Annotated in this window: 46 protein-coding genes (1 of these 46 cut by a window edge); 16 read left to right on the top strand and 30 right to left on the bottom strand. The window is 70.8% G+C overall.

All coding sequences use genetic code 11. The features are described 5' to 3' along the window. The first annotated feature begins 351 nt into the window (after positions 1 to 351). Both ACMCNK_RS33885 and ACMCNK_RS33880 read left to right on the top strand, forming a co-directional pair. A complete protein-coding gene (locus ACMCNK_RS33885) occupies positions 352 to 1,110 on the top strand; it encodes a hypothetical protein (protein WP_412740400.1) in 759 nt (252 codons plus the stop codon). Positions 1,111 to 1,416: 306 nt separating this feature from the next. Then, complete coding sequence (locus ACMCNK_RS33880) at positions 1,417 to 2,022, top strand: GNAT family N-acetyltransferase (protein ID WP_412740399.1); 606 nt, start codon at positions 1,417 to 1,419, stop codon at positions 2,020 to 2,022. A 261-nt stretch (positions 2,023 to 2,283) separates the two neighbouring features. On the opposite strand, the gene ACMCNK_RS33875 is transcribed toward ACMCNK_RS33880, so the two are convergent. Together ACMCNK_RS33875 and ACMCNK_RS33870 are read right to left on the bottom strand one after the other, a co-directional pair. Then, positions 2,284 to 4,314 carry a DHA2 family efflux MFS transporter permease subunit gene (locus ACMCNK_RS33875; protein WP_412740398.1) on the bottom strand — a complete coding sequence of 677 codons (2,031 nt, stop codon included), beginning with the start codon at positions 4,312 to 4,314 and terminating at the stop codon, positions 2,284 to 2,286. A gap of 165 nt (positions 4,315 to 4,479) precedes the next feature. Then, entirely contained in the window at positions 4,480 to 4,974 is a 495-nt protein-coding gene (locus ACMCNK_RS33870; protein ID WP_412740397.1) for a MarR family winged helix-turn-helix transcriptional regulator, read from the bottom strand. 117 nt (positions 4,975 to 5,091) lie between these two features. Here ACMCNK_RS33870 and ACMCNK_RS33865 point away from each other — a divergent pair, with 117 nt between their 5' ends. Both ACMCNK_RS33865 and ACMCNK_RS33860 read left to right on the top strand, forming a co-directional pair. Further along, a complete protein-coding gene (locus ACMCNK_RS33865) occupies positions 5,092 to 5,466 on the top strand; it encodes a DoxX family protein (RefSeq protein ID WP_412740396.1) in 375 nt (124 codons plus the stop codon). A 143-nt stretch (positions 5,467 to 5,609) separates the two neighbouring features. Continuing rightward, positions 5,610 to 6,242, top strand: a complete 633-nt coding sequence (locus ACMCNK_RS33860) for an FMN-dependent NADH-azoreductase (protein ID WP_412740395.1) — start codon at positions 5,610 to 5,612, stop codon at positions 6,240 to 6,242. A gap of 233 nt (positions 6,243 to 6,475) precedes the next feature. Here the strand turns inward: ACMCNK_RS33860 and ACMCNK_RS33855 are convergent, their stop codons facing one another. Beyond that, the gene (locus ACMCNK_RS33855) at positions 6,476 to 7,066 is read right to left on the bottom strand and encodes a hypothetical protein (protein ID WP_412740394.1); all 591 of its coding nucleotides are present in this window, start codon (positions 7,064 to 7,066) and stop codon (positions 6,476 to 6,478) included. A gap of 630 nt (positions 7,067 to 7,696) precedes the next feature. Between ACMCNK_RS33855 and ACMCNK_RS33850 the strand changes: the two genes are divergently transcribed. Together ACMCNK_RS33850 and ACMCNK_RS33845 are read left to right on the top strand one after the other, a co-directional pair. Continuing rightward, positions 7,697 to 9,085, top strand: a complete 1,389-nt coding sequence (locus ACMCNK_RS33850) for a serine hydrolase domain-containing protein (protein ID WP_412740393.1) — start codon at positions 7,697 to 7,699, stop codon at positions 9,083 to 9,085. Between the two features lie 294 nt (positions 9,086 to 9,379). Continuing rightward, positions 9,380 to 9,700 (top strand): GNAT family N-acetyltransferase, encoded by a 321-nt coding sequence (locus tag ACMCNK_RS33845; protein WP_412740392.1) that lies wholly within the window; start codon positions 9,380 to 9,382, stop codon positions 9,698 to 9,700. A gap of 173 nt (positions 9,701 to 9,873) precedes the next feature. On the opposite strand, the gene ACMCNK_RS33840 is transcribed toward ACMCNK_RS33845, so the two are convergent. Continuing rightward, the gene (locus tag ACMCNK_RS33840; protein ID WP_412740391.1) at positions 9,874 to 10,275 is read right to left on the bottom strand and encodes a hypothetical protein; all 402 of its coding nucleotides are present in this window, start codon (positions 10,273 to 10,275) and stop codon (positions 9,874 to 9,876) included. 695 nt (positions 10,276 to 10,970) lie between these two features. Between ACMCNK_RS33840 and ACMCNK_RS33835 the strand changes: the two genes are divergently transcribed. From ACMCNK_RS33835 to ACMCNK_RS33825, 3 genes are all read left to right on the top strand, one after another. Next, on the top strand, positions 10,971 to 12,899 hold the full coding sequence (locus ACMCNK_RS33835; protein ID WP_412740390.1) for a hypothetical protein: 1,929 nt from the start codon (positions 10,971 to 10,973) through the stop codon (positions 12,897 to 12,899). A 239-nt stretch (positions 12,900 to 13,138) separates the two neighbouring features. Beyond that, positions 13,139 to 17,380 carry a fibronectin type III domain-containing protein gene (locus tag ACMCNK_RS33830; protein ID WP_412740389.1) on the top strand — a complete coding sequence of 1,414 codons (4,242 nt, stop codon included), beginning with the start codon at positions 13,139 to 13,141 and terminating at the stop codon, positions 17,378 to 17,380. A 189-nt stretch (positions 17,381 to 17,569) separates the two neighbouring features. Next, a complete protein-coding gene (locus ACMCNK_RS33825) occupies positions 17,570 to 18,769 on the top strand; it encodes an MFS transporter (protein ID WP_412740388.1) in 1,200 nt (399 codons plus the stop codon). Positions 18,770 to 18,813: 44 nt separating this feature from the next. Here ACMCNK_RS33825 and ACMCNK_RS33820 read toward each other — a convergent pair whose 3' ends face one another. Then, positions 18,814 to 19,686 carry a DNA-3-methyladenine glycosylase family protein gene (locus ACMCNK_RS33820; protein ID WP_412740387.1) on the bottom strand — a complete coding sequence of 291 codons (873 nt, stop codon included), beginning with the start codon at positions 19,684 to 19,686 and terminating at the stop codon, positions 18,814 to 18,816. A 127-nt stretch (positions 19,687 to 19,813) separates the two neighbouring features. Between ACMCNK_RS33820 and ACMCNK_RS33815 the strand changes: the two genes are divergently transcribed. Further along, entirely contained in the window at positions 19,814 to 20,803 is a 990-nt protein-coding gene (locus ACMCNK_RS33815) for a helix-turn-helix transcriptional regulator (protein ID WP_412740386.1), read from the top strand. A 37-nt stretch (positions 20,804 to 20,840) separates the two neighbouring features. Here ACMCNK_RS33815 and ACMCNK_RS33810 read toward each other — a convergent pair whose 3' ends face one another. The 8 genes from ACMCNK_RS33810 to ACMCNK_RS33775 form a co-directional block, all read right to left on the bottom strand. Continuing rightward, a complete protein-coding gene (locus tag ACMCNK_RS33810; protein WP_412740385.1) occupies positions 20,841 to 22,367 on the bottom strand; it encodes a glycoside hydrolase family 3 protein in 1,527 nt (508 codons plus the stop codon). Continuing rightward, positions 22,364 to 24,394, bottom strand: coding sequence for an N-acetylmuramoyl-L-alanine amidase (locus ACMCNK_RS33805; RefSeq protein ID WP_412740384.1), 2,031 nt, complete (start codon positions 24,392 to 24,394; stop codon positions 22,364 to 22,366). The genes ACMCNK_RS33810 and ACMCNK_RS33805 overlap by 4 nt, the downstream gene beginning before the upstream one ends. A gap of 95 nt (positions 24,395 to 24,489) precedes the next feature. Further along, positions 24,490 to 25,704: a M20/M25/M40 family metallo-hydrolase gene (locus ACMCNK_RS33800; RefSeq protein ID WP_412740383.1), complete on the bottom strand. Its 1,215-nt coding sequence runs from the start codon at positions 25,702 to 25,704 to the stop codon at positions 24,490 to 24,492. Next, entirely contained in the window at positions 25,697 to 26,527 is an 831-nt protein-coding gene (locus ACMCNK_RS33795; RefSeq protein WP_412740382.1) for a M55 family metallopeptidase, read from the bottom strand. The genes ACMCNK_RS33800 and ACMCNK_RS33795 overlap by 8 nt, the downstream gene beginning before the upstream one ends. Further along, positions 26,524 to 27,696, bottom strand: coding sequence for an o-succinylbenzoate synthase (gene menC / locus ACMCNK_RS33790; protein WP_412740381.1), 1,173 nt, complete (start codon positions 27,694 to 27,696; stop codon positions 26,524 to 26,526). Before menC ends, ACMCNK_RS33795 begins: the two co-directional genes overlap by 4 nt. A gap of 3 nt (positions 27,697 to 27,699) precedes the next feature. Next, positions 27,700 to 28,521, bottom strand: a complete 822-nt coding sequence (locus tag ACMCNK_RS33785; protein ID WP_412740380.1) for a GNAT family N-acetyltransferase — start codon at positions 28,519 to 28,521, stop codon at positions 27,700 to 27,702. Beyond that, complete coding sequence (locus ACMCNK_RS33780) at positions 28,518 to 29,849, bottom strand: M20/M25/M40 family metallo-hydrolase (RefSeq protein ID WP_412740379.1); 1,332 nt, start codon at positions 29,847 to 29,849, stop codon at positions 28,518 to 28,520. The genes ACMCNK_RS33785 and ACMCNK_RS33780 overlap by 4 nt, the downstream gene beginning before the upstream one ends. Beyond that, positions 29,846 to 30,760, bottom strand: coding sequence for a MurR/RpiR family transcriptional regulator (locus tag ACMCNK_RS33775; protein WP_412740378.1), 915 nt, complete (start codon positions 30,758 to 30,760; stop codon positions 29,846 to 29,848). The genes ACMCNK_RS33780 and ACMCNK_RS33775 overlap by 4 nt, the downstream gene beginning before the upstream one ends. Positions 30,761 to 30,851: 91 nt before the next feature. Here ACMCNK_RS33775 and ACMCNK_RS33770 point away from each other — a divergent pair, with 91 nt between their 5' ends. Continuing rightward, positions 30,852 to 31,517, top strand: a complete 666-nt coding sequence (locus ACMCNK_RS33770) for a helix-turn-helix domain-containing protein (RefSeq protein ID WP_412740377.1) — start codon at positions 30,852 to 30,854, stop codon at positions 31,515 to 31,517. A 36-nt stretch (positions 31,518 to 31,553) separates the two neighbouring features. Beyond that, on the top strand, positions 31,554 to 33,608 hold the full coding sequence (locus ACMCNK_RS33765) for a prolyl oligopeptidase family serine peptidase (RefSeq protein ID WP_412740376.1): 2,055 nt from the start codon (positions 31,554 to 31,556) through the stop codon (positions 33,606 to 33,608). A 14-nt stretch (positions 33,609 to 33,622) separates the two neighbouring features. Here the strand turns inward: ACMCNK_RS33765 and ACMCNK_RS33760 are convergent, their stop codons facing one another. From ACMCNK_RS33760 to ACMCNK_RS33750, 3 genes are all read right to left on the bottom strand, one after another. Further along, the gene (locus ACMCNK_RS33760) at positions 33,623 to 34,903 is read right to left on the bottom strand and encodes a C39 family peptidase (protein ID WP_412740375.1); all 1,281 of its coding nucleotides are present in this window, start codon (positions 34,901 to 34,903) and stop codon (positions 33,623 to 33,625) included. Between the two features lie 275 nt (positions 34,904 to 35,178). After that, positions 35,179 to 36,099 carry an N-acetylmuramic acid 6-phosphate etherase gene (gene murQ, locus ACMCNK_RS33755; RefSeq protein WP_412740374.1) on the bottom strand — a complete coding sequence of 307 codons (921 nt, stop codon included), beginning with the start codon at positions 36,097 to 36,099 and terminating at the stop codon, positions 35,179 to 35,181. A gap of 2 nt (positions 36,100 to 36,101) precedes the next feature. Further along, entirely contained in the window at positions 36,102 to 36,908 is an 807-nt protein-coding gene (locus ACMCNK_RS33750; protein WP_412740373.1) for a DeoR/GlpR family DNA-binding transcription regulator, read from the bottom strand. Between the two features lie 262 nt (positions 36,909 to 37,170). Between ACMCNK_RS33750 and ACMCNK_RS33745 the strand changes: the two genes are divergently transcribed. Then, positions 37,171 to 38,166, top strand: a complete 996-nt coding sequence (locus ACMCNK_RS33745) for an N-acetylglucosamine kinase (RefSeq protein ID WP_412740372.1) — start codon at positions 37,171 to 37,173, stop codon at positions 38,164 to 38,166. A gap of 18 nt (positions 38,167 to 38,184) precedes the next feature. Here ACMCNK_RS33745 and ACMCNK_RS33740 read toward each other — a convergent pair whose 3' ends face one another. Genes ACMCNK_RS33740 through ACMCNK_RS33730 form a run of 3 tightly spaced genes read right to left on the bottom strand, consistent with a single transcriptional unit; the run spans position 38,185 to position 41,275 of the window. Then, positions 38,185 to 39,009 carry a carbohydrate ABC transporter permease gene (locus ACMCNK_RS33740; RefSeq protein WP_412740371.1) on the bottom strand — a complete coding sequence of 275 codons (825 nt, stop codon included), beginning with the start codon at positions 39,007 to 39,009 and terminating at the stop codon, positions 38,185 to 38,187. After that, positions 39,006 to 39,998 carry a carbohydrate ABC transporter permease gene (locus ACMCNK_RS33735; protein WP_412740370.1) on the bottom strand — a complete coding sequence of 331 codons (993 nt, stop codon included), beginning with the start codon at positions 39,996 to 39,998 and terminating at the stop codon, positions 39,006 to 39,008. The genes ACMCNK_RS33740 and ACMCNK_RS33735 overlap by 4 nt, the downstream gene beginning before the upstream one ends. Beyond that, positions 39,995 to 41,275 carry an extracellular solute-binding protein gene (locus ACMCNK_RS33730; RefSeq protein WP_412740369.1) on the bottom strand — a complete coding sequence of 427 codons (1,281 nt, stop codon included), beginning with the start codon at positions 41,273 to 41,275 and terminating at the stop codon, positions 39,995 to 39,997. The genes ACMCNK_RS33735 and ACMCNK_RS33730 overlap by 4 nt, the downstream gene beginning before the upstream one ends. A gap of 222 nt (positions 41,276 to 41,497) precedes the next feature. On the opposite strand from ACMCNK_RS33730, the gene ACMCNK_RS33725 reads away from it, so the two are divergent. Next, positions 41,498 to 42,607, top strand: coding sequence for an N-acetylglucosamine kinase (locus ACMCNK_RS33725; RefSeq protein WP_412740368.1), 1,110 nt, complete (start codon positions 41,498 to 41,500; stop codon positions 42,605 to 42,607). A 96-nt stretch (positions 42,608 to 42,703) separates the two neighbouring features. Here ACMCNK_RS33725 and ACMCNK_RS33720 read toward each other — a convergent pair whose 3' ends face one another. From ACMCNK_RS33720 to ACMCNK_RS33695, 6 genes are all read right to left on the bottom strand, one after another. Further along, complete coding sequence (locus ACMCNK_RS33720) at positions 42,704 to 43,987, bottom strand: GH25 family lysozyme (RefSeq protein WP_412740367.1); 1,284 nt, start codon at positions 43,985 to 43,987, stop codon at positions 42,704 to 42,706. Between the two features lie 207 nt (positions 43,988 to 44,194). Then, positions 44,195 to 45,304, bottom strand: coding sequence for a P1 family peptidase (locus tag ACMCNK_RS33715; RefSeq protein ID WP_412740366.1), 1,110 nt, complete (start codon positions 45,302 to 45,304; stop codon positions 44,195 to 44,197). A gap of 233 nt (positions 45,305 to 45,537) precedes the next feature. After that, positions 45,538 to 45,972: a DUF1003 domain-containing protein gene (locus ACMCNK_RS33710; RefSeq protein WP_412740365.1), complete on the bottom strand. Its 435-nt coding sequence runs from the start codon at positions 45,970 to 45,972 to the stop codon at positions 45,538 to 45,540. A 182-nt stretch (positions 45,973 to 46,154) separates the two neighbouring features. Then, the gene (locus ACMCNK_RS33705) at positions 46,155 to 46,373 is read right to left on the bottom strand and encodes a hypothetical protein (RefSeq protein ID WP_412740364.1); all 219 of its coding nucleotides are present in this window, start codon (positions 46,371 to 46,373) and stop codon (positions 46,155 to 46,157) included. Between the two features lie 165 nt (positions 46,374 to 46,538). Continuing rightward, positions 46,539 to 47,186, bottom strand: coding sequence for a TMEM175 family protein (locus ACMCNK_RS33700; RefSeq protein ID WP_412740363.1), 648 nt, complete (start codon positions 47,184 to 47,186; stop codon positions 46,539 to 46,541). Positions 47,187 to 47,269: 83 nt separating this feature from the next. Then, the gene (locus ACMCNK_RS33695; protein ID WP_412740362.1) at positions 47,270 to 47,821 is read right to left on the bottom strand and encodes a hypothetical protein; all 552 of its coding nucleotides are present in this window, start codon (positions 47,819 to 47,821) and stop codon (positions 47,270 to 47,272) included. Between the two features lie 105 nt (positions 47,822 to 47,926). On the opposite strand from ACMCNK_RS33695, the gene ACMCNK_RS33690 reads away from it, so the two are divergent. Beyond that, complete coding sequence (locus tag ACMCNK_RS33690; RefSeq protein WP_412740361.1) at positions 47,927 to 48,451, top strand: PadR family transcriptional regulator; 525 nt, start codon at positions 47,927 to 47,929, stop codon at positions 48,449 to 48,451. A 92-nt stretch (positions 48,452 to 48,543) separates the two neighbouring features. Here ACMCNK_RS33690 and ACMCNK_RS33685 read toward each other — a convergent pair whose 3' ends face one another. Further along, positions 48,544 to 50,871, bottom strand: coding sequence for a hypothetical protein (locus ACMCNK_RS33685; protein ID WP_412740360.1), 2,328 nt, complete (start codon positions 50,869 to 50,871; stop codon positions 48,544 to 48,546). Between the two features lie 5 nt (positions 50,872 to 50,876). Continuing rightward, on the bottom strand, positions 50,877 to 53,810 hold the full coding sequence (locus ACMCNK_RS33680) for an MMPL family transporter (protein ID WP_412740359.1): 2,934 nt from the start codon (positions 53,808 to 53,810) through the stop codon (positions 50,877 to 50,879). Between the two features lie 242 nt (positions 53,811 to 54,052). On the opposite strand from ACMCNK_RS33680, the gene ACMCNK_RS33675 reads away from it, so the two are divergent. Next, entirely contained in the window at positions 54,053 to 54,799 is a 747-nt protein-coding gene (locus tag ACMCNK_RS33675) for a response regulator transcription factor (RefSeq protein ID WP_412740358.1), read from the top strand. Here the strand turns inward: ACMCNK_RS33675 and ACMCNK_RS33670 are convergent. The 3 genes from ACMCNK_RS33670 to ACMCNK_RS33660 all read right to left on the bottom strand — a co-directional run. After that, positions 54,772 to 56,238 (bottom strand): sensor histidine kinase, encoded by a 1,467-nt coding sequence (locus ACMCNK_RS33670; protein WP_412740357.1) that lies wholly within the window; start codon positions 56,236 to 56,238, stop codon positions 54,772 to 54,774. The two genes, ACMCNK_RS33675 and ACMCNK_RS33670, sit on opposite strands and share 28 nt — an antisense overlap. Next, positions 56,235 to 56,993 carry a response regulator transcription factor gene (locus ACMCNK_RS33665; RefSeq protein WP_412740356.1) on the bottom strand — a complete coding sequence of 253 codons (759 nt, stop codon included), beginning with the start codon at positions 56,991 to 56,993 and terminating at the stop codon, positions 56,235 to 56,237. The genes ACMCNK_RS33670 and ACMCNK_RS33665 overlap by 4 nt, the downstream gene beginning before the upstream one ends. Positions 56,994 to 57,244: 251 nt before the next feature. Continuing rightward, a protein-coding gene (locus tag ACMCNK_RS33660; RefSeq protein ID WP_412740355.1) for a hypothetical protein crosses the window boundary here: on the bottom strand, positions 57,245 to 57,671 show its 3' end. 731 nt of this gene lie beyond the right edge of the window; the window shows 427 of its 1,158 coding nt (coding positions 732-1,158); the start codon falls outside the window, past its right edge — the gene reads right to left on this strand; the stop codon is at positions 57,245 to 57,247.

Here is a 57,671-nt window from a genome sequence, read left to right as displayed (position 1 = left end):
TCCACCTGCGCCCCGAGAACGGATACGTCTCGAGGCTGCCCCGAACAGGCCGCCGCCGTGGCGTCGCACGTTCGGTGCCGCCGGCCACAGGTTCCCAGCTCTGTCTATCAGGTAGTGGCGCATGCTGATATCCTGCCGACCTCTTATTGATCATGGGGGTCAGGAATGTCAATGCGCCATGCCGTCCGGGCGGCTGCCCGGGCGTCGGTGGTCGTCGCCGCTGTCGTCGGTCTGTCCGCACCCGCGTACGCGGCCGAGACCACGCCCTCCGCGCCCGTCGTGGAGGACGTCGACCTCGTCTCCGGCCCGGTCGACGCGAAGACCGAAGCTCGCCCCGGTACGAACCCGGCGGTGCCGATCGAGATCCGCAACGCCGGCACGAAGGCGGTGCCCGGCGTGGCGATGCGCCTGACGACCTTCGACCGGTGGGTGATGCCCAACCAGTACAGCAACTGTTGGTACCTCACGCCCGGCCGAGGCAATTTCGACGTCCACTACGCGATCTGCAAGTTCGATGTGGAGCTGGCTCCCGGCACCACGTACAAACTTGCCGAATCGCCGATGGTCCTGCTGGCCCGCGAGCCGGGAACGAAGGCTACTTACGACTACGAGCACCACTGGTACACCGCCGACCAGATGGACAAGCTCGGCTTGCTGAAGCCGCAGCCGCCCGGCTACTCCTACCAGCCGGGTAGCGGTGGCGTGCTCACTCTTGAGCCGGCAGCGCCTGCCGTCTCCGGGCAGCACGCTGAGGTGATCGACTCCAACGACGCGAACAACAAGTCGCACGGAACCATCGTGATCGGCGCGAGCGCGGTTTCGCCGTCACCGTCAACCTCTGGGTCCCCGTCACCTTCGACTTCGACCTCGACCTCGACCTCGACCTCGACCTCGGCCTCGGTCTCGGCGGCACCGGTCCGCACGGTCTCGGCGGCACCCTCCGGCGGCGCCGTCGCGGGTAGCGCCGGTTCCGGCGCCGGCACCGGTGGTGCTCTCGCGATCACCGGTGCGAACGCGGCTGTCGCCGCGGTGGCCGGTGGCGTGCTGATCGCGGGCGGTCTCGCGGCGTTCTTCGTGGGGCGCCGCCGCAAGGCCTCCTTCACGGCCTGACGTTCAAGGTGGGTGGGATCACCCGGGCGTCCTGCCCGGGTGATTCGATACTCGTGCGACCGCACTCATCCGGTGCGACTTCTCTTCCGCGGCGCTCGCGCTCCCAACCGGCTCGCAGCGACCGGCTCACGAGCAGCCCAGAACACCATGGACGCCCGCGCCTCACCCAGCAGCCGCCCACCACAGACCAGACAACTCCGCAGCGCCGGCCTGGCCGGTGCCCGCCCGGCCACGACCGGCTGGCGTACGGCCTACTGGGTCATCGCGTGGCCGCCGCACCCGCGTCCTCCACTTAAGATCCGCTGTATGCCGACCACCACCACCCGGTTCATCTGGCCGATCGGAGACGGCGTCGTCCTGATACCTCGCACGCCGGCGATCGCTACGGCGTACCACACCCTGGTTGCCGCTAACCATGCCCGCTTGGCTGTCTGGTCACCCGGCGGCGAGGAGCCCACGCCGGAAACCACCCGCACCGCACTGGAACGCTCCGGACATGCCTGGCTGGACGGCAGCCGCCTTCCGCTGGCAATCGGCGTGCAGAGCGACGAGGGCCACCGCCTCGTCGGCGCGATGAATCTGACGATCGACAGGTCCGCGGGAAATGCCGACGTGGGTTTCTGGATCGACGCCGCCGCCGAGGGCCGAGGCCTGATCACCTGCGCGCTGGACGCCGTACTCGGTCATGCCTTCGGTGATCTCGGCCTGCACCGCGTCGAGATGCGGACCTTGACCACCAACGACCGCAGCCGCCGCTTGGCGGAACGCTTGGGCTTCACCCTCGAGGGCGTCCTGCGCGGTGCGGTCAAGTTTCCCGACGGCCACCGAGATGTAGCGGTGTACGCGATGCTGGCTGGGGAATATTCCGAGCCGTCACCCACAGCCGCGAGAACCGGCGCGACAACTGATTGAGCTGACCGCCGACAACGCGCGGGCAGTACCCCGCTCCAGACATGCCCCGATCACCGTTCTCTCGCCCGACAGCCGCAGGGTGGTCCAGCCGGCTGGCAGCTTGCCGCCGGTACGCAGCGCCGACACCGCGTCCTTCGCGTTGCGCCGCGTCCCGAACGCCTTGTTCATTTCGTAGTGGTCCTGCGGATCCTCCAGCCAGCCGCCAGAATGACGCCGTTGCCGGCATGGACACCCTCGATCGGGTTCCGCCCGGGGATCTGTTCACCTGTCGGCTGGTTCGTGGGCGGGGGTTTCGTTGAGGAGTCTGCCGGCGATGTTGGTCAGGGCCTGGTCGAGCTGGGCTCGGTCGTCGGGATCGGTCATCGTGATGTCGTCGAGGTGTGTGTCGAGCCATTGCCGCCAGGCGTCCTGGATAGTGCCGAGCTGTTCACGGCCGACGGGAGTCAGGGCGATGACGCCGTCGGTCTGCTCGGCGTAGCCGGCCTGGCACAGGTCGGTGAAGACGGGTTGCAGCACCTCGTGCGGTAACCGGTACACCCGGGCGATCGCGGTCAGCTCGGCCCGGCCCCGGGTGCTGGTGTGCAGGTGGGTCTGGCCGATCGCCCAGGCCTGAGCGGGGCTGAGGACGCCGCCAGTGCCGGCCAGGACCTGTTCGAGGACGACCCGTGCGCCGGCCTGGCGCATGATGTCGCTGACCTCCCGTTCGAGCTGAGCGACGCGGTCGGCGGAGGTGGTGGGGGCGGAGAAGCCGTCGCCGACGTCGGTGGCGGCCGCGCGGGCGCTGCCGCGCAGCGGCACCTCCTTGAGGAAGCACGCGACGATGAAACCGAGCAACGCGACGGGCACGACCCAGCGGAAGACGTACTGGATGCCGCTGGCGTACGCGTCGATGATCGGGGCGGCCTGCGCCGGCGGCAGCTGGTGCAGCAGGTGCGGGTCCCTGGCGGCCGCGACGGTGCCGGCGGGTGCGCCCGCGAGCGCGGCGGCCAGTTCGGACGCCAGGTGGTTGCCGTACAGGGTGCCGAACGCGGCGGTGCCGAACGCGCTGCCCAGGGTGCGGAAGAACGTGACTCCGGAGGTGGCGGTGCCCAGGTCGGCGTACGGGACGGTGTTCTGCACGGCGATCGTGAGCACCTGCATGGACAGGCCGATGCCCAGGCCCAGCACGAGCATGTACAGCGACTCCAGCCATGTGCTGGTGGTGCGGCCCATGGTCGACATCAGGAACAGGCCGACGGCCATGACCGCGGTCCCGGCGATCGGGAAGACCCGGTACCGCCCGGTCCGCCCGATCACCGAGCCCGACAGGATCGAGGTGATGAACAACCCGACGACCATCGGCAGCGTGCGGATCCCGGAGGCGGTGGCCGAGACACCCTTGACGTACTGCAGGTAGATGGGCAGGAACGTCATGGCGCCGAGCATGGCGAAGCCGACGATGAAGCTCAGCACGGAGCAGACCGTGAAGACGGAGTTGCCGAACAGGCGCATCGGCAGCATCGGCTCGGAGACACGCCGTTCGACGGCGACGAAGGCGGCGAGCAGCACCACCGAGGCCGCGATCAGGCCGATGATGACCGGGGAGCCCCACGCGTACTCGTTGCCGCCCCAGGACAGCGCGAGGATCATGCTGGAGGAGCCGAGCGCGACCAGCGCGATGCCGAAGTAGTCGACGATCGGGCGGCCGGGGGCGCGCAGCGACGGCAGCGTGCGGGCCGACACGGCGAGCACGACCACGGCGACCGGTACATTGATGTAGAACGCCCACCGCCAGCTCAGATGGTCGGTGAACAGCCCGCCCAGGGTCGGCCCGACCACGGTGGTCACGCCGAAGACCGCGCCCAGCGCGCCCTGATAGCGGCCCCGGTCGCGCAGCGGGATCACGTCGGCGATCAATGCCATCGAGGTGACCACCAACCCGCCCGCGCCGATGCCCTGCACGGCCCGGGCGGTGATGAGGAACAGCATGTCGTGCGCGACGCCGCACAACGCCGACCCGGCGATGAACACCACGGTGCTGACCTGGAAGACCAGCTTGCGGCCGAACAGATCACCGAACTTGCCGGCCAGCACAGTGGCGACCGTCTCGGCCAGCAGGTACGCGGTCACCACCCAGGACAGGTGCGCCGCGCCGCCAAGGTCGGCCACGATCGTCGGCAGCGCCGTCGCCACGATCGTCTGATCCAGTGCCGCGAGCAGCACGCCCAGCATGATGGCGACGAAGATGGTGTTGATCTGCCGCCGGCTCAGCACGGGCGGGGCGGGGCCGTCGGCCACTGCGGAGGTCGCCATGCCGGAAGTCTCACTCGGCACACGGCGCGGTGTCACCGGTACCGCAAAACCCGGGGCATGGCTTCGAACGTACGACCGCCCGCGGCGAGGGAGGTCCGAGCTGGCCACGCTCCCGGGGGAGAATTGTTGATCGAAGTTTGCCCGCTGGGTGATGTCATCGCGGGGTCAGGGTAGGCGGCCGGTGATGCAGGGGTCGCCCGGGTCGATCTTCGCGACGATGCGGCGCCCGATCTCGCCGAGCTGGCGCTGCTGGGCCTTGGTGAGCGCGTCGAAGATCAGCCGTTGCACCTCGGCGACATGTCCGGGGGCGGTGGCCACGACCTTGTCCCAGCCTGCGTCGGTGAGGATGGCGAGGGTGTAGCGGCCGTCGGCCGGGTCGGGGGTGCGCCGAACCCAGCCGCGTTTCTCCAGCCGGGCCACGACCTGCGAGAGCCGCGACAGTGATCCTTCGGCGAAGCCGGCCAGCACGCTCATTCGCAGAGTGCGCTCCGGCGACATCGACAGTCCGGCCAGCACCTGGTACTCGAAGTGGCTGAGCCCGGCGTCGCGCTGCAACTGAGCGCCCAGGGCCGTGGGTAGCCGCATCATCATCCCGGTCAGCGCCAGCCAGGTCTGTGTTTGGTCGTCGTCCAGCCATCGCGGCTCCTGAGCAGCTTCCATGCATCGAGCATAACTTCACATCTGAAGTGATCCAACCTCGATTTGACTTGTATGTTGAAGTCATCCGGAGTTACGGTTTGCTCAACGCTTGAAGTCATCTGACGCCTGGAGAACCTCGTGAACATCGCCCTGTGGATCATCGCCGGAGTGCTGGCCGCCGCCTTCGCCGCTGCCGGCGTGATGAAGCTTTCCCAGCCGAAGGAGAAACTCGCCGCGTCCGGCCTGGCCTGGACCGAGGATTTCAGCGCCGGCATGGTCAAGCTGATCGGGGCGCTGGAACTGCTCGCCGTGATCGGGCTGATCCTGCCTGGGCTGTTGGGAATCGCGCCGATCTTCGTCCCGCTCGCCGCGACCGGCCTTGTCCTGACGATGATCGGCGCGATCGTGGTGCACGCCCGCCGCAAGGAGTACTCCGGCATCGGCGTCAACGTGGTCCTGCTGCTGCTCGCAACCGTCGTGGCGTGGGGCCGGTTCGGCCCGTACTCGTTCTGATCACAGGCCCTGTCGTCGGGCCGTGCCAGGTCCCCCTCTCAGTTTCCAGCGGCGTTGTACAGCCGTGGGCCAGCCCCGCACGCGGAGTTGGCCGATATGACGCGCCCGATCCACCAGTTCACACAAGGAAAGAGCAACCAACCATGACCCTGCTCCGCGTTGACGCCAGCATCCAGGGGCCCCGGTCCGCCAGTAGCGAGCTGGCTGACCTCGTCCTCGCCGAGTGGACCGCCGTCCACCCCGAGCGGCCCGTGGTACGCCGCCACCTCGCGACCGACCCGCTACCCGCCGACGCCTGGGCCGCCGCCATCGGCGGCGCGTACACCCCCGCCGAGCAGCGCACCGACGCCCAACGCGCGGCGCTCGCCGTGGCCGGGGAACTGGCCGCCGAACTGCGGGCCGCCGACGCCGCGGTGCTTGCCATGCCCCTGTACAACTACGGTGTCTCCCAGCACACCAAGACATGGATCGATCTGGCTCTCGCCGGTGGCACGCTCGGCGAGAAGCTGCTCGACGGCAAGCCCGTTGTCCTGCTGACCACCCGCGGCGGCGCCTACGGCCCGGGCACCCCGCGCGAGGGCTGGGACCACAACACCGACTACCTGCGGCGCATCCTGGTCGACATCTGGGGTGCCGACCTCACCGTCGTGGAACGCGAGTTCACCCTGGTCGGCATCAACCCAGCGCTCGACGAGTTCACCGACCTTGCCGCCGAAATGAAAGCCACGGCCCACGACGCCGCCACCGCGGCGGGCAAGGCCCTCGCCACCCACTGACCCCGCTACGGCGCCGCGCGGGACGAACCTTGCTGGCGGTCAGACGAACAGGCCTTGTGGATCATCGCTAGCCTGCTGGCCGCCGCCTTCGCCGATGCCGGCGTTATGAGCGGTCCCATCTGAACTCACACCCGCTCCTCGCGTCCGCCACCGGCAACGCCGACTCCCGGTACGGCGGAAACGCCACAGCGGCGCGAAGACAGGCCAGGAACACCTCCGTGGACGACACGTCGTCAGCCAGGCCAGCCGGCTAGGTACTCCTCGAAGTCGACGTCTCGTCCGATCTCGCGCCACCCAGCCACCTCGACCGCAAACGGTGGGCCGACCAGGACGGGAAGTCGGTGCGCCAGATGCCGGGCAAGGAAACGCCACACCGCACGGTTCAGCTGAGACTGCCGCGAATTGGCCGGCGCCTCGGACCCACCCCGGTGGAAGAACACCACCGCGCCAGCGGCGTCTCGCACCGCAACCCCCAGCCCGATCCGCTCCCTGCACTGCGGGCATGCGAGATAACCCTCGCCGGAAACGTCGAACCCCCGGTCGCGATGCTCAGCGAACGCACCCTCCGGCCACCCGGCCAGGTACTGCGCGAACGGCCGGTCCCCGAACGCGTCACCACCGATCGTCGGCGTGGCCGGATCGGCGGCGTGATCCTCCGGAGACTCTTCCAGGACCGGTTCGAGCACATGCCCCGCATGATCAGCGAAGATCTTCCACAAGGATCCGGACATCTCCCGATCGTCGCTGTGCTTGGGATACGACTCGTGGAACGCGTAATAGAGGATGTCGTCCCACGAGTTGCGCAGCGGCTTACCGAGTGCCATGCGAGCATCGCGGCACCAGCAGTACAGATAGGCATCTCTACTCAACGCAGACCCCGATCACCCGAACGCGCCCATGCCACGACCGCCCGGCATCCAGACGCCGCGCGGCTTCCCCTTCGGGTCATGGAACGCCACCCACATGTCCTCGTACCTGGCCAGCTGTTCATCTGACCGCTGCCGCCAAATCCGTCCATCATCGTCTTGACCGCCTCGGGCGGGCCGCGCCCGGTAGACGCCGTTGCCCGACCCGGTGACGAGCCCGAGGGCGACGAGCCGGGCGCAGACGCCCCCCGCATTCGACAATGGCAGAGCGTACGAAGACGGCGCACCGCAACGCATCGGATATCCACGCCGAAGCGGCCGCTCAAGCCTCGACGACGGCGCCGTACTCATCGATCATGCTGGAATCTCAAACCCGCAGGAAATCACCATCGAACAGTAGCCGGAGGTGGTTGTCGCCCAAGGCGGACCGAGGGGTGTCGGCGACCAGCGTGGCGATCTCATGGGCGGCGAGCGTGGGTGCGATGCGCTCGTTGCCTGCCGGCTGCCGGGTGCGGACGGTATGCCGGCCGCATAGGCATGGCGTTCGCGGGCTCCCGTCGGCCCGAGCTAGGCAGTTAGGATAGCCGCATGCCCAGCCCCAGTCGCCCTCGGTCCACATTTGACACCGCATATTGGCAGCAACGTCTACACATTCTCGCTGAGAAGCATCGCGTGGCTGGTGCAGCCCTCGGCATCCTGTCAGGCGACAAGGTCCTGTGCGCTGCGTATGGGATGGCGAATGCCAGAGCCGGGCTTCCGGTTCAGCCTGACACCGTGTTCCAAATTGGTTCAATCACCAAGGTCTACACGGCAACGGCCGTCCAATGTCTTGTCGCCCAAGGGCTGCTGGATTTGGACCGGCCCGTATCGACCTGGCTGCCGGAACTCCGGCTGGCGGACGGCCTGGAGAATCGGATAACGCTGCGCCACCTTGTCACACACACCAGCGGTATCGCTGGTGACATCTTCACGGACACGGGACGAGGCGATGATTGCCTCGAACGATATGTTGATGCACTGGCCCCCGTGCCGCCGAACCTTCCACCGGGCGAGACCTTTTCCTACTGCAACTCAGGTTTCAGCCTGGCGGGCCGGGTCATTTCGGCGGTCACCGGCAGGGTGTGGGACGCGGCGATGCATGACCTCGTCTTCAAACCGCTCGGCCTCAACAATACAATGACGTTGCCGGAGGAGGCGATACTCCACAGTGCTGCTGTGGGACATGAACGTCAGCCCGATGGCACCTTTACTCCGGTAGCGCGCTGGGTTCTGCCTCGGTCCGGCGGCCCGGCTGGCGGAATCGTCTCATCGGTAGGTGACGTGCTCGCCTTCGCACGCTTCCATCTCCACGATGGATGCGTCCCGAATAACGAAGCAGTGCTTCCGTCGGACCTCATACGCGACATGCGGTCCCCGCAGGTTGGATTGCCGTTCGATAATGGTGAGACAAAGTCAGTAGGTTTGGGCTGGTTCCTCCAGAACTGGGGCGGACACTCACTTTTCGGGCACGACGGCGATACCATTGCCCAGAGCGCGTGCCTCCGCATCATGCCATCGAAAGGCCTCGCGGTCGCACTACTGACAAACGGAGGACCTGCCCGCGACCTCTACCGGTCCTTGTGCAACGAAATCTTCGCCGAACTCGCCGGAGTTTCTCTGCCGCCACTCCTACAGCCAGAGCCTGACCCTGAACCGTTTGATCTCGAGCGGCATGCCGGCGTTTATCAGGGCTTCGAGGACAACATTGAGGTCGTACGACACGAAGGAGTACCGCTTCTGCGGTGGACCTTCTCGGGCTCGCTCGCAGATGTCATGCCGACCACGGAAGGCGAATACGAAACCGTGGTGGCCGGTCCTGACCTGCTGCTCCATCGAGATCCAGGCCAAAGCCGATGGTGGCCCGCCGCGTTCATGCAGCTACCTGATGGCAGAGCGTGCCTCTACGCTGGGAACCGCGCATATCCACGAGAGCGTTAGCTCCCAGATTTCCGACAAGCGAAGGAACTGCCGCCGTGACAGCAATGGCTTTCCGCGCTGCAAGTCTCCCGGTCCGCCCGCTACCAGCACACCCATGGCCGGTTCGCCAACGGCCCATATCATCGGCCGATGATCAACGTCCGGAGAGCCACCGCCGCCGACGCCGCAGAACTGGTCCGGCTTCGCGGCGTACTGATCGCTGCGATGCAGGGCCACGAGCCCGCGCACGGTCGATGGCGCGAGTAAGCACAGCAAACACTCGAGAGGCGACTGGACGATGCCGAGCCCACCCTCGTGTCCTTCGTCGTTGCACAGCCGGACGCCCCGAACCGGCTCGCCGCCTGCGCCGTCGGCACCGTGGAAACGCGCCTCGGCGGACCGGGCAACCCCAGCGGCATGACCGGCTACATCTTCAACGTCGCCACCGATCCCGCCCACCGACGCCGTGGCTACTCCCGGAGCTGCACCACGGCCCTGCTGGACTGGTACCGCGCCCGGGGCATCGTCACTGTCGATCTGCGCGCCACACCAGAGGCTGAATGGCTTTACCGATCGCTCGGCTTCGTCCGCACGCCAGACCCGGCCATGCGACTCCAGTTGCCTGGAACCGCCTGAGCACGACGTTCACGGAAAGCCCGCCAGAGCCCCGTTCTCACGAACGAAATCAAGCCTCGTACGGCCGCCAGGCCGCCCCGGGGGCGTGGCAGCCGGGCGCCCGGACCACCCGCGAACACCGCGGCGTCGGCACCCGTACCACCGCTCCGGAAAGAGCGGTGAAGTGCTGACGATCAGGGCAGCGGTGGCTCGGGCGGGGTGCCCTGCGGATACGGTGGCGCCGACTGGGGCGGGACCGGCGGCGGGTTCTCACCGGGCGGAGGATACGGGCCCTGCTGCGGCTGGTGGCCGGGCGGCGGGTAGCCGGGCGGTAGGTAGGAGCCCTGCTGTGGCTGGTAGCTGGGCGGCGGGTAGAAGCCCTGCTGCGGCTGGTGGTAACCGGGAGGTGGGTACGGCCCCTGCCCGAAGTTCTGCGACGCGGAACGACTGCGCGACGACCGCACCGACACCACGATCGCTGCCACAATGCCGCCGACGACGACGAGACAGCAGCAGATCCTGCTTCCCGCGAAGCCGATGTTGTACGCCAGGCTGTCGCTGGACTGCGCCGCCACCATGGCGGTCTCCCACTTCACTCCTACGCCTCCCCGTCGTCGCGCGCAGGGTGCGGGACCCCACCGAGCTTGATCAGATTACCTACATGCGTGGGCAGGACGTTCCCGGCTCCAGACAGACTCCGCCGGTCGCCGACACGCCCCCAACGCCACCGCCACCAGCCCTATGCAGCTCGATCGCGGAGCCTGGCTCGGCGAGCAACCGTACGATGGCGGCCCGCTGACCGCGCAAGGATTGGCAGTGTGTGTGGAGCTTGGGCTACCGAAGTAGCCTTCAGTAGTTATGGGCTCGCTTCTGCATTGCTATTTGTCGTGGTGCCTGAGTTGGAGCCGGTACCGCGTGATTCGGCCCGTGAAGTAGCTGGTCGTCGCGCGTCGGGCGTACTCGACTGATCTCACTGCGCCCGCTGGGCGTTGGTCGGCCGTTCCTGAAGGCTGCGCTTGTCCCCGGTCGTGCATCCGCGCGTGCCTGGTCCAGCACTGGCCGGACTCTGAACTCATCGCGCCCGCGATGTGGGGGCAAACAATGCCTTGAGGTCCTGGCGGGATCCGGCTGGATTCTGGTGTGACCGAAATTCTTCAGTAAGCGCGCAGACTGCCGATGGTCCGGGTCGCGCTTACATAGCGTTTCACCTTCGTCACTCGCTGACGTCAGCACTCACATCCGAGTGCTCGATGGCCTTCGCTGTGGCTAAACCCGTACCCGAAGGGCTCCCGTGAAGATTCGCACCGGCCTCAGTGCCGGCCTCGCTGCCGCCACCATCACCACCGCGGTGGCGGTCAGCTCCCCCGCGCTGGCCGTTTCCCCGGGCGGACCTTGGCACGTTCAGGTCGGTGCTTCCGGCTCCTCGCCCAACGGGATGGCGGTCTCCGGCGACGGCACGACCGCGTACGTCCTGAGCAGCACCGACGGTGACGGGGCCACGGTACGCGTCACTCCGGTCGATCTGGGGTCCGGCACGGGCGCCACTCCCCTCACGCTCACCGCTTCGTTCGCCGTCGGGATCGCGACCAGCGGCGACGCTGTTGCGGTCGCCGGCCAGGACGCCCAGGGCAACTCGGTGCTATGGCCCATCACCGGGGGCGAGTTCCAGCCGGCGATCCCCCTCACCAGTCCCGATGGCCCCGGGATTGTCAGCGACGTGACGTCGACCGGCACCGGGTTCACGGCGGTCGGACAGGTCAACAACTGCCTCGAAACGTGGCAGTGGGCGCCGGGCGACGGCACAGCGACTCCCAGCACACCAGTGTGCTCCGAGGACTACATGTACTACCCGTTGCATGTGGCCGCGCAGCCGGGCACCGGCACGGCGTACGCCGTCCTCGCGGGCTACCCCCAGGACGGCTCGCCGACGCACTACGAGCTGCGGAACATTTCTGCTCCCGCCGCCGCACCGATCACCCTCCCCGCAGACCTCGGCTACGTGTCCGCGATGACGGTGGGTGCCGACGGCGCCGTTTACCTCGCCGGCAACGGGGACGGCGGCCGGATCGTCCGGATCGACCCGAGTGACCCGAGCGCGACCACCGACCGCGACACCGGCCTGTCCGGGGGAGCAACTCAGCTCAGCCTCGTGGGCAGCGACCTCTGGGCCGCCACCTGGGCCGGGGTCAGCGTCCTCGACCCGGCCGGCACGACCTCCTACACGGCGGAATCGCCGGCGCCGGTGATCGCCGTCGACCAGGGGGGGCCGCAGTACTTCGCCGCCACGCCGAACGCGGTCTACCTCGTCGAGGCATCCGACTCGACGTTCCGCAACTCCGACGGCGTCGTCGCGCCGGGTCTGCTCAAGGTCGTCGCCCCGTCCGCACCCACCGCCCCGACGGTCGAGTTCAACGGGACGACGGCGACCTTGACCTGGGACGACACTGCGAACGGTGGCACCGCGGTCACGTCCGCGACCGTCATCGCGAACGACCACACGACGGACGTGACGCCGCCCCGCGCGACTGCGGCCGTGAACGTCAGCGACAACCAGGCCGAGGTCACCGTCACGGGCCTCGTCCCGGCTCACTTCTACGTGTTCGCCGTGAACCAGTCCAACGGCTTCTTCACTAGCGACTTCGGCACCGCGACCGGCACCGCCCCGCTCCCGTTCACCGCCACGCCGTCGAGGATCGCCGTGGCCGGCACGCCGGTGGTCGGCAAGACCCTCACGATCACGAACACCGGTTCGTGGACGGCGGGCGCCCAGCTGACTTACGTCTGGTACGCCGGAGCGAAGAAGGTCGGCGCGGCCGCGTCGTACACCCCGACGGTCGCCGACGCCGGCACCAAGATCAAGGTCGATGTCACCGGCGTCGCTGCCGGTCATCAGGCATCAGTGGTCCACTCCGCGGCCGTCGGGCCGGTCACCAAGCCGGTGTACAAGGTTGCCCACAAGCCCACCATCACCGGTAAGGCGAAGGTCGGTGCGACCCTGACCGCACACATCACCGGCCTCCCGAAGGGCGCGAAGGTCACGTACCAGTGGGGCGAGGGCTTCGGGCAGTACGGCGACGCGATCGGCGGCCCCACCACCAAGAACACGCTCAAGGTCACCAAGAAGATGCGCGGTGGGCGGATCTCGGTCATCGTGACCGTGACCGTGCCCGGGTACTCGAACGGCACCGCGTCCAGCGCTCCGACCGCGAAGGTCAAGTAACCTCGCCGGCGCCGCGTCCTCCGGGCCCCGCGGAGCCGCACGAAACACGCCAGGCCCGTCCTCCCCAACTGGGAGGACGGGCCTGGTCAATGTCGGCACGGTCCACTCTGACCGGACGGCGCGGGAAGATGCCGGACCCGTGACAGCGGAACCGCTCAAGGCAACACGCATGTCGCCGATGGGGCAACGGTGACATGGGAACCGATGCCTCCACATGCGTTGACAGGACGGTCACGGGCATGAAGCGCGCTCTTCGCCGGGTAGTTCCGGCGGCCCTCGTACTGACCCTTGCCAGCGGTGCCGCCGCGACTGCATTCACCCGCGCCGGCGACCTGTCCGGCAGCGACGTGAACGGCGTCGACGTTCCCGTGGGTGCTGCGTCGACCCATGATGCCGTGTTCACTGCTGCCCATGACGGTGACGCAGGGGCGACGCAGTCGGATGCGACGCAGACGACCCGGGTGCTGCCCCAGGCGATGCACGGTCAGGCTGCGGTGCGCACGCTCGGTGACCGGCTCCCGATGGTCGCGGCCGTCAACGGCCGTAGCGTCACGGCGCTGAAGAAGCTGCTGACGGAGGACCCGACAATGTGGGTCTCCCAGTCCGGCCGCATCTTCGTCAAGGACACCCTGCCCGCCGACGACACTGCCGCGATGTCCACACCCGGGCACCTCACGGCGTCCGCCTCCCAGCCGCTGGCGCAGACGTTCACCCTGCACTCGCTGCCGGGCAGTCGCCGGACCATCTACCTCGACTTCGACGGTGCGGACGCCACCAGCCTTGCCTGGAACTCCCAGGCTGGTCTCGCAGCGGGCACACAGCCCGGCTGGGACCCGGCGCAGGACGGCCCCGGGTTCAGCGACGCCGAGAAGGCCTCCATCCAAGAGATCTGGGCCAGCGTCGCGGAGGACTACGCCCCCTTCGACGTCGATGTCACCACCCAGGACCCAGGCGACGCCGCCCTGATCAAATCCAGCTCTGGTGACCTCGACTACGGCACCCGCCTGGTCGTCACCGACAGCGACTCGGCCTGGGCCAGCCTGTGCCACCGCAGCTGCGGTGGCATCGCCTGGCTGGGGACGTTCGGCGCGCAGGAGACCGGTCAGTACCAGGTTGCGTGGGTGTTCTCCCGCGGCGCCAGCAACCTGGCCCACCCCCTGTCCGAGGCAGCCGCCCACGAGATCGGCCACACCTTCAACCTGACCCACGACGGCACCGCCACCCAGGGTGACGGCAGCTACTACGGGGGCCACACCGGCTGGGCCCCGATCATGGGCGTCAGCTACTACCACGCCGTCACCCAGTGGTCCAAGGGAGAGTACGCCGACGCGAACAACCAGCAAGACGACGTCGCCGCCATCGCCTCACGTGCCCCGTTCCGTCCCGACGAGGCCGGAGACACCCGGGCCACCGCTGCTCACGTCCCGGCCGGCACCGCCTACATCACCAACCGCGACGACGTCGACTACTACGCGCTCGGACAGTGCACCGGGCCGGTCACGGTCACCGCAAACCCGGCCGCCGTCGGCGCCGACCTCGACATCAACCTGAAGATCGTCGACGCCACCGGCTCCCCCGTCGCCACCGCGGACCCCGCATCGGCCGAGTCGAACGCCATCGAGCCGTACCCGTTCGACACCAACCAGGGCGTGACCCTCCCGCACGCCGCGGGCATGGACGCCGCCGTCTCCGTCACGCTGCCCAACGGTCGCTACTACGCGATCGTCGACGGCGGTGGAGCCCAGGAAGGCGGCAGCGGTAACCCCGTCACCGACTACGACGACTACGGCAGCATCGGCGCGTACACATTGACCGCCACCGGCTGCACCGCCGATGCCACCATCCCCGGTGCCCCGACGAATCTCACCGCCACGATCTCCGGCACCGACGGTCTGGCCGTGACGTGGGCCGCCCCGATCAACAACGGCGGCGACGCCCTGATCGGCTACGACGTCACCCTCGACGGCGCCGCACCGACCCGCGCCGGCGCCGACGTGACCACCAAGGCGTGGCCGAACCTGACCACCGGCGTTCACACCGTGACCGTGGCTGCGGTCAACACGCACGGCGCCGGCCTCCCCGCCTCGATATCGGCGCGTCGCACAGTCCCGGCCGCACCCACGTTCTTCGGCACCCACATCGCTTCGGACCAGCAGAGCCAGAACCCCAACCTTCTCTACTTCTACATCGACTTCCTCCCGCCGACCGACGACGGGGGCAGCACGATCACCGCGTACAGGGTCGAGGTCGAGATCCGGCCGGGCGTGTGGGAGACCATCACCGTCCACCAGGTTGATGCGTACGCCCCGAACATCATCGCGTTCGGCCACGGCGTGTCGTTCATGCCCGGCCATCCGCCGCAGGGCATGCGCATCTCGTGGATCAACGAGGTCGGCGAGAGCGCCCCGCTGACCCGGCAGGCCCAGATCCCAGGCCCGCCGATGCTGCTCGGCATGGACGACATGACGATCACCCCGGACAGGCTGGCCAACACGCTTCGCGTTCAGTGGCACGACCCCTACCACGGCGGCCACCCCATCGAAGGCACCCGCCTCGGGTTCGCGCACATGCCCGACCCGGACAACGTGGACACCGACCACTGGCCCGTCACCGACGTCCAGGACGTCGGACCTAACGTCCACGACGTCACCTTCATCAACGTCGCCGCGGGCGAGCACCTGCTTGCCGTAGAGGCGTACAACGACCTCGGCCCGCGCCGGCAGATCTTCTCCGTCACCATGCCCGCCCTGCTGCCTCCGGACCCGGTCGCGGAGTTCGACCCGGTCGCACTCGACGCACGCGCCGGGACCGCGACCGTCCAGTGGAAGGCTCCCGCCACCGACCCGCTGCTCCCGATCCTGGGCTACGACGTCAGCATCGACGGCGCCCCGGCGGTTCGGATCACCACGACCAGCTACAAGCTGACCGGCCTGGCGCTGGGGTCCACCCACACGTTCACGGTGTCCGCGGTCAACCGGGCCGGCGTGTCCCACCCGTACGGGCCCCCCGACATCCGCGTCGTCACCACTCCGGCGCCGGTCACGAACCTGGCCGCCACCGTGGACCGGACCTCGTCGAACAACCTGACGGTCAACGCGACGTTCACCAGCGCCGCCGACAACGGTGGCGAGTCCGGCGACCCCCAGTACTGGTTCCGGATGCAGCCTGTTGACGGGCCTGATGGGTACTGGCAGCCCACCGGGTCGACATCCCTGACGGCGCAGTGGCTCGAGCCCGGCCGGTACACGCTTCAGGTTCGCACCCACAACGCCAACGGAGACTCGTCGATCACCAGCCTTCCGGTCACGGTCAGGCCCACCGAGGTGCCCGGCTTGGTCACCGACCTGCGGGTCAAGCACCTCAACCTCGGCGCCGGTACTGCCACCGTCACCTGGGGCGCCCCGGAGGACGACGGCGGATCCCCGCTGTGGAACTACTGGGTCAAGGTCACCGACCAGACTGCGCCGTCCGGGACGACAGCACCGGTCGACGGCCTGAGCTACGCGCTCACCGGCCTGGTCACCGGCCACACGTACCAGGTCGAGGTGCACTCGTGGAACACCATCGGGGACTCCCCGGTCGCGTACGCCACGTTCGTCGCGGCTTCCGCACCCAGCGCCGCGACCTCCCCGCAGGCGACAACCGACCGCCTGGCACGTACGGTGACCGCCACCTGGGGCGCACCGCAGAACGCCGGCGGCGCCGACGTCAGGCACTACTACGTGCGCCTCGATGCAGGTGACTGGCTGCAGCTCAGTGGCGACGCGGCGTCGTACACGTTCTCCCACGTGACCACGGGCGAGCACACCGTGCAGGTGCGGGCCGAGAACGGCGCGCTGGACGACGACGGGAACCCGGCGACAAGCATCGCGATCAGCACCGCCACGATGCCGGCCGCGCCCGTGGCTCCGGGAGCGGTGGTCGGCCTCAAGTCGACCCCCGACGCCGCACACGAACGCGCCGTCCTGTCGTGGTCCACGCCGGCCAGCGACGGCGGCACCCCGGTGACCGGCTACGACATCGTCGTCGGCGACAAGGCGTTCACCACCGCCGGGACCACGTTCACCGCCACCGGCCTCAAAGTCGGCACGGTCTACCGGATCACGGTGAGCGCCCGCAACGCCGTCGGGTCGGGTGCCTCGAGCGCTCAGACGGTGACGCTGACGACCACGCCGGGCGCACCGAAGATCGGCGCAGTCAAGGCGGGGAAGGCCGGCGGCTCCACAACAGTCGTGTTCACCTGGGCTCCTCCGACCGTCACCGGCGGCACCCCGCTGCAGGGGTACGAGGTCGTCGTGTACACGCTGAAGAAGGGTCGCATCATCGGCAGCAAGGCCTATCCGGTCGCTGCCGGCAGGCTGTCTCTGGAGGTCAAGCTGCCAGCCAAGGCAGGTGTCACGTACGCCGCCGCCGTTCGCGTCAAGAACGTGGTCGGCTGGAGCCCGCTCAGCGCCCGGTCCAAGGCTGCCGCCCCTCGCTGACCATCGAAGTCGGTGGTGGTGCATGTGCAGCAGCGCGGAGAGCACCTGGTCGGCGTTCGCGTCGTCGGGCACCGCGCCGCGGTATCGGACGAAGGCGGCGTTCCGGCGACACCACCAGCGGGCTGCCAGCCACTCGCATGGGCCATATTTGATCGTTCGCGCCATCGGAGAACCCTACGATCGACCATTGTGCTGATTGAAGCGAAGGCGAATCAGAGCGGTGTGCACCGCGGGCTCTATCCCCTTGCCGTCGTCTTTGCCTGCACCGGCCTGGTCGGTGCACTGTGGATGCCACTCCTGCCGCTGTTTCTCACCAGCGCGGTCCACGCCGGTCCGGTCGAGGTGTCGTTGTTTCTGGCCGTCAGCCCGGTGATGGCGGTGACGGTGAGCACGGTCGTGGCCCGGCTGTCCGACCGGTCGATGCGGCGGCGGGTGGTCATGGTGGCGGCGGCCGGCGCGGGTGCGGTCGCGATGGTGTTCTTCTCGGTGCTGCGCAGCTATTGGCCGCTGTTGTTGCTGGCGCTGACTCTGCTGCCGCTCGCCGGCACGCTCTACCCGCAGTCGTTCGCCTACGCGAGGCAGTGGCTGGACCGCTGGGGCAGCCGGCAGTCCGCGTTCGTCATCACCGCGCTGCGGACGCTCACCTCGATGGCCTGGGTGGCGGGTCCGCCGGCCGCGGGCCTGCTCTTCAGCCTCGGTGGCTTCACCGCCATTTTCCTGTCCACCGCGGCATTGTCCGCGGCCGCGGGGATGGTCGTCCTGCTGCGGATAAAGGAGATTCCACGGGTTGCGCCGGCGGACGCCGGCGCCGCGGCGGAGCCCGGCCCGGAGGAAACGTCCGGGGCGGCTGGGCGCGGTGAATTCCGGCTCACCGTGGCCGGCTTCGTGCTGTTGCAATGCGTCTCGGTCCTGGGCGTGAGCGCCATGTCCTTGCACGTGACCCACGACCTGCACCACTCCGTCCAGGACTCGGGCCTGGTGCTCGGTCTGTGCGCGGCCCTGGAGATCCCGCTGATGCTGGGCGCCGGCGCATTGTCCCGGCGGATGCCGTTGCGCCGGCTGGTGATCAGTGGCGCGGGCTGCGGCGTGCTGTATTTCGCGGTGGCCTCCTGGACCTCTCAGTTGTGGGTGCTGGGTCTAGCCCAGCTGGGGAACGCGGCGTTCATCGCCGCGATGTTGGGCCTGGGCATTTCGTACGTGCAGGACATGCGCCCGGGACAGCCGGGCCGGGCCACCACCGCGTTCACGAACGCGTATCCGATCGGTTCACTGCTGGCGAGCCCCGTGTTGGGCGCGGCAGCCCAGTTCGGATATCGCAGCCCGTACCTGGTGGCCACCGCCTGCTGCGGGCTCGGGACCGCCCTGTTGTGGCTGGCGCGACGAGGATAGATGCACTGGCGCAGCCTCGCTGACGCCGCACCGGGCCGCCGCAGTCACCGTCGGAGCGCTGTTGCTGACCGGCGGCGTTCGGCGACGTGCACGAGGACCGAACACCACATCCGGTACGGCCGCCACGCGCTCGTGAGCGCGTCGAGCTGGGCCGGTGTCGCTGCCGCGGGGAGACCGTAGAAGTGCTGAAGTGCCGCCTGGGTGATGACGTCGCCGGGGACCGCGTCCACTACACCGGCGCCGCGCAGCACGATGCCCGCGGCGAAGAAGTCACCGATGCCGCGCAGCATCCGGGTCTGTGCCATGGCCTGGTCGAGCGGTTGGCGGCGCAGGCGCTCGCGATCGAGCACACCATCGAGGGCTGCGCGGGCGACGCCGTGCAGCCGCCGCATCTTCTCGTCGGACAGGCCCGGCAGGGCCTCGATGTGGAGTAGGCGCTGCGGGGTGGGGAACGCGAACGCCCGCGTGCCGGCGACGGTGATGGCCGCACCGTTCCGCTGGGCGATCCGTTCGCGGATGGCGCGGCCCTGGACGATGCCCAGCCGGTGCGCGATGACCAACGCGCATGCCGCCTCGTAGGGAGAGTGGAACAGCACCGGGCGCAGGAATCCGTGCTCGCGCTGCAGGGCACCGACGACCGGGTCGAGCTGCCCGATGCGCGGGTATCCGCTTCCGTCCACGTCCAGGGAGAGCGCACAAAGGGCCTGCTGCCAGGCGCGGCCGGGGTCAGGCGTGCCGGCGACCGTACCCGTGACGCTGCCGTCCGGATGCTGACGTACCTCCACGGCGGCGCTGTGTTGCCATCCCTCGACCGGGAAGGCCATCACGATGCCGCCGCCGTCGGCCGTGGCTCTCCAGCCGCCGAAGTACCGGTTCTGGTTGCTCAGGTCGTACGGCCCCTGAGGGGTCATGGTCAAGGTTCGCGCCGCGGTCGCGAGCAAGGGTGCCTCCCGTGTCCAGGTGATCTCGTCGGGTTTCCGTTCCGGAGAGTCTGCCGATCTATACAAGACATCGTGTGTCATGTTTTCTGGATAGGATCCCGGCGTGCGCGCCGACCGACTGCTGTCCCTGATCCTGCTGCTGCAGGCGCACGGCCGACTTGCCGCGCCCGACCTCGCTCGCCGCTTGGAGGTGTCGGTTCGCACGGTCCTGCGCGACGTCGAAGCCTTGAGCGCCGCGGGCGTACCCGTGTACACCGAGCGCGGCCGCGGCGGCGGCATCCGCCTGCTTGACGGCTATCGTGCGGGGCTGGCCGACCTCAGCCGCGCCGAAGCTGCCAGCCTGGTCGTCGGCCAGCACCGGTTGGCAGCCGACCTCGGTCTGGCCGACGCCCTGGACAACGCGATCGAAAAGATCATGGGCGCCGGCGGGCAGGCCCTGCGCGGCGGCATCGAGCACGGGAAGGCCAGCATCCTCGTCGATGTCGACCCGTGGATGCGCTCCGGCGAACCGGTGCCGTTGCTGCCCGCCGTGCACGACGCGGTCATCCGCCGACGCCGCGCCGATCTCGAGTACGCCGACAGCCGGGCACGGGCGCGTACGGTCAGCGTCGACCCGCTCGGGCTGGTCGCCAAGGCCGGTGTGTGGTACCTCGTGGCCCTCGGGGCGCCCAGGTCAGCCGAACCCGCACTGTTCCGGGTGTCCCGGGTGCGCTCCTGCCGGATACGCGACGAGCCCGCCGCCCGGCCCACCGGATTCGACCTCGGCGCGGCATGGCACACACTGCGTGACAGGGTGGAGCACCGGCAGCGACACCTGATCGTCCACGTCGCGGTCGCTGCCGCGGAGCTCGCCATGGTCCGCCGCCTGCTCGCCGACAGGATCACCAGTGGCGGCCAGCCGCAGGCCACGGTGCCGGCGGCAGCCGCCCAACCGCGACTGCGGCTGCGCTTCGCCGGCACCGGCGAGGCGGTCGGGGCGCTGATGGGCCTGGGCACCCGAATCGAAGTACTCGACCCGCCGGAACTACGCGCCGCCCTGTACCAGGCCGCCCGGGAACTGGCCGACCTCTACACCCCGGGGTCGGCTCGGTGAGCAACGGCGGTGTGCATCCCCGCGACGGACGCTTCGGTCACTCGGCCACGGCGCGCGGTCCGGCCAGCATCTCCACGGCGGTCTGCCGGCTGGCCAGGCTGCTGCCGTACGTGCACAGGTACACCGCGCCGCGCGGGTCAGCGCCAAGGCCGGTGTCCACCACGACGCAGTCCGCGCGCGCCGTGGCGAGCACGGCGAGCGCGCCGGAGATCCAGGTGTGCCGGTGGGCATCGCAGACCACCACGACCAAGGGTCGATTCGCGGCCGCGGCCAGCACCTCCCGCTCCCAGCAGCGGGCCGCAACGTCCGCCCGGGTCAACTGGACCGCCGTGGTGCCGGGCAACGCCGGCGCCAGCAACGATCCGAGCCCGGGCGGCGGCTCGGACCCCACGACGGGGCTCGCGTCGGCGCAGAACCCCACCACGTGCGGCCCGGTGCGCAGCGGCAGGGTCGGGGCGGACCCCGACGTGGCCACCCGCACGGCCCGCCGGGCGGCGGACATGCCGATCGCCGCATCCCGGTACGTCCGCCGCCGAGCCGCGTGCGCCCGACTCCATCGGGTCAGTGCGGCGACCCGCCCGGCCGCTTCAGCGAGCCGCTGTTCGGACAGGTGGCCGGCGGCCACAGCATCGACGATGGCGTCGCGCAGCATCGTGGCCGTGCCCTCATCGGCGTGTTCACCGCCCACGCAGATGGTGTCCGCGCCGGCGGCGAGCGCCCGCACGGCGGCGCCCGGCAGGCCGTAGCGGCTCGCCACCGCGCGCATCTCGATGGCGTCGGTGATCGCCGGACCGGTGAAGCCCATCTCCTCACGGAGCAGACCGGTGACGACGGCTCTGCTGACGGTCGACGGCTGCCTCGGGTCGACGGCCGGCACCATCAGATGCCCGATCATCACGGCGCGCACTCCGGCGGCGATCGCGGCCCGGAAGGGGTGGAGTTCCCGGGCCGCCAGCTCGTCGCGGGACACCGCGACGACGGCATCCTCCAGGTGCGAGTCGGTGCGGGTGTCGCCGTGGCCCGGGAAATGCTTGGCGCAGGCCGCAACACCGGCCCGTTGCTGCCCGCGAATCCACGCCGCGGTGTGGCGGGCGACCAGATGCGGATCGGAGCCGAACGACCGTACCCCGATCACCGGGTTACGGGGATCGGAGTTCACGTCCGCGACGGGCGCGTAGTTGAGCGTGATGCCGGCGTCGCGCAGCGCCCCGCCGAGATCCTCCGCGACCGCGGCGGTGAGGTCCACATCGTCCACGACGCCGAGGGCACACGCGCCGGGCCGGGTGCTGCCGGTACGGGCCTGCAGGCGGGTCACGACACCGGTTTCCTCGTCGACGGCGACCGTCAGGTCCAGATTGGCCCGCCGCAGCATCCCGGTCAGCGCGGCGACCTGCTCCCAGCTCTCGACGTTACGGCTGAACAACGCGACTCCGCCGAGCCCCGCCTCCACCCGCCGCAGCAGCCACGCGGGTGGGACGGTGCCCGCGAACCCTGGGTGCAGCACCGCGTCGGCCAGCCGGCTCACGCGCGGGCTGCGCCGGGACGCACCGGTCGACGACGTCACCGCCGGCGCCATGCGGGCAGCACGTCGACGTCGGCGAGGTTGACGAACATGACCCGATGCCCGAACTGGATCTGGACATACCTCAAGGCGCCGCGGATGACCGTCCAGTCGCCCGGGCTGGAGCCGTCGAACGTCGTGGACCGGTAGTACTCGCCGGTGACGATGCCGCCGACGGCGTAGCGCTGCCCCGCCGGGAACGTGTACGGCAATGCGACAATCGGCTGCACCGGCACACCGGCCGGATAGGCCGCCGGCTCGGGGTAGGCCCGGCCGTACACCGGGATGGTGGCCCTGCCTGTCTTGGGCGTCGCGACCAGACCGGTCGACCACCGGGCGGTGGGCGCGGCGGCGGGGTTGGGGAACCACGCCTTCTGACCGAGGTACCAGATCGCGCTCCAGTCGCCCCGGACGTCGGCCAGCGCGTACGTCTGGCCCGCGGAGGCCCGGGCGGCGTGGTCGGAGATGAGCATGGTGGAGGGCTCCCCGTTCGGGTGCAGACCCGGGTCGAGGACCAGCGGGGCGGTCTCGGACGGCGCGGTGTGCAGGATCACGGCCGAGGAGCCGTGCGGCGGGCAGGGGTTGGTCGCGGGGCCGCTGCATCCGGTGAATGCCGGGGTGTTGCCCGCGAAGTACGGGTCGATGGTGACCAGTCCGCCGCGCCCGGTGCCGACGCCCCGCAGCGGGGCGCCGAGCAGGTCGAAGTAGTGTGCCCAGTCCCAGTACGGGCCCGGATCCCAGTGCATGCCGGCCACGGTGGCCGGCAGCGGCCCGGGCACGTTGTCGTGGCCGATGATGTGCTGGCGGTCCAGCGGGATGTCCCACCGGGTCGCCAGGTAGCGCACCAGCTTCGCGGAGGCCCGGTACATCGCCTCGGTGTACCAGGCGCCCTGCGCCGCGTAGCCTTCGTGCTCGACGCCGATCGACGTGGCGTTGACGTACCAGTTGCCCGCGTGCCAGCCGACGTCCTTGATCTGCAGGTGCTGGGCGATGTGCCCGTCGGCGGAGCGGATGGTGTAGTGCCAGGCCACGTACGTGGGGTCCTGCGCCAGCCGGACCGAACCGGCCCAGCTTTCCTCCGTGTCGTGGATGACGATGTAGTGGATCGTCTGGTTGCGGGGCCGGTGGGACAGGTCGTGGTTGCCGTAGTCGCCCGGGTCGGCCGACAGTTGCTGGTACGGCGCGGGCAGCCACTCGCACGACACGTCGCGGGGGCACTGCAGCACGCGGGGGTGCGCCGGGCGACGCAGACCCAGCCGGTCCAGCCACGACCGGTCCGGGGTGACCGGGTCCGCGGTCAGGCGCACGGGGTGCCCGTCGTCGGTCACCCGCTCCGCGCCGGACCGGATGGTGGCGTACACCTCGTCGGCGAAGCCCGCCGCGCCGTCCCGGTCGGCGGCGCCGGCGTACCTGGCCACCGCGCCGTACCATCGCCGCACGTCGCCGGTCAGCGGTGCCCCGAGGGCCCGCTGGTACGTGGCGAGCAGCGCCGCCCCGCCCCGGATGTTCGCCGCCGGATCGGATCGCAGCGTGGTCTTGTCCAGGCCGGTCAATGCGGCGGCCGTATCCAGGGTCTGCGCGGCGTCGGCCGGTGGATCGGCGGGGGCCGGCCGTGCGGCGCAGCCGCCGCCGGTCCCGCACGGCCGGGTGTCCGGGCGCGCCGGCGGCGCAAGCCTGTCGGCGCTGCGGGGATCCGGGGCGTCGCCGCGGCGCCCGTCGGTCCCCCGGGCTGCCGCGGGCGTGGGCAGCGGCGCCACGAAGGCGGCATCGGTGAGGTGCATCGGGCCGAATCCCGCGCTCGTGCTCGGCAGGCCGCCGTTGACGTCCCAGCGGGACTCCAGATACGACACGGCGAGCAGCACCGCCTCCGGCACACCGGAGGATGCCGCGGCGTCCGCGTACGCACGCTGCCGGCTGTCCGCCGGCCCGCCGGGCAGGGCGAGCGCCGGGGCCGTCGAGCCGAGCACCACCAGCGCGACCAGCGCCGCGGCGGCCGTCAAAGGAAAGCTGTGCGTCCTCGTGGGTGGCATCGGACCTCCGATCATCGGCAGAGGCGGCATCCATAGACTCTCGTCAAACCAACCGCGAAGTCAACAACAATCCACATGATTTCCCGGACGGGTGCTCAGCTCAGGCAGGCAGCCAGCAGAGCCGCCCGGTCGAGCATGGACCGGATCGACATGTGCTCCCGCGCCGCATGCGCGCCGCCACCGTCCGGACCCAGCCCGTCCACGGTCGGGATGCCCTGCGCGCCGGTCAGGTTCGTGTCAGCAGCCCCGAGCGCGGGGCCGGTGGCGATGCGCAGTCCCATGCCGGCGGCCAGGTCGACCAGCATGACCGCGAGCGGGTTCGCCGGATCAGCCGTCCACACCGGCCGATGCGACAGCGTGCGCGTCCGCACCACGGCCCCGGCGCGGACCGCGGTCAACGACTCCACCGCCGCCCAGGCGGACCGCTCGGCCTCCGCGGTCGCAAACCGTAAGCCGATCTCCGCGCGGGCGTGGCCCGCGACCACGTTGGCGCGGGTGCCCCCGGCCACGGTGCCGACGTTCACGGCGATGGCCGGCCCCAGCAGCCGCAGCGTGATGAGGTGATCGATCAGCTCGTCAATGGCCGACACCCCCTGCTCCGCGTCCACGCCGGCGTGCGCCTCCCTGCCCGCGACGCGGACCTCGACGCGGGCCACGCCACGGCGCCCGACCTTCAGTCCGCCGCCGGGCAACGACGGCTCCAGGCCGAGCGCGGCCACGGCACCGTCGGCATGTGTCGCGACGACCCGCTGACCGTCCGGACTGCCGATCTCCTCGTCGTTGACGATGACCAGGCGCACGGCGCGGCGCAGCGGAACTCCCGCCTCGGCCAGCAGGAGCATGGCTACCTCCACCGCGACGAGCGCGCCTTTCATGTCGTACACGCCTGGCCCGGTGGCGGTGTCGCCGTCCGCGGCGATCCGGAACGGACGCCTTCCAGCGGTCCCGCGCGGGAACACGGTGTCGCAGTGCCCGATGAGGAGCACATGGCCGTCGGCGTCCGGCGACCGCCCCGGCCAGTGGCAGACGAGATGGTCCGCGTCTGGGCCCTGATCTCGTTCGACGCGGGCGCCGGACGTCGCGTAGGCGTCGGCCAGTTCCCGGACGACGACGCCGAGCAGCGCCGGATCGTCCGACGGGCTCTCGGCCATCACCAGCGTCTCCAGCCGGCTCAGCGCGTGCGCGCGCAGCCGCTGCACCCGGTCGCGCAAGCTCCGCACGGCCACCCGGCGGCCGGCTTCGGGTGGCGACATCCGGGCCACGGCGGGCACCCGCGCACCCGGCGTCGCGATGGGGTCCCCCTCACCCATAGTCCGGCTCGATCCCGGAGGTCACGAGGCGGGTGAGCGCGCGGAAGCAACGGATCGCCGTGTGCATCGTGGGCAGCGTGAACTCCACGGACAGGTCGTCGGTGCGTTCGACGCCGGGAATGCAGGTCGCCAACGGTGCCAGGTGGGCCGCGTCGAAGGACACCTCGTACCGGTAGGTGCCGGGCCGGTCCGGGCTCGGCCGGGGTGGCGAGCGCAGCGCCCGGCGGGCGCCCTCGCTGATGCGGGCCGTGCTCACCGCCGGGGGCAGGCAGATCGCGGAGTACCGGTCGACGCATGTCTTGACCGGGACCGCGACGGCGTGCGGCGCGTATCCCGCCGCGTCGGCGCAGGTGAGATCGTCGCCGGTGACCAGCACCACCGGCACCCCGTACTCGGCGGCCAGCAGCGCGTTCATCCGGCCCTCGGACGCCGGAACGCCGTTGACCCGCACCGAGGTGATGGAGTTCGGCAGGTAGGTGTGCGCCAGCACACCCAGCTCCCCGGCACCGGTGTGGTAGCCGACGAACGCCACCGCATCGGGCGAGCGGTCGATGCCCTCCATCATCCCCAGCGGCTTGTGCGCGCCGATCAGCAGCGAGGCCCGAGTGTCGAGCCGGTCGAGCAGCAGGTTGCGCTGGTCGGCGTGAGCCTCGTTGACGAGGATCTCATCCGCGCCCGCGGCGGCGAAGCCGGACACGGCCGCGTTGACGTCGCTGGTGAGCAGCCGGCGGCAGTACTCCCACCGGGGGTGGCCGGGCGCGCAGTCGTCGGGAGTGGTGACGCCCGTCGCGCCCTCCATGTCGGCCGAGATGAGCACTTTCATCGGGGTACGCCCTCCGGTGCTTCGGTGCGGTAGGCGGCGGCCCGCAAGGTACGGCTTCGCCGGGTGTGCTCGTGCACGACGGCCTCGTCGACCGTCACCCCGATGCCGGGCAGCGCGAGCGGGACGGCGACCATCCCCGCCTGCGCGCGGATCGGCGGGGTCACCACGTCGGCCCGGTAGTACTTGTCCGACCCGGACAGGTCGGACGGCCACGTGAAGCCGGGCAGGCTGGCCACCGCGAGATTGGCGGCCCGGCCGACCCCGAACTCGTGCATTCCGCCGCACCACACGGAGATCCCGGCGGCGCGGCAGGCATCGTGGACGGCCTTCGCCGGTCCGATCCCGCCCAGCCTGGACACCTTCACGTTCACGATGGCGCATGCGCGCAGCGCCAGCGCGCAGCGCAGTACGGCGACCGACGTGATCGCCTCGTCCAGGCAGACCGGGGTGGCGATGCGCCGGGCCAGTTCGGCGTGCGCGACCAGATCGTCCGCGGCGAAGGGTTGCTCCAGCATCAGCAGATCGTGATCGTCCACCCATTCGGCGAGCCGCAGGCGGTCGGACGGCGGGTAGCTGCCGTTCGCGTCGACCTGCAGCGCCACCGATGGGAAGGCGTGGCGCACCGCACGGACCGGTTCGACGTCCCAGCCCGGCCGGATCTTCAGTTTCACCCGCCGGTAGCCGTCGCGGACATGCCGGTCCACCTGCGCGAGCAGAGCGTCCACCCCGGCCTCGATCCCGAGGCTGACCCCGGCTTCGACCCGCTCCGCCGGGTGCGGGCCGAGCAGCCGTGCGAGCGGCATCCCCCGCGACTGGGCGAAGAGATCCCAGCACGCCATGTCCAGGCCGGCGCGGGCGAAGTTGTTGCCCGCGACCTTCGCGGTCATCCCGGCGGCCTCCGCCGTGCTCTGCCAGGGCCGGCCGAGGATCATCGGCGCCAGGTGGCCCGTCAGGACCTGCCAGCAGGTGCCGGTGGTCTCGCCGCAGTAGAACGGATCGGCGGGCGAGGCGCACTCCCCCCACCCGACGTACCGCCGGGCGCCGTCGGTCGCCGTGGCCCGTACGAGGATGTGATCCAGGTGGTTCTTCCGGTGGGAGCTGGTCTCGAACGCGTGCACCAAGGGCAGGCGCACCACCGCGAGCCGCAGTTCGGTGATCGTAATCGGCATGGGTCAGTCCTGGCGCGGGCACGGGTCGCCGGGGGCGAACCGGTAGACCGCGATGTCGGGGCCGACCCGGCCGCACGACACGCCCGTTCGTCCTGACTCCAACGCCGCGGTGAACGCGTCGCGCAGCTTGCGACGCAGCCCGTCGGCAGCCTGCGCGCCGATCTCGCGGCGGCGCCTCGGCCACTCGGCCGGCACGCCGATCAGCACGTCGTCGCCGTCGGCGAGGCACCGGCCCGGCCACCATTGCCGCGCCGGGGGTGGCGGGCGGCGTGGCGGCGGCCGCTGCAGCGTCCACTCGACGATGAACCGGTCACTCGTGTCGTCGCGGTCGGCACCGAACCCGTGCGCGCCGTACATCGCGGGCACGAACGCGATGACCTCGGCACCGAGGACGTCCAGGTTGACGTGGGCGTTGCGGGTCTTGAACGGGTCGAACGCCCACCGCATCCGGTCCACGCCGCCGGCGAGGCAGCGGTCGCGTTGGGCGTACTTGAGCCGCCGCCCGATGCCGCGGCCCTGCACCCGCTCGGCCACCACGGTGAGCGCCGAGTAGTGGTACACCGCTGCGCCGTCGTCGCGGCCGCGGCCCAGGAAGCCGTAGGCGAAACCGACCAGTTCCGTGCCGACGAACGCACCCACGACATGGCCGCCGTTGTGCTGCATCGCGGTCAACAGCCGGGGGTTGATGCTGCCTTCGGCCGGGTCGAGCGCCATCACCGCGCCGTACAGCAGGCAGCAGGCCGTCATCTCGGCGTGCCCGAGCACGTCGCGGACGGTCAAGGCGCCCCGCCACGGCGCGTCGGGCCGGGGCGGTGCCGCGGTCATGCGAGCCTGCCCGGTTCGGCGGTGAGGTACCGCTTCAGCACGCCGGCGCCGAACGCCAGGCTGTCGACGAGCACCCGCTCATCGACTCCGTGCACGTACTCGGTGCGCGCGAAGCCGGGCGGGGTCGTGCCGGGCGAGAAGCCGTAGCACTCGATGCCGAGCCTGCTGAACGCCTTGGCGTCGGTGCCGCCCGCCATGCAGTACGGCAGGATCAACGCCTGCGGGTCGTACGCGCGCAGCGCGGCCGCCATCGCCGCGAACTCCGGCGAGTCGTGCCGGGCCGAGACGGGGGCGTCGTAGTTCACGAAGGCGCGGCTCACCTGGTCGCCGAGCAGCCTGTCGACGGTGGCGAGGAACGCGTCCTCCGCACCGGGCAGGACGCGGCCGTCCACCCCCGCGGTGGCCGTACTCGGAATGACGTTGTGTTTGTATCCGGCGGACAACATCGTGGGGTTGAGCGAGTTGGACATCGTCGAGGCGACCAGCACGGCGGCCTCTCCGAGCCGGTCAAGACCCGCCGGGTCGGTGAGGTCGACATCGACGCCCAGATGCGTGCTCAGCCCGTCCAGTAGCGCCGCGACGGGCGGGGTCAGATGCACCGGCCACTCGTACCGGGCCAGCCGGGTGACCGCGGCGGCCAAGGCCGTGACCGCGTTACCGGGGTTGGGGCGGGAGCCGTGCCCGGCGGGCCCGCGCGCCTCGAGGTTCATCCAGGCGCTGCCGCGCTCGCCGGTGGCGATCGGGTAGAGGCGGCTGCCGTCGGGCAGGTGTACCGCGTGCCCGCCGGACTCACCGATCGCGACACGCACCCCGGAGAACAGCTCGGCGTGCTCACGGACGAGGAATCCCGAGCCGTACTCGCCGGTGTCCTCCTCGTCGGCGACGAAGGCGAGCACGATGTCGCGCGGTGGCACGATCCCGTCGCGGGCGAGGCAACGGACGACCGCGAGCGTCATGGCGGCCATGTCCTTCATGTCCAGGGCGCCCCGGCCCCAGACGGCGCCGTCGCGGACCTCGCCGCCGAACGGGTCGAAGCTCCAGTCCTCGGCGGCCACCGGCACGACGTCGAGGTGCGCGTGCACGAGCAGGCCCGGGGCCGCGCGGTCGGCCCCGGGGATCCGGACGACCGTGCTGGCCCGGCCGGGCGCGGACTCGAGTACGCGCGGGCAGTAGCCGGCGTCGGCCAACTGCTGCGCGATCCACCGTGCGCATTCGCGTTCGCCGCGCGCGCGGCCGCCGCCGTAGTTGGAGGTGTCGAATTGGATGAGCCGGGAACAGAACTCGACCGCCTCCGCAGCCAGCTCCGGGCCGCCGCTGACCGCGCTCATGCCCCGGCCCCGGGCTGGTCCACGGCTTCGGCCTGGTCCACGGCTTCGAGGTAGCACTGCAGCCGGCGCTCCGCCTCCCCTCGGCGCTGGGCACGGCGCGTGGCGCCCTTCGCCCCGGCCGCCGCCAGGGAGGCGAGAATGTGGCCCACGGCGACCACCGCGGTCGGCGAATGCGTCGCCGACTCGCTGCCGGTGTTGATCGGGAGTACGTGGTCGGCGACCTCGCCGATCGGACTGGAATAGTCGTCGGTCAAGGCGACCACCACGCAACCGAGTGCGTGGAACTCCCGCGCCAACGCCAGAGTGAGCCGGCTGTAACTGCGGAAGCTGAACGCGATCAGGACGTCGTCGGGGTGGGCGTCGGTCAACGCCGCGACGGCCGAGGACGACGTCGGCTGGATCTGGTGGACGTCGCGCAGGGCGCGGCTCAGATCGGTGGCGAGCAGGGCGGCGTACCCGGTGGACTTCAGATCGCCGAGCACCCACCGGCGGCGCCCTCCGATGATCGCCTGGGCGGCCAGCTCGAGCGCCCCGTTGGCCTGCAGAGCGTGCAAGGTCTCGGCGAGGTTCGCCTGTTCGTGGCGCAGCACCCGGCGCAGCGCCAGCCGGCCTCCGGTCTCGCCCGCGCGGTCGGTGAAGCTCAGGTCCGGCTCGGCGAGCCGCCGCCCGGTCTCCCGGCCGGCGCGGTGGCGCAGCTCATGGGTGCCGGTGAATCCGGCGTCGGTCAGCAGCCGGTCGAGGTCCTCAGCGGTGGCCCGCGCCGAAGCCACGAGCAGCGCAGGACGGCGCAGCAGGGACTCGGGAAAGTCGGCCGCGATGGCCTGATACAGCCGCTCGCCGACATCACCGTGGTAGCTCGAGGCAAGCTTTAGTGCCGCGAGCACGGGGGTCGGCGCGAGCGTGGTCGTCATCGGGACCCTCCTCAATGCGTTTCACAACTGGGAGTTAACACCGCCGGACGCATTCATTGTTTTATCTGCATCGAAGTCTTAACCTCGGGGAATGGTTGCGTCAAGGCCCGGCATCGAGGTCGCATCGGCGGCTGCGCATCCCCCGGCCGGCCCCGGGGAGATCCGCACCGTCGGCCCGGAGCCCGATCCACCCGCCGGGCCGGACGACGAAGCGGTCCGCACGCTGGCGGCACGGGTCGCGCGGGCCCGCCGGGCCGCCGGCCTCACCCTCGCCGCGGTGGCCGACCGGGCGGGGGTGTCGGCCGCGTACGTCTCCCAGATCGAGTCCGCGGCGGCCAACCCGACCGTACGGTCGCTGGCCCGGGTGGCCGAGGCGCTGGGAACGACGCCGGGCGAGCTGCTCGGCCCACCCAGCGGTGAGCCGCCACGGGGCCGGCGGTTCGAGCCCCGCTTCGCCCCCACTCCCCGCGCCGCCACGACCGCGGGTGTCCAGGCGATCTGGGACCTCACCGCGATGGACTCGACCAGGATCGGCGTCCGCCTGGTGCGGGGCGACGCGGGTGACCACGCGAGCTCCGTCGGCCATCCCGGCGAGGAGTTCCTGATGGTGCTCGCGGGGCGCTGCCACCTGCACGTGGGCGGCCGCACACGCGAACTGGGACCTTTCGACGCGTGTCACTACGCGGCGTGCGACCCGCACCACATCGACGGCGCCAGCGAGGACCTGCTGCTGCTGGTCGTCCTCACCGACGACTGACCGACCGCCACACCGTCAGCACCGGGAGGTTTGCCCGTGTCCGTCCCACGGGACCGCGTCGTCGCGCCGTACGGCGAATGGCGCTCCCCCATCGACGTCGAGCACGTCGCCGCCGCGCCCGGCCCGCTGGGCTGGCCGTCCATCGTGGCGTGCGAAACCTGGTGGTGTGCGTCGGACCCACACACCGCGACCGTGCGCCTGATGCGATGCCGACCCGGCCGGACGCCCTGCGACGTGCTCGGACCGGACTGGTCGGTGCGTACCGGCGCGCTCGGGTACGGCGGCCGGCCCTACCTTGCCGTCGCCGGCCCGGAGCAGCATCTTCTGGTGTTCGTCAACCAGCGCGACCAGCGCTTGTACCGCGCGCAGGTGGCCGCGGCGGACACGCCCACCAGGCCCGACCCGCAGCCGTTGACCCCGCCGGACCCCGATGGCGTCACGACCTGCTACGCCGACCCGGTACTCGCGCCCGGCGCGGACGAGATCTGGTGCGTCCGCGAGGTGACCGTCACAATGCCCGGCAGCGGGCGCCGGGTGTCGCGTCAGATCGTCGCGGTTCCCCTCGCCGGTGCCGACGACGCGGCCCCGATCAGGGTCGTGGCCGCCTCCCACGACTTCCTGTCCGGCGTACGCGTCAGCCCGGACGGCCGGCGTCTGGCCTGGATCGGGTGGAACCACCCGCTGATGCCCTGGGACGGCAGCGAGCTGATGGTGGCCGACCTGGCGGGCGGCGTCGCGAGCGGCCCGCGCCGGGTGCTGGGCGGCCCTCAGGTGTCGGTGCCGCAGGTCGAGTGGGCCGGGCCGTCCTCGCTGTACGCGATGGCCGACCCGGACGGGTGGTGGAACCTGCATCGCATCGACCTGCACGGCGACGGCGACCGGGTGCGGTGTGTGCTGCCGATGCCGCGCGACTGCGCCGGCCCGCTGTGGTCGGTCGGACCCACCTGGTTCGCGGTCACCGGCGTCGGTGTCGTCCTGCGTCACGGCGTCGGCCGGCAGCGGCTGGCGCTGTGGGATCCCGCATCCGGCGCGCTGCGTGACCTCGCCCCGGCCTGGACCCAGTTCGGCTCGGCCATCGCCGGAACCGGCATCGGCGACGGCGCGCAGGTCGACGGCGACGCCGCCGTGGTGGTGGTCGCCGCCGCCGAGGGGCGCGAGAGCACTGTGCTGCACGTGCCCCTGCCTCGCGCGGTCGAGCGGCCCGCCGCCGAACCGATCGCCTGCACCATCGCCCCGCACGAGGACCTGCGGCCGTGGAACCCCGTCGCCGAGCGGCGGATCGCCCGCGGCGTAGACGGCCGCCAGGTGCACTACGTCTACTACCCGCCCACCAACCCGCGCTTCGCCGGCCCGCCCGGTGCCGTGCCGCCGTTGCTGGTGCACGCGCACGGCGGCCCGACGTCCCGCGCGGACGCCAGCCCGGACCTCGAATTCGGGCTCTTCTGCAGCCGCGGATTCGCGGTCGCGAGCGTCGACTACGGCGGTTCGACCGGCTACGGGCGCGCGTACCGTGACCGGCTGCGCGGCGCCTGGGGCATCGTCGACGTCGAGGACTGCGTGGCGGTGGCCGCGGATCTGGCCGCCCGGGGCCTCGCCGACCCCGCACGCACCGCGATCCGCGGTGGATCGGCCGGCGGCTGGACCACGCTGGCATGCCTCGCCGCCACCGACGTCTTCTGCGCCGGCGCGGCCTACTACCCCATCAGCGACCCGCTGACCTGGCACGGCGACGCCACCCACGACTTCGAGTCACAGTACGTGCACAGCCTCGTCGGTGAGCTGCCCGGCGCCGTCGAGCGCTACCTGCGGGTCTCACCGCTGGCCAACGCGAGCAGCATCCGCGTTCCACTCGTAGTCCTGCAGGGAGCCGATGACCTCATCTGCCCACCGCATCAGGCACAGCAGATCGTCGACGCGGTGGCCGCGCGCGGGCTGGGGCACCGGTATCTGCTGTTCCCCGGCGAGGGGCACGGCTTCCGCAAGGCGTCCAGCGTCGCCGCGTCGCTGCGCGCCGAGGCGGAGCTGTACAGCGCGGCCATGGGCATCGTCGTCGATCTCCGCGGGTACGAGCCCGGCCTTCGGACGGGGTGATCCGCCGGCGACCGTCACCAGTTCGCCTGGCCCGGTGGGGTCGGCAGGGCCACCGTCGGCGGGTGGATGACGTAGACGATCCCGCCGCTGCTGTTGCGCCATGCCGTCTCGAACTGTGCCCGGCCGAACACCTTGCGTACGCCCGCGTTGTCCGCGGCGCACGGATCGTTCAGGACCGGGTCGCCGTCGCCGGTGAACCCGACGATGACCATGAGGTGGCCGTTGGTGGCGTAGTCGGCGCCGGGGACCTCGTCCTTCGTGAACGAGGCGGACACGATCACCGGAACGCCCGCGGCGATGAACCGCTCCGCCTCCTGGAACGAGCGCATCCGGGTGACGAACGCGTTCAACCCGAACCGGGCGGCGTACGCGGTGTTGAACGGCCAGTTGCCACAGCCGGTGTAAGTGTTGTCGTAGGTGTGGCGGGCGGCGTGATCGATCCACGGGTCGGCGTAGGACGGATCGACCCATGCATAGTCGGCGGGCGTGGGGCCGGCACCCCAGTACGCGACGACCATCGACGTCGAGGTGGGGCTGCACCACGCCTCGCCCCCGTTGTCCCACTGCGGATACTGACCGGCGTGGGTCTCCTGTGAGTAGGCCGGCACGGGCAGCGCGGTGTGCAGCGCGGTCATCGGCGTGCTGGTCGGGTATGCGGCGGGGGCGGGCAGCCGGGACACCATCACCCCGGCCGAGCGTACGGTCGGGCTCTGCGCGGTTCCGCTCCGCCGGTGCAGGATGATCCGCAGCTGCCAGGCGACCAGTCCGGTCCCCTCGTTCGCCACGAACGTGTCGACGTCCACGCTCCCGTGGTCGTCGCGTTGGCCGGGCACCGACGTACGCAGAAACGTCAGGTCGTCGGCGGCCCACCGGCCCAGCACGTACCAGGTCGTGCACGCGCCTGCGGCGGTGACGCCGCGCAGCTCGGCCTCGATCCAGGTGCCGTCGGGTGTCACGGCGTTCCAGGATGCGACCGCCTGACTGGCGACGAACCCCGGGTACGCCCACGGTGAGGTCCAGACGGCGTAGTCGTAGACCGTCGTGCCACCGCGGAACGGGTCGGTGTAGTCGGCGCAGCCGGCGGGGGCGGCCAGGACCAGCCCGTCGGGACCGGCTCCGGTGCCCGCGTGGTCGCCTGGGGCGAAGCCGGCGGTGCCACTCCACGCGTGGAATCTGATGTCGCGGCACACCTCCGCGGTCGCCGCGTCGGCGGCCCCGGCCAGGATCGGCGCGGCCAGTGCGCCCGCAGCGCCGGCGGCAAGGCCACGCAGCACGGTACGTCGATGGACATTCATGTGGCCTCCTCCGTGGTTTGTTGTTGATTGTGGCAGACATCGAGCATGGTGGAAACCTCCGGCCGGATCGCCCGGCCCGCGAGCCCGGCCCGCGAGCCCGGCACGGCGTGCCCGGCACGGCGTGCACACAGCACGTAGTTGCCCTGGACCACGGATGTGCACTCGGCCGAGGCTCCGGCGCCCTGCTGCGTGCCCCGGTATGCCCAGCCTGCTGGTCCACGACAGCGAGCCGGCGCAGTACCTGCCCGTGTTCCCCGGGCGCCGCGGCAGACCCGCTAGGCGCGGAGGACGGCGCGCAGGCGCCCGTCGTGTGCGGCGAGCAGCTCCCGCGCCGCGGCGACGTCTACGCCGCGGACAAGGTGGACGATCGCGGGCTTGACCTCACCCGCGGCGGCGTCGAGCGCCGCTGCGGCGACCTGCGCCGGGACGTCGGCCGCCTGCGCCACGATCCGCGCCGCCCGCACCCGCAGCTTGTCGTTGGTGGCATGCAGATCCACCATGAGGTCGCCGTAGGTGCGGCCCAGGCGGACCATCACCACGGTGGAGATCATGTTGAGCACGAGCTTCTGGGCCGTGCCCGCCTTGAGCCGGGTGGACCCGCTGATCAGCTCGGGTCCGACCACGACCTCGATCATGTGGTGAGCCACCGTGGCGAGGGGCGGATCCGGGGTGCAGGCGAGACCGACGACGAGCGCGCCGCGCTCTCGGGCGTGGGTGGCCGCGCCCACCGCGTACGGCGTGCGACCGGAGGCTGTGACCGCGACCACGCTGTCGCATTCCGCCACCCGTGACCGGTCGAGATCGGCCGCGGCCGCGCCGGCGTCGTCCTCTGCGCCCTCGACGGCCGCCTGCATCGCGCCGGCACCACCGGCGATCAGAGCGACGACCGTGCCCGACGCAACGCCGAACGTGGGTGGGCATTCGCTCGCGTCCAGGACGCCGAGACGGCCCGCGGTTCCGGCGCCGGCGTAGATGAGGCGGCCGCCGCGTGCCATCCGGGCGGTGATCGCGTCAATCGCGGCGGCGACGCGGGGCAGAGCACGCTCGACGGCCGAGGTCACCGACGCCCCGTCCGCATGCATCAGCGCCACCAGCTCGCCGGTCGGGCGCAGGTCCAGGTCGGCCAGGTCAGGCCGGCGGCTTTCGGTGACCAGCGCGGACAACGTCGGGTCCGGGCTCCCGTCGGCGCGCGGCACGGTCACTCCGGGCCGGTGAGCGCTGGGGCCACGAGCACGCGGGCACCGGCCTGCTCCAGCATGCGCACGGCCGCCGGATCGGCGGCGGAGTCGGTGATGATGGCGGTGACCGTGGACAGTACGCAGACCCGGCCCACCGCGATGTGGCCCAGCTTGGCGGAATCGGCCAGCACGTACGTCTCCGCGGCCTGGCGCAGGATCGCTTGCCGCAACGGGATCTCGTCGAGGCGGTCGCTGGTGATGCCTGCTTTCGGGTGGATGCCGGTGGCGGCGATGAAGGCGCAGTCGGCGAAGAAGTGCTCGAGGAAGCGTTCGGCGCTGGCGCCGGTGCATGCCAGATCGGCCCGGCGCAGCTGCCCGCCGGCGAGGTGCACCTCAACCCCTTCGCGGCCGGTGAGCTCTGCGGCGACGGGCACGGAGCAGCACAGCGCCCGGCCGGCGAACGTGGCCGGCAGCGCCCGCGCGGTCTCCGCGACGGTGGTGCCCAGGTCCAGGATGACCGTGTCGGCGGGTTCGACCAGGGCCGCCGCGGTCGCGGCGATCGCACGCTTGGGGTCCAGGCGGAGGACGGCGCGCTCCGCGATCGCGCTCTCCCAGGCGCGGTCCTCCTGAGCGACGGCGCCCCCGTAGACGCGGCGCAGCAGCCCCCGTTCCTCCAGCACCTGCAGGTCGCGACGGATCGTCTCCCCCGACACCGAGAACCGTTGCGCAAGATCCTCGACGCGGACCCGGGCGTCTCGGCGCAGCTGTGCAGCGATCTGCAGGCGACGCTCCTCGGGCAGCGCGGCTGCGAGCAGTTCTTCCTTCATGTGCTGCGACTCCGCTTGGTCAACCGGGTGTTTCGGATCGGCAGCGCGATGACGCACCTGCGTCGCAATGGCCGGCGAACATGTGGCGCACCGCGATGACGGCACACCGGAAAACTATCGATGTCTGGGGGTTCTAGTCAAGAGTGGTCATGGATTAGTGTGGAGTGCACCGCTCCGCGTTTCCGCCCGGGCCCCGGCGCCGACGACTGCGACCCACCGCCCGACGACCCTCCCGAACGCCGCCACCTCTCAGGAGTACGCGATGCCAAACGCCACCGCGGCGAGCAGCCTGGTTCTGGGGATCGACGCCGGCACCGGCCTGGTCGAGGCCGTGTGCGCGACCACCGACGGTCACGTGGTCGGCCGGGGCCGATCCGGTTCGGCGAACGCGATGGCGCTGCCGGTCGCCGAGGTCGTCGAGCACCTGAGCGCAGCCGGTCGGCAGGCGCTGTCCACTGTCGATCCCGCACAGGTCCGGGTCGTCGTCGTCGGCGCCGCCGGTGTGCTCCGCTTCACCCGGGGCGCCGCCGTCGAACCGCTCGCCGGTGTGTGGCGGCTGGCGGGCCTGACTTGCCCGGTCCAGGTGGTCGCCGACGCGGTGACCGCGTTCGCGGCCGGAACGCAACGACGGCACGGTTCAGTGCTCATCGCGGACATCGGCGCGATCGCCGCCCGGATCGGCGACGGGAAGGTGCTGGAGCGGGTCGACGGCAACGGCTGGCTGGTGGGCGACGACGGATCCGGCTTCTGGCTCGGCCGCCAGGCGGTCCGCGCGGTCTTCGCCGAGCTGGACCACCGCGGCGAGCCGACTCTGCTGACTCAGGCCGTGCTGGCGACGCTGGTCGGCGAGGAGTCGGTGCCGGCCGATCCGGCCGAGCAGATCCTCGTGCTGCGCGACAGCGTCTACGACGGACCGCCGATCGCCCTCGCCGGGCTGGCTCGGCTGGTGCCGGCCGCCGCCGAGGCCGGTGACCGGGTCGCGCAACGGATCGTGGACCGCGCGGTCACCCTCCTCGTGGACTCGGCGAACTCTCTGAACGCCGACGACCCGGACGAGCCACTGGTGCTCGCCGGATCACTGCTGTCCGGACACGGCCCGATCGGCCGGGAGGTGCAGCGGCGGCTGGCCTCGTACCACCAGGCTGATCCGGTCCTGGCCGGCAGCTGCGCCGGCGCCGCCGCCTGGCTGGCCGCCCGCAGCGTCACAGCCGACATGGATCCGTACGCGCACCGCCGGCTGACCGCGCCGGCGAACTGACCGGCGCGGTCAGCCGGCTCAGCCCTTGACCGCGCCGGCGGTCAGACCGCCGGCAACCTTGCGCTGCACGAGCATGAAGAAGACCACGACCGGCAACGCGATGAGTGTGGAGCCGGCCATCAGCGGCCCGTACTCGGTCCCCTCGCCGAGGGTGAAGTGGGTCAGCCACAGCGGCAGCGTGTAGTGGTTCGGGCTGGAAATGAGGAAGTAGGTGAGCAGGAACTCGTTCCAGGCCAGGATCATCGTGTAGATCGAGGTGGCGACGAGGCCGGGCAGTACCAGTGGCAGCACGACCCGGATGAACGCGCCGAACCTGCCGCACCCGTCCACCATCGCGGCCTCCTCCAGCTCGGCCGGAATGTTGGTGAGAAAACCCCGCAGCGTCCACACCGCGAACGGCATCGCGAAGGCCAGGTAGGCCAGGACCAGCCCCGGCAGTGTGTCGGTGAGGCGGGCGGCGCTGAACATCAGGAACAGCGGGATGACGACCGCGTTGAGCGGGACCATCTGCACGATCATCACCGTGAGCAGCAGCGCCTTGCGGCCACGGAACCGGAAGCGGGAGATCGCCAGCGCCGCCAGGAAGGCCACCGCCATCGCCGCGACCACGGCGAGACCCGTGACGATGACGCTGTTGCGCAGCGCGCGCCAGAACAGGGCGTCCGTCACGACCGTACGGAAGTTGGCCAGCGTGGGATGGTGCGGCCAGAACTGTGGGGTGATGGTCTGCATGTCCCGGCCGGGCTTGAAGGCGGTGTTCGCCATCCAGTACACCGGGAAGGCCCAGAATCCGGCGACGGCGAGCCCGCACCCGGTCCAGATAAGCCTGCGCGGCCGCGTCATGCCGAGTCCCCCATCCGCAGGATCTGGCGCAGGTACGCGACCATGACGCCGAGCAGGAGCGCGACCGTGACGACCGCCAGCGCGGCGGCGTAACCGTAGTCGTGGCTGTAGTAGGCCTTCGCGTACGCGTAGATGCCCAGGGTGAAGTAGTCCCGGGTGGGATTGGACTGGCGCAGCACCCAGATCTGGGTGAACACCTGGAAGTCCCAGATCAGCGACAGTGCCGCCAGCATGAGCAGGATCGGCCGCAGCAGGGGCAGGGTCACCCAGCGCAGCACCTGGACCGGGGACGCGCCGTCGACGCGGGCGGCGTCGACCAGCTCACGCGGGATCTGGCTGTGTGCGGCATGCACCGTGATCGCGATGAGTGGCACGGCGCCCCAGACGACCACCGCCGTCGCGACGGCCAAACCCTGCGTGTTTTCGAGGTACCAGTTGTGCTGCGGAATGCCGAGCAGATCGTTGAGGACGCCGTAGTTGTAGTCGGTCATCCACGCGAACATCTCGGTGGCGACCGGGTGCGGCACCGCCCATGCGAGCACCAGCGAGAAGGTCATGATCCATCGGCACCAGGCCGGAACCACCTGCATCAGCAGGGCCACCGCCACGCCCACGAGCATGGACAGGACGACCATCGCGGCCGCGACCAGCACGGTGCGCTCCAGGACCGTCCAGAAGAAGCGGTCGCTGAAGATCCGACGGTAGTTGTCCAAGCCGGCGAACGACGGCTCCGCGTCCGGGTTGAAGATCTGCGCCAGCCCCCATCGCTGGAAGGACAGAACGACCAGCTTGACCAGCGGATACCCGAGCACGCCGGCCAGCACGAGCAGCGCCGGAGCGGACAATGCGTACGGGGTGAGCCCGGTGCGCCGGCGCCGGCGTCGCGCGGGCGGCGTTCCTGACCCGGTCGCCGCCGTCCCGGGCGGCGTCCGGCGGACCGGCGTGCCCTCCGATCGATCCGCCCTCGGGGTGGTGCCGGTCGACGTCACGGCTGGTTGAGATTCTTCTCGATGGCCAGGTCGGCGGCTTTGGTGGCATCGGCGATGGGCCGTCCGGTGGCCACGTCCACGAGCATCTGGTTGATGACCTTGTCCTTTTCCACCTGCGCCCAGTTCGGCGCCGGCGGCACGGACCAGGTGTGTGCGAGTGCCGCGGAGAACGCGGCGCGCAACGGATCCGCCGAGGTGATGGTCTTCGTGTTCGCCAGGAAGCCGCTGGCGACGAACTGCGTCTGCCGTTCCGACGACGTGTACGCCTTGATCCATTCCTTTGCCCAGGCGGGGTGCCTCGCGGCCTTGGCCACCGCCAGATCGGAGCCGCCCAGGTACGGAGGCACCAACTGGCCGGGTCGGGTCGGGCTCGGCAGCGGGAACGTGCCGATCTTGTCTCTCAGCGCGGGATCGCCCTTGGGCCCGAAGACTGCGCTCATCTGGCCGGACGTGTCGTAGAACATCGCCGCCTCGCCGGAGACGAGCTGGACGTACGAGTTCACGTTCGTCTTTGTCCGGTCGCCGCGATATCCGGCGTCGATGAGCGACTTCCAGTGCGCCAGCCCGGTCTGCGCCGGTGCGGACTCGAGTGTGGCGTGCCAGTGCCCGTCCGCGGACCGGGTCGCGATCTGGCCTCCCGCGTCGAACACGAACGGCAGCCCGCCGTACGGGTAGGAACCGGGCAGGTAGAAGGCGGAGAAGTTCGGGTCGGCCGTGTGCCTGGCCGCAATCGTCCGTACGTCGGCGAGCAGCTCGGGCCAGCTCGCGGGCGGAAGGGAGATCCCGGCGTCCGCGAGGATGTCCTTGCGGTAGATCACGGCGCGGCTCCCCCCGTAGTACGGGACACAGAACAGCTTGCCGTCCGTCGTGCACGAGGCGGTGAGCCCGTCGAGCCAGGTCGACGAGTTGTCGAAGCTTGCCCGGTCCGCGGTCAGGTCGGCGAGCGCTCCGGCCGCGATGTACTGGGCGGTCTCGCTGTTGCCGAACTCCAGGACGTCCGGCACCGCGCCCGCCTGTGCGGCCGCGTCGAATTTGGTCAGATGGTCGGTCCACGACTGGTAGGCCACGTCGACCCTGACGTTCGGATACGTCTGGTGGAAAGCGGTTGTCGCGTCCGCGACGGCGCGCGGCCAGAGTGTCTGCGCGTCCGTCTGCAGCCATACGGTGATGGCACCGTTCGGGTCCTGAGCCGTCGAGTCGGCACTGCCGGACGAACAGGCGGCCGCCGCGAGCAGCGCGCCGCAGAGCACCGGCGTGACAACGATCCTTCCGTTCATCACACACCCCCAGATTCCACATAAATCCAAGGTGTTTCGTCGGCGACCTCGCGACCTGATGTAGGCCACGCATGTCGCACGATCCGCTTGTGGCACACCCAAGCAGGTGGCGGGATTCCACGTCAAGGGTCATGGCGTCCTGTTGAGACGGCGCGATGATTTTGCCATCATTCCACAGGAGACCACAGCATCGGCTGGTGCGGCGCAAAGGAGTACAACGGCATGCCCGGCTCGGCATCCCGCCAGGAGCGACTGGTCCTGGGCCTCGACGTCGGCGGCACATGGACGCGGGCTCTGCTCGCCACCACCGCCGGACGGCGGATCGGCGTGGGGCGCGCGGCTGGCGCCAACCCTTCCGCGTACGGCGTCACCGTTGCGGCACAACGGATCGCGTCGGCCGTGGGCGCCGCCCTGCGTACGAGTGACCCGAGTGCGGTCGAGGCGTGCGTGGTCGGATTGGCCGGTGCGAGCCAGTACGCGTCCGACCCGGACACCGTCCGGGGCTTCGAGCGGATCTGGACCGCCGCCGGGCTCACCTGCCCGGTACGGGTGACCAGCGATGTGACCGTCGCGTTCGCCGCCGGTTCCCCTGAGCCCGAGGGATCGGTCCTGATCGCCGGCACGGGCGCGGTCGCCGCCCGGATCCGGGACCGGGAGCCGGTTGCCGTCCACGGCGGCCACGGATGGCTGCTCGGCGACGACGGCTCGGGCTACTGGATCGGCCGCCAGGCCGTACGGTCCGCGCTGTCCGCCCTGGACGGACGCGCACCCATGTCTGCGCTGCCCGAGCTCATCGTCGGGTGGTATCTCGCCGGGAGTGCTGCCGGACTGTCCCCCGCCACCCGTCGCTCCGCGGGGCACCCGGGCCCGGCACCGGTCGCCGGGCACGGCATGCCGTCCGGCGACCCGCACGCAGCGGACGCCGCCGCCCACAGCTCGGCACGGGAATCGCTGGCGACGCTGATCCGTGAGGTCAACCGACGGCCCCCGACAACACTGGCCGAGCTCGCCCCGCTCGTGATGCAGGCCCACGGCACGGGTGACACCGCCGCCGAATCGATCGTGCGCGAGGCCGCCGACCTGCTCATGGCCGATCTCGAACAGGTCGCGACGAGCGGCACTCCCGTCGTGCTCGCCGGCGGGTTGCTCGCCTCGGCGGGACCGGTGCGCGATCTTGTCGTGTCGGCGATCCTCGCCCGATGGCCCGACGTCGATGTCTGCACCGCCCGGGACGGGCCCGCGGCGGCGGCGTGGCTCGCCGCGCTGCCCCTGTTGGCCGGGGACGCGAAGGCGCGCGCGCTCCACGCCCGGATGGTGTCACGCGCGCGATGAGGGCGACGCCGCCACGGTCCGGTCCCGGCAGCCGCCCCGTGGACGCCGCCGCTCGACGACGTCCACGGGGCTGACCTGTGCGCACGGAGAACGCATTCACTGTCCGGCGAGGAAATTCTGGTCGCCGAGGTGGATGAAGTGGTCGGGCCAGGACACGTGGAACGCCGGGTGACCGTTGGACGTGTCGTCAGCTCCTGCGGTGGTCATGCGCAGCGTGGAGAACGCACTGTCCTCCCGCAGGTTGTACTGCGCCAGCTCGATCGATCCGTCCGCGTCGACGGCGGTCACGTAGGCGACGTGTCCGACCGTGAACGTGCCCCGATTGCTGCCGTTGTCCCACTGCGCGACGGCTCCCACGTGCGGCTTGCCATCCACCACGTAGCCGGCCGCCTTGGCGTTGACGCTCCAGTCTCCGGCGTTTCCCCAGGCTTCGCGGACCGGGCCGAGGTCAAGACCGTTCGACGGGAACCATCCCCGCGCGGGGATGGACGCCGGATGCTGGTCGCCGCCGTTGTTCTTGTACGCCATCCACGCGGCGAAGGACACACACTGGCCGTAGCCCATGCCCCACTGGTCGCCGCCCTGGCCGATGGTCAGCCCCGCCCACGGGTAGTCCAGGACGTCGGGTGGGCCGCCGGTCGACGTGCTCGGCGCGAACTTCTTCAGCTGGCTGTAGGAACCGTTGAACACGTCGAGGTCCACGGAGCCGCTGATGCCCGGGACCGTGCCGGTGCTGGTGTACTGCCAGAAGGTCTGCCACGGCCAGCCGCCGGGAATCGAGGGGGCGCTGACTCCGTAGTGGGCGATCCACAGGGGATTGGTCTCGGAGAAGCGGGTGGTGTCGGCGACGCAATCCCGCCAGAAGTTCGGCGAGGCGTAGATGACCACGTCCTGGCCGGTGCGGGACTTGACCGTCGAGCCGAAGCCGGCGATGTAGTTGATCCACGCGGTCGAGGACAGGCCGTCGCACGCGCCCTGGTAGGGGTTCTGCTCGACGTCGAGCACGGGCGGCAACGACCAGCCGTCAGCGCGGTAGCCGACCTGGTCGAGGAACATGCCGGCGTGCGTGGCACCGGCCTCGAAGACCGGCTCGGCGAAGAAGTACGCGCCGCGCAACAGCCCGGCGTTCTTCGCGCCGGTCATCTGCTGGGCGAAGTAGGGGTTCTGGACGGTTCCGTCGGCGGCGGCGATGTACGCGAACCGGTAGCCGGCCGACGCGACCCGGCTCCAGTCGATCGATGGCTGGTATCGCGACACGTCGATGCCCGCGACAGTCGCGGCGGCGGCGGCCGGTGCCGTGAGTGGCGGCAGCACCGGTGCGGCCACCGCGGTCAGCACGAGGAGGGCCAGTCTGGCAAGCAAAGAGCTGCGTTGACGCATGGGGATGCTCCGGCTCCGAGGCGAGGGGATGGGGTGGAGTGATCGGGGCCCCTGTTAACGCTGATCAGCAATCCACATTATTCGATGGAATTTCACATCAGTAAAGTGGCATCGCAAGATCTCTTACTCAGCTGTGATCCTTTTAGGACCGATATCGCCCATTTTCTGCAGCAGGTATTGCCACAACAATCCACGAGCTGGGCCGGATTACCGGCAACGAAGTCGCGCCAGCACTTCGGTCAACAACTCCCCTGGCAGTGCGTACGCGGTGGCGCCGGCGCGGCCGGTCATCGTGCGGGCGGCGAGCATCGCGTTGAGAACGGCCTCCTCGGTCGCGTCGACGGCGGCGGCGAACAGACCGGTGATGCGGGAGTCGGCGAGCATGCGGATCCGGTGCTCGGGCGGGGCCGTGTCGTGGTCGCCGGTCAGCCCGGTGTTGCCGACAGCGAAGGCGAGAAACAACTCTCCGCTGTGGTGATCGCCAACCGCGCCCAGCCGGGCGAGACCCAACGGGGCCCGACGCGCGAGCCGGGCGCACTGATGGGGCAGCAGCGGGGCGTCGGTGGCGATGACGCCGATGATCGAGCCGGCCCCTTCGGGATGGCTGCCCGGCCCCGGCAGCGGCACGATGCCGGGCCCCACCAGGCCGCCGACCGCGACGCCGTCGACCGTGAACCGGGCGCGGCAACCGTGGTTGGCCTGGACGAGCACGCCGACGGTGAAACTGCCGTGCTCGTCGGTGACGACGCGGGACGCGGTCCCGATGCCGCCCTTGAAGCCGTGACAGATCGTCCCGGTGCCGGCGCCGACGTTACCCTCGGCGACCGGGCCGGGACGCGCCCCGGCGAGTGCCGCGAGCACGTGCTCGGGCCGTACATGTTGGCCGTTGATGTCATTGAGGCGTCCGTCCCACGTCTCGCCGACGACCGGCAGCGCCCAGAACTCGTCATCGGGTCCGCGTTGCGCGGCCTCCCAGGCCACCAAGGCGTCGCGCACGACACCCACGCTGTGCGTGTTCGTCAGGGCAACCGGCGTGCAGAGCAGTCCGGCCTCGCGGATCCACTCCAGCCCGGTCAGCTCGCCGTTGCCGTTGAGCCGGTGGCAGCCGGCGAAGACCGGCTGGTGGAAGATCGTCGCGGGGCGAGGCAGCACCACGGTGACCCCGGTCCGTACACCGGGGTCGGCGACGAGCGTCGTGTGGCCGACGAGCACGCCGGGCACGTCCGTGATCGCGTTGTCCCGGCCGGTCGGCCCCCAGGCCGGGCCGAGGCCCAGGTCACGCGCGCGCACGGGTGACGGGCCGGACGCAGACGACACCACCGGGCACGGCAGGGCCCCGGCGGCAGGCGGTGGCCCCGGCGCCACCCGCGTTCGCCCTGGTCCGGCGCCCGACAGCGAGCAATACGCCGGTGACGGCAAGAACATCGCGGCCCATGGCCATCGCACTCTCCTGGATGGAGGCCAGGGTGACGGTCTCCTGGCTGGTTCGGATTGCCCGCCGCTTCAGCATGAGCCCGGTCGCCGCCTTCGACAAGCAGCCGTGGAGAGGATCAAGGCAGGTCGCGGTCCTTGCCGTCGCCCTGGTCGACCAGGCGCCGGTGCAGTTCGGTGGTCAGCCGGTGGATCTCCCGGGTCAGCTCCGTGTTCGTCTTGAGCTCCAGTTCCTGCTCCTGGAAGTCGTGGTCGGCCTTGGCCTGCTGGAATGTGGCCTGACGGTTCTGCCCGATCATGACGAAGGTGGACAGGAAGATCGCTTCGAGGGAGACGATGAGCGTGAGGGTCGGCCACGGGTTCAATTCGACAAACAGCATCCACAACGTGAATCCCACCGCGTGCAGGTAGACGAAGTTCATCGACCCGGCGAACTGGGTGATCTTGTCGGCGAGCCGGAGCTGGAAGTCCGCGGCTCGCCGGGCAAGTTCCTGCTCCACTATCGGGTGGCGACGATCCGTCACGGTCTTGCCGGGGTGCATGCGACCTCCCATGCCGTCAGGTTGCCCAGCGGGCGCGTCCGCACCCTGGCGCCTGTCTACACGGTGTCCTGGTTGTCGCGTCGGACGGAGTCCTCGGCCAGCTTCTCCGCGTCATGCGGCTTGTCGGCACGCAGGATCCTGACCTGCCGCTGTTCGTCTGCGAGCCACGCCCCGCAGATCGGCCCGGGCCGGGCCTATCGGATGCGGCCGACGATGAAGTAGGCGGCGGGCACGATCCCCGCGGAGTTCACCAGCACACTGGAGGCCCACAACCATTTCGGTCCCCGTACCTGATCCGGGCGGCGCCGCTTGAGGTCGATCAGCATCGCCGCCTTCAGCGCGGACTCAAAGGCCGCCGCCACGATGATGTACCGGCGTTGCCGCTGGCTGAGCTCATTCCATCGCCTGCCCACGAGACCTCCCTCCCTCTCGAACAGGTCGACGCTACGCCCGGGAGTACACCCCCATGGCCTCCACCCCCCATCCGGTTCGCGGGGTCTGCGCCGCGAACCGCGCCCGGGCAGCCGCGATTCGATGGCCGACGTCGGCGCATCCGCACACGGACGACCTGCCTTGGTTCACGCCGTGGAGGCTGCTCGCCGAGCGAAGCGGATGGCGGATCTCACCACGGGCAGGAAGATCCACGACAACGACGCCCAGTGGGTCATGAACGCGATCGGGATCGAGATGGTGAAGACCACGATGACCGTGGTCATCCAATCCAGCGTCTCGGTGATCGCCCCGGGTGGGGTGTTTGCTCGCAGCAGGCCGCGCCGGCGTAGAGCGGTGAACGCCAGGACGAGGCACAGGGCGGCCAGGGCCTGGTCCGCCGCGTACATGCTGAATTGGACCTGAAACCCGTCGGCCTCGCTGGTCAGCATCTTGGTCGTGAACGGCATGACGACGATCATGAGCAGCCACACCAGGTTCGCCTGGATGACGCCGCCCACCAGGCCGGTCGCGTACCTGAACAGCCGGTGATGGGCCATCCATTGCATGGCGACCGCCGTGAAACTGATCAGGAACGCGAGGTACTCCGCTGAGTGCTCGCGCAGGAACTCGAGTACGCCGTGGTTGCCGTGGACGCTTCCGGTCGGCACCGGCAACTCCAGCGCCAGGAGCGTGATGGCGATGGCGATCACCGCATCCGAGAAGTAGATCAAACGTTCCGGGCTGACCGGCACGGCACTGTCGGACTGGGCACGTTCGGCCACGGTCTCGGTCATCGACGTTTCCCCTTCCTCCGCGGCGCGCGGCCGCACGGTTGACGCTTGGTGTTCCGCCGGCGCATCAGGGCCCGCGGCGCGGGTCATGCCCGGGCCTGTCGGGCGGCGGCCTGGGCTCGGCTGGCGTATCGGCCGGAGATGGCGAACGGGATCACGAACCCCAGGAGCTGCGCGAGGACGAGCGGCACGGTGGCGGCGTGGTCGTACCGGATGATGAGGGCGCAGACGATCGCGGCAGTGGTGAAGCCGGCGGCCCAGATGGCGGTCAGCACCATGTTGACCTGGATGAACCGGGGAGCGTGCCAGAACTCGCGGGGGACCTGGGTGCGGGCGATCGCCAGGGTGAACGGGCGGCGCACGGCGAGCGAGGCCGCGGCCACGCCCGCCAGGGTGCCGTTGGCCAGGGCACAGGTCCAGCGGTGCAGCTCCGACGCCGGGTCCGCCAGCACGATGCCGGCCATCACCACGAAGAACGCGCACGTCGCGGCGCCGAGCAGGTCGATGCGACGGGCGCGTGCCTGTCCGGCGAGCAGCAGCAGGGCGGCCAGGGCCGCGGCGCACATGCCGAGCCGCCAGTCGACGGAGCTCAGGGCGGCGTAGCACAGCCAGGGCGCGAAACCGCGTACGTAGTTCACCGGTGGTTCTCCTTCACGAGGCTTGAGGAGTACCCTCCAAGACTGACATGTCATCCTTGAAACGTCCAGGTGTGACGGGTGAATCGGGGAATGTAGGGTGGCCCCATGAGCCTGCGTCACGCCGTCCTCGGGCTGCTCGCCGAGAAGCCAGCCAGTGGATACGACCTGCTCAGGCAGTTCGAGACCTCCTTGGCCATGGTCTGGCCCGCCCAGCAGAGCCAGGTCTACGGCGAACTGGGCAAGCTCAGCGAGGCCGGCCTGATCGAGGTCACCGGGACCGGCGCCCGCAACCGCCGCGAGTACGGCATCACCGACGCCGGGCGCGCAGAGCTTCGTGACTGGCTCACCGACGCCGACCTCGATCAGCCCTTCCGCAGCGCCGCCCTGCTGCGCGTCTTCTTCCTGTGGACCCTCAGCCGGCAGGAGGGCACCGCGTACCTGGAACGGTTCGCGCGGCTGAACCACGAGCGTCTCACCGCGCTGGAGGCGATCCGAGACAACGTCGAATGGGCCGGCGACCCTGCTCAGGTCGCCGCCTGGCTCATTCTCGAGTACGGCATCCGAGGCTCGCGGACCGCCGAGGAGTGGTCACGCTGGGCCGTCGAGCAACTCACCGAACACCTCCCTTAGCCCGCGCCGCCCGACCATCACCCGGCGAGCCGGGGTCGGGGGCAGGGGCCGAGACGATGGGCCCGGCCCCTGCGACGGCGCTGAGCCCGGTGTCAGGCCGCAGACGCGTCGTCCGCCGGGTGATTGACGCCGCGCGGCCAGCGCCGGACAAGGCCGACGACGGCGGCGCAGGCCAGCAACAGGCCCACCGCGACCATGATCCGTGTACGGGCGCCGCCCTCCGGCGCCGCAGACGGGTCGGCCGCCGCCGAGGGGTCCATCCGGAAGGCCCACATCGCCGACCCGGTCGCGCCGTCCGGGGCGCCGTACGGCAGTGCCTGCGCCGCGCGCTTGTCCATCGCGGTGAACAGGGCCGACACCTGGGCCGGGGTTGCCGAGCCGGCGACGATGCTCTCGGTCAGTGTCGCGGTGCCCGCAGTGTGCAGATGCTCGGCGCCGGTAGCGGCGTTCTTCCCGCCGTCGGCACTCTTGACGGTCTGCGCGGCCAGGTCGGCCGCTCCCGCCGCGCCGGCCGCGGCGCCCTCGGCGAGCTGGGCGCTGCCCTTCGCGACCTCGCCGGTGCCGCGTTCGAGCGCCGCGGCGCTGTCCGCCGCAGCCGACGAGCCGGCCGCGATCCGGGCCGCGCCCTGGTTCACCTGATCGGCGGCGACGCTGCTGTGACCCGCGGCCGAGGCCAGCGCGGTGACGCCGCTGACCTGCTGGGCCAAGCCCGCGACGAGTGCGTTGAGGCCCTGCAGTACTCCCTTGGTGGCGGCGGGGCCGCCGTCCGGGTTCGACAGTGCCACCGTGATGCGGTGCAGCCCGTCTGCGGTCGTGGCGAGGCCCCGGCTGAGGTCTGCGGCGGCGTCCTCGGTGCGCCCGAGCCCGGTGCTCAGCTCTCGCAGAGCCTTGGCCGCCTTGGCCAGCTCGTCGCCGAGCGTGTCGATGCCGGCGGCGCTGCCCGTGCTCTGTTTGAGCGCCTGGCGCAGGTCCGCGCAATCGGCGGCGGAGAGCGGGCCGCCGGGCCGGCAGTCGGCGTCGATGATGCCCGAGATGAGCGTGGCTGTGCCGGACATCGCCGTGGACAGTGCCCCGGTGCTGCCGGCGCTGGATTCGATGCTCTTGGCGAGGGTACCGGCGTTGTCTGCCGCGGATCGCAGGCTCTTGTCCAGTGCCCCGGCGCCGTCGGTGAGCCGGTTCAGGGCGCCGAGGACGCTGTCCGGGTCGTCGGCGGAGCCGAGCTGGGCCACGATCTGCTGTACGGCCGACTCCAGCGCCTGCGCTCCGGCGAGGCTGGCGGTCATGCCGGTGGTGCCGGACAGACGGGTCAGGGCCGCATCGAGCTGGGCCAGCCCGTTGCTGAGCTGTCGGGTACCGGTGGACAGATCCGCCGCCGAGGACGCGATCTCACCGGTGCCGCCGGCGAGTTTCGCGGCGCCGTCACTGGTTTCGGCGGCTCCTTTCGCGGTCGCTTTCGCGCCGGGGACGAGCTGACCGTTCAGCTGCTTCTGCAACGTGTCCGCTCCGTCAGCGATCTGTTTCAGCCCGTCGGCGAGGCCGGCGATCCCGGTTTGCAGGGCGACCGCCTGGTCGTCGACGGCGTCGGCGCCTTCGGCGAGCTTCACGTTGGCCTCGTTGGTGCTGTGGAAGGTCCGGGCGGTGAACGCGCTCGCCGGGTCGGTGCCGGTCGTGGCCGGGATCAGTTGCATCACGGCCGCGGGGATGTCCGCGTCGGTGACGTCGGCGCTCAGGCTGACCGTCGACTGGGGACTGCCCATGGGCGGCGCGAGCATCAGGTTGAACGCCACGTGGCTGCCTCCGGTGGCCGTTCCGGAGACGGTGCCGCCGTGGGCCGTGACGTTGCGGTATCCGGCTGGCAGCTCGGCGACGAGGTCACCGACGAGCGGGGTGAAGACCTTCTCGGTGACGGTGTGTGCGGTGCCGCCGGAGTCTGCGTAGGTGATCTTCGTGTCCGCAGCGGAGCGGTTCGTGACCGTGTAGGTGATCGTCAGTTTGCCGCTGCGGCCCCGCAGGTCGGCGGGTGAGACGGTCCGTCCGTCCAGTTGGTACTGGGCGTGCAGGCTGATGGGGACGGCATCGGTGACGGTCGCCTCGGTGGCGAGCTGGCCGCCCGCGCGTACGGTTTGCACGAGGTCATCGCCAGCGACCTCGGGCCGGCGGTATCCCCGCAGGTTGCGCAGGTGCGTGGTGGCGGAGGGGTTGCGGACCTCGGCCTCACCCGTGCCTGCGGCGGTGAGCACGTCGACCAGCTGGGCAGAGACCGGGGTGCCGCTCGCGTCCACGCGTACGGTGACGGTCTCGTGGTCGGTCACCTGCAAGGCCGCTTGCTGGGCTGCGCGGACCGGCGCGCTGGGCGCCGTGACGCCGACCAGGATCAGCACGGCCGCGGCGGCGACGGTGCGCCGGAGTGGCGGGGTCATCGCGTTCACGTCCGATCGTCGGAGGGCCCGGCGGCAACGGTGGCCTCAGCGGCAGGGTCTTGTCTTTCCTCGGCGCTGTCGTCGAGGAGGGCCTGGAGGTCGCTCGGTGGCGGGGGTTGGCGGTGCTGCGGGCGCCGCGGCCTGGCGACGCGGGCGGCGATGCCGTTGCCGAGGACGCGTCCCAGCAGCGAGAGGGTCAGCCCGGCGGCGGACCACAGCAGGGCGGCCGCGGCGGCGGCTGCGGGGTCGCCGGCGTCGAAGGCCCAGGCGATCCAGAATGCGACGGTCCCTGCCGTGGCGGCGACGAGCGGGAGGCGACCGCGGCTGAGCAGTGACGGGGTGACGGCGAGCACGATCGCGAGCACGATCGTCACGCCGGCGGCCGACGGCACCGGGGGAAGCCGGACACCGGCGAGCGTGGCGGCCAGTGCGCCCGCGCCCACGCCGAGGGCGAGGCCCGCGCTGCGGGCGCCGACACCGGCACCGGTGCCGAGCAACCTCGCGAGCGGCGATGCCGGCGCCGGGCCGGTGCTGCCCCCGACGAGCAGTCCGAGGAGCACCGCGACGATGGTGGCGGTGGCCGCGGCCACCGTGCCGTGGTGCACCGCGATCTTCACCATCAGCACGGCGAGCGGAATCGCGGTGGTCGCCGCACTCCACCGGTTCCAGTGGAACAGCGTGCCGCGACGGGTGTCCGGTCGTGGCCGGTCTGGGACGTGCGTGCCGTCGAACGTGGACGGGTCGGCCTCGATGGAAATCCTGGGCAGCAGGACGTCGAGCAGCGGCGGCAGCCGCCACTGCCGCTGCCCGACCAGGACCATCACCGCCGGGACGAGCAGGCAGCGCACGACGGTCGCATCGACGGCCACGGCCACGGACAGTCCCAGGCCGAACATCTTGACGATCGGATTGGTGTTGATCATGAAGCTCGCGAAGACCGACACCATGATCAGCGCCGCACTGCTGATGATCTTGCCGGTGTCCGCCAGGCCCAGGCGCACGGCCCGGGCGTTGTCCCGCGTGGCGTGCCAGTGCTCCTGCACCGAACTGAGCAGGAAGACCTCGTAGTCCATGGAAAGACCGAAGAGGATGGCGAACATCATCATCGGCACGTACGACTCGATCGGGACGGGTCCGTCGAGACCGATCAGATGGATCCCCCAGCCCCACTGGAACACCGCAACGACCACGCCGTACGCCGCCGCGATGGAGATGAGGTTCATGACGGCGGCCTTGGCGGCGAGCCAGACCGACCGGAACGCCAGCAGCACCAGCAGGCAGGCGAACGCCACCACCGCGCCGATCAGGAACAGCAGCCGCTGCGAGATGCGCTCCGCCAGGTCGGCCTTCGTGGCGGTGAGCCCGCCGACATGACCCTCGGTGCCCGTGGCGGCCAGCGCCTGCGGCAGCGTGGCGTTGCGCAGGCGCTGAACCAGCTCGACCGTACGCTCGTCCGACGGCGAGGTCTGTTCGGTGACGCTGAAAACCGCCACCGCCGAGTCAGCACTGATCACGGGTTCGCTCACCGCGCGTACGCCGGGGGTCTGCTGCAGTGTGGTGCGCAGCGCGACCAGGCGCGGGTCGCGCGTCCGGACGTCCTTGCCCTCCCCCGCCTTCTCCCCCTGCGGCGCGGCGGCCGGGTCGAACATCTCGACCACGATCCGCAGCGGGCCGTTCGCGCCCGGCCCGAAGCCCTCGGCCAGCGTGTCGTAAGACCGGCGCGACTCGGTGGACGCCGGCAGCTGCCCCGCATCCATCTGACCGAGGTGCAACGCCAGCACCGGCGCGCTCAGCGTCAGCAGCACCACGGACGCGACGACCGCGGTGGTCCACGGGCGCCGGGCCACCCGGGCGGCCAGCCGCGCCCACCCGGTGCCGTCCAGCTCGGCCGCGTCCCGGCCCGTGGCCGCCGCGCGGCGGCCCGGCAGCGACCAGCGGTTGACGCCCGGGCCGAGCCATCCCAGCAGGGCGGGCGTCAGCGTGACCGCGGACAGCAGGCTGACCGCGACGACGACCGCGGCGGAGTACCCGAGCCAGCCGACGAACGAGACGCCGGACAGGGCCAGCCCGCACACCGCGATGATCACCGTGCCGGCCGCGACCACGACCGCCCCGCCCGAGGTCGCGGCGGTACGCCCGACCGCCTCCTCGACCGGCAGCCCGCGGGCGAGCAGGCGACGGAAACGCACCACCAGGAAGAGCCCGTAGTCGATGCCGACACCCAGTCCGATCATCGTGGCCAGAGTGGCGGCAACGGTCGGGACGTCGACCGCGTTGCCGAGCAGCTTGAGCAGGGCCAGGCCGCCGCCGACCGCGAGGATCGCGGTGCCGATGGGTACGCCCATCGCCACGGCAGACCCGAACGCCAGCAGCATGACGACGACCGCCATGACGATGCCGATGAGTTCGCTGCGGTGCACCGGACTGCGGGAGAGCTGCTGGCCGAGCTGGCCGCCGACCGAGACCTCCACACCGGACTGCCGGGCCGGCCCGGTGGCGTCCCGGACCCGCTCGGCCAGCTCGACGGTCGCCACGGAGTCGGACTCCGGGGTGACTGTGAGGTAGCCGATGCGGCCGTCCGGGCTGAGCGAGTCGTCACCGGCGGCCGGCGGATCGCTGACCACGCCCACACCGGGGATCCCCCGGATCCGCGCCGCGGTGCTGTCCAGGGCGTTCGCGTACCTCTGGTCGGTGAGCTTGCCGGTGGGAACCTCGAAGACGATCCGGCTGGGCTCGGCGGCCTTGCCGGGGAACTCCCGGTCCAGCAGGGTCTGTGCCACCATGCTGTCGCTGCCGTCGACGGCGATCGCGTCGGCGTTGCCGGCGCCGAGCCGGTTGCCGGCGACGATGAGGAGCACCGCGACGACGACCCATCCGAGGGTGACCACCCGCGCGTGCCGGGCGCAGGACCGGCCGAGGCGGTAGAGAACGGATGTCATCGGTACGCGAGCACACCGTCATGGGCCGCACCGGCCGCGCGCATCGGCCGGGGAGTCCATCCCGTTGCGGGTTCATTCATTGACACGCTTGTCAGCGAACCGGTGAAACCTTCCCGGCCGCCGCCGCCAACCTGCCTGTTCGCTGAGGATGCGGACGGCCACGATCGGCGATCACAAGATCACTCACCGTTACGAAGCCCCGCGCCGCTGTCTCGATCCGGCTCCTCGGGCATCATGGCCGGGTGAACCGACCCGACCCGGAACTCCTCGGACGGTCCGGATGGCCGGCACCGCCGATCCGGAGCACCCGCGTGCTGGTCGTCGACGACGAGCCGGGAATCCTCGAGGTGCTCACCGCCACGCTGGCCCTCGCCGGGTTCGCGACGCGGGCGGCCCGGACCTGCGCTGAGGCCCGCAGGATGGCCGCCGAATTCCGGCCCGAGATCGCCGTGCTCGACGTGATGCTTCCCGACGGATCCGGCCTGGACCTGTGCCGGTCACTGCGGGACGCGGGCGGCGATCTCGGGGTGCTGTTCCTGTCGGCACGCGATGCGGAGACCGACAAGCTCGACGGGCTCAGCATCGGTGACGGCTACCTGACCAAGCCGTTCAGCGTCGCCGAGGTGGTGGCCCGGCTGCACGTCCTGCGGCGCCGCATGGACGCCCCGCCACCGTCGGCCTCCCGCCCGGTCCTGCGTGCCGGCGACCTGTGCGTCGACGAGGACGGTCACCGGGTCAGCCGCGCCGGTGCCCCGATCGAGCTGACCCCGACCGAGTTCAAGGTGCTCGTGCATCTGCTGCGTCACGCCGGTGTGGTGGTGTCGAAACAGCAGCTGCTCAGCCACGTGTGGGGGCACGGGTTCTGTGACGCGGGCGCGGTCGAGAAGATCGTCAGCAAGCTCCGCCGCAAAGTCGACCGAGCCGGGCACCCGGCGCTGCTGCACACCGTACGCGGATTCGGCTACACCGTACGGGAGTCGCCACCCTGAGCCGCGGGGAGCGTGAGCCGGGCCTCCAGGCCGCCGCCGTCCGCCCGCCGGTCGTGCAGGCCGAGCGTGCCCCCGTGGGCCTCGGCGATCTCCCGCGCGATGCTCAGTCCCAGCCCGTTACCGCCGTGGGCGGCCCGCCCGTCGTCGGCCCGCCAGAACCGTTCGAACGCGCGGCCGATGACCTCCGGGTCGAGGCCTGGTCCGTGATCGCGGACGGAGATCACGACGTCCGAGTCGCGCCCGTCCACCACGACCTCGATGGGGCTGTCCGCGGGCGTGTATTTCGACGCGTTGCCCAGCAGGTTGCGAAGGACCTGCAACAGGGCCGTTTCATCGCCCAGCACGACCGGGTGCGGAGTGGTGGCGTGCAGCGTGACCTTCCGTTCCGGTTCCACCGCGCCGAGGTCGGCGACGAGACCGTCGAGCAGGTCGACCGGGTCGACCGGGGCCCGGTCCAGCGGGCGCCGGGCGTCCAGGCGGGCCAGCAGCAGCAGATCCTCGACCAGCCGCTGCATCCGGCCCGTCTCGTCGCCGATACGTTCCATGGCCCGGTCCACCTGCGCCCAGTCGGCGATGCCGCCGTTGAGGTACAGGTCGCCCCAGCCGCGGATGGTGGTCAGCGGCGTACGCAGCTCGTGCGATGCGTCGGCGACGAAACGCCGCACCCGGTCCTCGGCCTGTTCGCGTTCGTCGAAGGCGTCGTTGAGTTCCGTGGCCACCCGGCCGATCTCGCTGTTCGGGTGCGGCACCGGGATCCGGCGGCCGCGCTGGCCGCCGGCGATGGCCTTGGCGGTGTCCGCCACCGTCCGCAGCGGGCGCAGACCGACATCCAGGACGAGCATCGCGGTCAGCATTCCGGCCGCCATGATGGCCACCGACGCGATGACCTCCACGATCAGCAGGCGATGCAGCGTCGCGTCGACATCGACGAGGGACACGCCGACGATGATCGCGGTGGGCCGGATCTGGGCCCCGTCGATGATCAGGGTCGGCCGCCCGGCACCGGCGAGCGGGATGACGGTCATCCGGTAGCCGGGGCCGCCGCCCACACCGGCGGCGGTGAACGGTCCGCCCGCGGCGGTGGCCAGGTCCGGCAGCACCGGCGGTGTCACGCCGTCGCCCGGCTGTGCGGTCTGCGCGACCAGAACGGTGCCACCCGGGGCGACCACGGCGACGTACTGGGTGCTGGGCAACAGCACACGGACCGCGTTCCAGTTGATCGTGGCACCGTCCCCGGCACTCGTGTGCTGCTCGATCCGGCTGGCCAGGTTCTTGAGCGTGACATCGACCCGGTTGTGCAGGAACGTCTGCAACGCGGCGTACGCGGCGACGTCCGCGACGAGCAGCCCGGCGGCCAGCAACGCCAGCGTTCCGCCCAGCAGCCGTCCCCGAAGTCCCTGCCAGGCGCCGCTGTGGCGCAGGGCGGCGAAGCCTCTCATGCGGCCGGCTCGCGCAGTACGTAGCCGAAACCCCGGACGGTGTGCAGCAGCGGGACGGCGCCATCCGTGTCGATCTTGCGGCGTAGCTGGCTGACGAACTTCTCGACGACCGCCGCGTCGCCGAACTCGTAGCGCCAGACGTGGCTGAGGATCTGCTGGCGCGACACCACCAGCTCGACGTTGCCCATGAGGTAGTGCAGCAGCCGGAACTCGGTCGGCGACAACGTGACGGTCCGTCCGGCACGGGTGACCCGGTGGGTTCGTTCCTCCAATTCCAGGTCACCGACCCGCAGTGTCGGGGAGTCCTCGGCGGCCGGGAGTTGCCGCCGCAGCAGCACGTTCAACCGGGCGACCACCTCGGTGGTACTGAACGGCTTCGTCACGTAGTCGTCTGCACCGAGGGCGAGACCCGCCAGCCTGTCCTCGACCGCGTCGCGTGCGCTCAACAGGAGCACCGCGAGTTGCTCGTGATGGGCCCTCAGCTCCAGACAGAGATCGAGCCCGGAACCGTCGGGCAGCATGATGTCGAGCACCGCGAGTTCGGGAACGAATTCCTGCGCGACCACCCGCGCCTGCGCGCAGGAACCGGCGGTCCGGACACGGAACCCCGCAAAAGTGAGCATGGCGGTCAGGACCTCGACGATCGGCGTCTCGTCGTCGACGACCAGCACCCTGGCCGGCCGCAACGCGGTCACGCCGGCCTTGCGGGGCCGAGGGTTGCCGGTCCGGCCTTGAACGCGATCCGCGCCTGTCACGGACCAACCATGCCGTACGGCCCGTCCGGCCGGCCGCCGGAAACCTTCTCGCCGGCTGCCGATTCGCTGAAGCAGGCCGCCATCACCTGATCCTACGAACGCGCGCAGGAAACGATCAAGGCGCGTGCCGGAGTCGCGGTGTGCCGCGAGCTGTCCGAGGTGTCGCTGCTTCGGAGTCTCACCGGACCGGCAGGCATGGCTTGACGACCGGTCCCGGCCGCTCGCGAACGAGCCGTAACCCGGCGAAAGCGTCAGCCGAGCGCCGGGTAGACGCTCGCGCCGGATCCGTACTTGCTCGGGCCGACGCCCAGTCGCCCGTTCACCACCGAAGGTGCGACGCCCGGCCGGGTTTCCCGGTCCGCCCCGGTGCGCGCGTCCAGCACCAGCGGGCCGTTGTCGGTACGCCCATACACCGCCCCGTGCCACGCACCGGTCACAGTGGGCACCAGCCGGCCGTTGTCCTTCGTGAAGGACCACAGCCACCGCCCCGTGGTCGCGTCGAGCGCCCCCACCCAGTCGAGACTTCCACAGACGGTCGTCGACCTGTCGTCGTACCGGCAGGCCGACAGATGCCGACGCTCCGCCCCCAGATTCAGCGTGGAGCGAACCACCCGCCCGGTGGCCGTCGCCATGACGTCGAAAAAGGGCCGGTCGCCGTCGTTGTCGTATCCCGTGGCG

The sequence above is a fragment of the Krasilnikovia sp. MM14-A1259 genome (assembly GCF_047159535.1).
Lineage (GTDB): Bacteria > Actinomycetota > Actinomycetes > Mycobacteriales > Micromonosporaceae > Actinoplanes.
The sequence above is the reverse complement of the archived record's forward strand: the minus strand, read 5'-3'. Positions and strand labels throughout refer to the sequence as shown.

Excerpts from the sequence above, each read along its gene's own strand:
- ACMCNK_RS33785 (WP_412740380.1), bottom strand. The coding sequence starts at position 28,521 with ATGACCGCGGCACCGCCCCGGCCCGACGCGCCGTGGCGGGGCGCCTTG.
- ACMCNK_RS33750 (WP_412740373.1), bottom strand. The coding sequence starts at position 36,908 with ATGAAGGAAGAACTGCTCGCAGCCGCGCTGCCCGAGGAGCGTCGCCTG.
- ACMCNK_RS33745 (WP_412740372.1), top strand. The coding sequence starts at position 37,171 with ATGCCAAACGCCACCGCGGCGAGCAGCCTGGTTCTGGGGATCGACGCC.
- ACMCNK_RS33740 (WP_412740371.1), bottom strand. The coding sequence starts at position 39,009 with ATGACGCGGCCGCGCAGGCTTATCTGGACCGGGTGCGGGCTCGCCGTC.
- ACMCNK_RS33710 (WP_412740365.1), bottom strand. The coding sequence starts at position 45,972 with ATGGGAGGTCGCATGCACCCCGGCAAGACCGTGACGGATCGTCGCCAC.
- ACMCNK_RS33775 (WP_412740378.1), bottom strand. The coding sequence starts at position 30,760 with ATGACGACCACGCTCGCGCCGACCCCCGTGCTCGCGGCACTAAAGCTT.
- ACMCNK_RS33770 (WP_412740377.1), top strand. The coding sequence starts at position 30,852 with ATGGTTGCGTCAAGGCCCGGCATCGAGGTCGCATCGGCGGCTGCGCAT.
- ACMCNK_RS33860 (WP_412740395.1), top strand. The coding sequence starts at position 5,610 with ATGACCCTGCTCCGCGTTGACGCCAGCATCCAGGGGCCCCGGTCCGCC.
- ACMCNK_RS33700 (WP_412740363.1), bottom strand. The coding sequence starts at position 47,186 with ATGACCGAGACCGTGGCCGAACGTGCCCAGTCCGACAGTGCCGTGCCG.
- ACMCNK_RS33690 (WP_412740361.1), top strand. The coding sequence starts at position 47,927 with ATGAGCCTGCGTCACGCCGTCCTCGGGCTGCTCGCCGAGAAGCCAGCC.
- ACMCNK_RS33725 (WP_412740368.1), top strand. The coding sequence starts at position 41,498 with ATGCCCGGCTCGGCATCCCGCCAGGAGCGACTGGTCCTGGGCCTCGAC.
- ACMCNK_RS33795 (WP_412740382.1), bottom strand. The coding sequence starts at position 26,527 with ATGAAAGTGCTCATCTCGGCCGACATGGAGGGCGCGACGGGCGTCACC.
- ACMCNK_RS33730 (WP_412740369.1), bottom strand. The coding sequence starts at position 41,275 with ATGAACGGAAGGATCGTTGTCACGCCGGTGCTCTGCGGCGCGCTGCTC.
- ACMCNK_RS33760 (WP_412740375.1), bottom strand. The coding sequence starts at position 34,903 with ATGAATGTCCATCGACGTACCGTGCTGCGTGGCCTTGCCGCCGGCGCT.
- ACMCNK_RS33720 (WP_412740367.1), bottom strand. The coding sequence starts at position 43,987 with ATGCGTCAACGCAGCTCTTTGCTTGCCAGACTGGCCCTCCTCGTGCTG.
- ACMCNK_RS33680 (WP_412740359.1), bottom strand. The coding sequence starts at position 53,810 with ATGACATCCGTTCTCTACCGCCTCGGCCGGTCCTGCGCCCGGCACGCG.
- ACMCNK_RS33805 (WP_412740384.1), bottom strand. The coding sequence starts at position 24,394 with ATGCCACCCACGAGGACGCACAGCTTTCCTTTGACGGCCGCCGCGGCG.
- ACMCNK_RS33670 (WP_412740357.1), bottom strand. The coding sequence starts at position 56,238 with ATGAGAGGCTTCGCCGCCCTGCGCCACAGCGGCGCCTGGCAGGGACTT.
- ACMCNK_RS33880 (WP_412740399.1), top strand. The coding sequence starts at position 1,417 with ATGCCGACCACCACCACCCGGTTCATCTGGCCGATCGGAGACGGCGTC.
- ACMCNK_RS33875 (WP_412740398.1), bottom strand. The coding sequence starts at position 4,314 with ATGGCGACCTCCGCAGTGGCCGACGGCCCCGCCCCGCCCGTGCTGAGC.
- ACMCNK_RS33870 (WP_412740397.1), bottom strand. The coding sequence starts at position 4,974 with ATGGAAGCTGCTCAGGAGCCGCGATGGCTGGACGACGACCAAACACAG.
- ACMCNK_RS33830 (WP_412740389.1), top strand. The coding sequence starts at position 13,139 with ATGAAGCGCGCTCTTCGCCGGGTAGTTCCGGCGGCCCTCGTACTGACC.
- ACMCNK_RS33780 (WP_412740379.1), bottom strand. The coding sequence starts at position 29,849 with ATGAGCGCGGTCAGCGGCGGCCCGGAGCTGGCTGCGGAGGCGGTCGAG.
- ACMCNK_RS33850 (WP_412740393.1), top strand. The coding sequence starts at position 7,697 with ATGCCCAGCCCCAGTCGCCCTCGGTCCACATTTGACACCGCATATTGG.
- menC (WP_412740381.1), bottom strand. The coding sequence starts at position 27,696 with ATGCCGATTACGATCACCGAACTGCGGCTCGCGGTGGTGCGCCTGCCC.
- ACMCNK_RS33685 (WP_412740360.1), bottom strand. The coding sequence starts at position 50,871 with ATGACCCCGCCACTCCGGCGCACCGTCGCCGCCGCGGCCGTGCTGATC.
- ACMCNK_RS33800 (WP_412740383.1), bottom strand. The coding sequence starts at position 25,704 with ATGGGTGAGGGGGACCCCATCGCGACGCCGGGTGCGCGGGTGCCCGCC.
- ACMCNK_RS33855 (WP_412740394.1), bottom strand. The coding sequence starts at position 7,066 with ATGGCACTCGGTAAGCCGCTGCGCAACTCGTGGGACGACATCCTCTAT.